The 55,901-nt window shown below is 63.0% G+C and carries 56 protein-coding genes and 5 pseudogenes (2 of these 61 only partly in view); 34 read left to right on the plus strand and 27 right to left on the minus strand.

The genetic code is table 11. From position 1 onward, the window contains the following. The 3 genes and pseudogenes from OKW41_RS03335 to catB all read left to right on the plus strand — a co-directional run. Positions 1–867: the 3' portion of a LysR substrate-binding domain-containing protein gene (locus OKW41_RS03335; RefSeq protein ID WP_429571582.1), read on the plus strand. Its footprint begins 78 nt before the window's first position; only the last 867 of its 945 coding nucleotides appear in the window; the start codon falls outside the window, past its left edge; it ends in the stop codon at positions 865–867. A gap of 519 nt (positions 868–1,386) precedes the next feature. Beyond that, a pseudogene (locus OKW41_RS03340) lies at positions 1,387–1,939 on the plus strand (GNAT family N-acetyltransferase). A 247-nt stretch (positions 1,940–2,186) separates the two neighbouring features. Next, positions 2,187–2,828, plus strand: a complete 642-nt coding sequence (catB, locus tag OKW41_RS03345; RefSeq protein ID WP_429571583.1) for a type B chloramphenicol O-acetyltransferase — start codon at positions 2,187–2,189, stop codon at positions 2,826–2,828. A gap of 171 nt (positions 2,829–2,999) precedes the next feature. On the opposite strand, the gene OKW41_RS03350 is transcribed toward catB, so the two are convergent. The 3 genes from OKW41_RS03350 to OKW41_RS03360 form a co-directional block, all read right to left on the minus strand. Beyond that, entirely contained in the window at positions 3,000–3,392 is a 393-nt protein-coding gene (locus tag OKW41_RS03350) for a hypothetical protein (protein WP_429444666.1), read from the minus strand. 112 nt (positions 3,393–3,504) lie between these two features. Continuing rightward, positions 3,505–4,533, minus strand: a complete 1,029-nt coding sequence (locus OKW41_RS03355; RefSeq protein WP_429571584.1) for a Type 1 glutamine amidotransferase-like domain-containing protein — start codon at positions 4,531–4,533, stop codon at positions 3,505–3,507. 253 nt (positions 4,534–4,786) lie between these two features. Continuing rightward, the gene (locus OKW41_RS03360; RefSeq protein WP_429571585.1) at positions 4,787–5,242 is read right to left on the minus strand and encodes a GNAT family N-acetyltransferase; all 456 of its coding nucleotides are present in this window, start codon (positions 5,240–5,242) and stop codon (positions 4,787–4,789) included. Between OKW41_RS03360 and OKW41_RS03365 the strand changes: the two genes are divergently transcribed. Further along, a complete protein-coding gene (locus OKW41_RS03365) occupies positions 5,241–5,381 on the plus strand; it encodes a hypothetical protein (protein WP_429571586.1) in 141 nt (46 codons plus the stop codon). The two genes, OKW41_RS03360 and OKW41_RS03365, sit on opposite strands and share 2 nt — an antisense overlap. 19 nt (positions 5,382–5,400) lie before the next feature. Here the strand turns inward: OKW41_RS03365 and OKW41_RS03370 are convergent, their stop codons facing one another. The 4 genes and pseudogenes from OKW41_RS03370 to OKW41_RS03385 all read right to left on the minus strand — a co-directional run bounded on the left by OKW41_RS03370 (position 5,401) and on the right by OKW41_RS03385 (position 8,488). After that, positions 5,401–5,811 (minus strand): nuclear transport factor 2 family protein, encoded by a 411-nt coding sequence (locus tag OKW41_RS03370; protein ID WP_429571587.1) that lies wholly within the window; start codon positions 5,809–5,811, stop codon positions 5,401–5,403. A gap of 205 nt (positions 5,812–6,016) precedes the next feature. Continuing rightward, entirely contained in the window at positions 6,017–6,325 is a 309-nt protein-coding gene (locus OKW41_RS03375; RefSeq protein ID WP_429571588.1) for an NUDIX domain-containing protein, read from the minus strand. Positions 6,326–6,666: 341 nt separating this feature from the next. Beyond that, on the minus strand, positions 6,667–7,122 hold the full coding sequence (locus tag OKW41_RS03380) for a GNAT family N-acetyltransferase (RefSeq protein ID WP_429571589.1): 456 nt from the start codon (positions 7,120–7,122) through the stop codon (positions 6,667–6,669). 369 nt (positions 7,123–7,491) lie between these two features. After that, positions 7,492–8,488, minus strand: a pseudogene (locus tag OKW41_RS03385) (IS110 family transposase). A gap of 540 nt (positions 8,489–9,028) precedes the next feature. Between OKW41_RS03385 and OKW41_RS03390 the strand changes: the two are divergent. From OKW41_RS03390 to OKW41_RS03410, 5 genes are all read left to right on the plus strand, one after another. Beyond that, positions 9,029–9,700, plus strand: a complete 672-nt coding sequence (locus OKW41_RS03390) for a DedA family protein (protein WP_429571590.1) — start codon at positions 9,029–9,031, stop codon at positions 9,698–9,700. A 47-nt stretch (positions 9,701–9,747) separates the two neighbouring features. Further along, a complete protein-coding gene (locus OKW41_RS03395; RefSeq protein WP_429444684.1) occupies positions 9,748–10,779 on the plus strand; it encodes an AI-2E family transporter in 1,032 nt (343 codons plus the stop codon). Between the two features lie 590 nt (positions 10,780–11,369). Further along, complete coding sequence (locus OKW41_RS03400; protein ID WP_429571591.1) at positions 11,370–12,668, plus strand: TAXI family TRAP transporter solute-binding subunit; 1,299 nt, start codon at positions 11,370–11,372, stop codon at positions 12,666–12,668. A 235-nt stretch (positions 12,669–12,903) separates the two neighbouring features. Then, on the plus strand, positions 12,904–13,107 hold the full coding sequence (locus tag OKW41_RS03405) for a DUF3562 domain-containing protein (RefSeq protein WP_429444688.1): 204 nt from the start codon (positions 12,904–12,906) through the stop codon (positions 13,105–13,107). 142 nt (positions 13,108–13,249) lie between these two features. Continuing rightward, complete coding sequence (locus OKW41_RS03410; RefSeq protein ID WP_429571592.1) at positions 13,250–13,711, plus strand: N-acetyltransferase family protein; 462 nt, start codon at positions 13,250–13,252, stop codon at positions 13,709–13,711. 100 nt (positions 13,712–13,811) lie between these two features. On the opposite strand, the pseudogene OKW41_RS03415 reads toward OKW41_RS03410, so the two are convergent. After that, positions 13,812–14,294 (minus strand): annotated as a pseudogene (locus tag OKW41_RS03415) (MFS transporter); the annotation flags it as partial. Between the two features lie 406 nt (positions 14,295–14,700). Here OKW41_RS03415 and OKW41_RS03420 point away from each other — a divergent pair. From OKW41_RS03420 to OKW41_RS03460, 9 genes are all read left to right on the plus strand, one after another. After that, entirely contained in the window at positions 14,701–14,997 is a 297-nt protein-coding gene (locus OKW41_RS03420; RefSeq protein WP_184030734.1) for a hypothetical protein, read from the plus strand. 101 nt (positions 14,998–15,098) lie between these two features. Continuing rightward, entirely contained in the window at positions 15,099–16,811 is a 1,713-nt protein-coding gene (locus tag OKW41_RS03425; protein ID WP_429571593.1) for an acid phosphatase, read from the plus strand. Between the two features lie 217 nt (positions 16,812–17,028). Then, a complete protein-coding gene (locus OKW41_RS03430; protein WP_129956126.1) occupies positions 17,029–17,388 on the plus strand; it encodes a DUF3564 domain-containing protein in 360 nt (119 codons plus the stop codon). A gap of 321 nt (positions 17,389–17,709) precedes the next feature. After that, on the plus strand, positions 17,710–18,459 hold the full coding sequence (locus OKW41_RS03435; protein WP_429571594.1) for a DNA/RNA non-specific endonuclease: 750 nt from the start codon (positions 17,710–17,712) through the stop codon (positions 18,457–18,459). Further along, a complete protein-coding gene (locus OKW41_RS03440) occupies positions 18,452–18,712 on the plus strand; it encodes a hypothetical protein (protein WP_429571595.1) in 261 nt (86 codons plus the stop codon). The genes OKW41_RS03435 and OKW41_RS03440 overlap by 8 nt, the downstream gene beginning before the upstream one ends. A gap of 309 nt (positions 18,713–19,021) precedes the next feature. Next, positions 19,022–20,137 (plus strand): SpoIIE family protein phosphatase, encoded by a 1,116-nt coding sequence (locus OKW41_RS03445; RefSeq protein ID WP_429571596.1) that lies wholly within the window; start codon positions 19,022–19,024, stop codon positions 20,135–20,137. Positions 20,138–20,149: 12 nt separating this feature from the next. Then, positions 20,150–20,713, plus strand: coding sequence for a SiaB family protein kinase (locus OKW41_RS03450; protein WP_184052787.1), 564 nt, complete (start codon positions 20,150–20,152; stop codon positions 20,711–20,713). A gap of 19 nt (positions 20,714–20,732) precedes the next feature. Further along, on the plus strand, positions 20,733–21,128 hold the full coding sequence (locus OKW41_RS03455; RefSeq protein WP_429444698.1) for a DUF1987 domain-containing protein: 396 nt from the start codon (positions 20,733–20,735) through the stop codon (positions 21,126–21,128). Between the two features lies 1 nt (position 21,129). Then, on the plus strand, positions 21,130–21,855 hold the full coding sequence (locus tag OKW41_RS03460) for a GGDEF domain-containing protein (protein WP_184073471.1): 726 nt from the start codon (positions 21,130–21,132) through the stop codon (positions 21,853–21,855). An 82-nt stretch (positions 21,856–21,937) separates the two neighbouring features. Here the strand turns inward: OKW41_RS03460 and OKW41_RS03465 are convergent, their stop codons facing one another. Further along, positions 21,938–22,183: a hypothetical protein gene (locus OKW41_RS03465; RefSeq protein ID WP_239499235.1), complete on the minus strand. Its 246-nt coding sequence runs from the start codon at positions 22,181–22,183 to the stop codon at positions 21,938–21,940. Here OKW41_RS03465 and OKW41_RS03470 point away from each other — a divergent pair. The 3 genes from OKW41_RS03470 (at position 22,169) to OKW41_RS03480 (ending at position 25,043) form a co-directional block, all read left to right on the plus strand. Continuing rightward, the gene (locus tag OKW41_RS03470) at positions 22,169–23,986 is read left to right on the plus strand and encodes a putative bifunctional diguanylate cyclase/phosphodiesterase (protein WP_429571597.1); all 1,818 of its coding nucleotides are present in this window, start codon (positions 22,169–22,171) and stop codon (positions 23,984–23,986) included. The genes OKW41_RS03465 and OKW41_RS03470 overlap by 15 nt on opposite strands. A gap of 148 nt (positions 23,987–24,134) precedes the next feature. After that, positions 24,135–24,482: a hypothetical protein gene (locus OKW41_RS03475; protein WP_429571598.1), complete on the plus strand. Its 348-nt coding sequence runs from the start codon at positions 24,135–24,137 to the stop codon at positions 24,480–24,482. 243 nt (positions 24,483–24,725) lie between these two features. Continuing rightward, on the plus strand, positions 24,726–25,043 hold the full coding sequence (locus OKW41_RS03480) for a hypothetical protein (protein WP_429444706.1): 318 nt from the start codon (positions 24,726–24,728) through the stop codon (positions 25,041–25,043). On the opposite strand, the gene OKW41_RS03485 is transcribed toward OKW41_RS03480, so the two are convergent. Next, entirely contained in the window at positions 25,040–25,747 is a 708-nt protein-coding gene (locus OKW41_RS03485; RefSeq protein ID WP_429571599.1) for a Crp/Fnr family transcriptional regulator, read from the minus strand. The genes OKW41_RS03480 and OKW41_RS03485 overlap by 4 nt on opposite strands. A 100-nt stretch (positions 25,748–25,847) precedes the next feature. Here OKW41_RS03485 and OKW41_RS03490 point away from each other — a divergent pair, with 100 nt between their 5' ends. After that, positions 25,848–26,387, plus strand: a complete 540-nt coding sequence (locus OKW41_RS03490; protein ID WP_429571600.1) for a DUF962 domain-containing protein — start codon at positions 25,848–25,850, stop codon at positions 26,385–26,387. 14 nt (positions 26,388–26,401) lie between these two features. Here the strand turns inward: OKW41_RS03490 and rarD are convergent, their stop codons facing one another. After that, entirely contained in the window at positions 26,402–27,298 is an 897-nt protein-coding gene (rarD, locus tag OKW41_RS03495; protein WP_187630216.1) for an EamA family transporter RarD, read from the minus strand. 561 nt (positions 27,299–27,859) lie between these two features. On the opposite strand from rarD, the gene egtD reads away from it, so the two are divergent. Next, positions 27,860–28,843 (plus strand): L-histidine N(alpha)-methyltransferase, encoded by a 984-nt coding sequence (gene egtD, locus OKW41_RS03500; RefSeq protein ID WP_018423989.1) that lies wholly within the window; start codon positions 27,860–27,862, stop codon positions 28,841–28,843. Between the two features lie 103 nt (positions 28,844–28,946). On the opposite strand, the gene OKW41_RS03505 is transcribed toward egtD, so the two are convergent. Further along, entirely contained in the window at positions 28,947–29,240 is a 294-nt protein-coding gene (locus OKW41_RS03505) for an acylphosphatase (RefSeq protein ID WP_187617609.1), read from the minus strand. A gap of 138 nt (positions 29,241–29,378) precedes the next feature. Here OKW41_RS03505 and hpnA point away from each other — a divergent pair, with 138 nt between their 5' ends. Both hpnA and OKW41_RS03515 read left to right on the plus strand, forming a co-directional pair. Further along, positions 29,379–30,389 carry a hopanoid-associated sugar epimerase gene (gene hpnA / locus OKW41_RS03510; protein ID WP_429571601.1) on the plus strand — a complete coding sequence of 337 codons (1,011 nt, stop codon included), beginning with the start codon at positions 29,379–29,381 and terminating at the stop codon, positions 30,387–30,389. 122 nt (positions 30,390–30,511) lie between these two features. After that, entirely contained in the window at positions 30,512–31,078 is a 567-nt protein-coding gene (locus OKW41_RS03515) for a hypothetical protein (RefSeq protein WP_429444713.1), read from the plus strand. A gap of 90 nt (positions 31,079–31,168) precedes the next feature. Here the strand turns inward: OKW41_RS03515 and OKW41_RS03520 are convergent, their stop codons facing one another. Then, positions 31,169–32,341, minus strand: coding sequence for a glycosyltransferase (locus OKW41_RS03520; RefSeq protein ID WP_429571602.1), 1,173 nt, complete (start codon positions 32,339–32,341; stop codon positions 31,169–31,171). Continuing rightward, on the minus strand, positions 32,341–33,207 hold the full coding sequence (gene hpnC / locus OKW41_RS03525; protein WP_429571603.1) for a squalene synthase HpnC: 867 nt from the start codon (positions 33,205–33,207) through the stop codon (positions 32,341–32,343). Before hpnC ends, OKW41_RS03520 begins: the two co-directional genes overlap by 1 nt. 376 nt (positions 33,208–33,583) lie before the next feature. Here hpnC and ispH point away from each other — a divergent pair, with 376 nt between their 5' ends. After that, positions 33,584–34,528, plus strand: a complete 945-nt coding sequence (gene ispH / locus OKW41_RS03530; RefSeq protein ID WP_429444718.1) for a 4-hydroxy-3-methylbut-2-enyl diphosphate reductase — start codon at positions 33,584–33,586, stop codon at positions 34,526–34,528. A gap of 10 nt (positions 34,529–34,538) precedes the next feature. After that, positions 34,539–35,693 carry an adenosyl-hopene transferase HpnH gene (hpnH, locus tag OKW41_RS03535; RefSeq protein WP_429571604.1) on the plus strand — a complete coding sequence of 385 codons (1,155 nt, stop codon included), beginning with the start codon at positions 34,539–34,541 and terminating at the stop codon, positions 35,691–35,693. A gap of 142 nt (positions 35,694–35,835) precedes the next feature. On the opposite strand, the gene OKW41_RS03540 is transcribed toward hpnH, so the two are convergent. Further along, complete coding sequence (locus OKW41_RS03540) at positions 35,836–36,438, minus strand: MlaC/ttg2D family ABC transporter substrate-binding protein (protein WP_429571605.1); 603 nt, start codon at positions 36,436–36,438, stop codon at positions 35,836–35,838. 211 nt (positions 36,439–36,649) lie between these two features. On the opposite strand from OKW41_RS03540, the gene OKW41_RS03545 reads away from it, so the two are divergent. Both OKW41_RS03545 and OKW41_RS03550 read left to right on the plus strand, forming a co-directional pair. Continuing rightward, the gene (locus OKW41_RS03545) at positions 36,650–39,265 is read left to right on the plus strand and encodes an MMPL family transporter (RefSeq protein ID WP_429571606.1); all 2,616 of its coding nucleotides are present in this window, start codon (positions 36,650–36,652) and stop codon (positions 39,263–39,265) included. A gap of 2 nt (positions 39,266–39,267) precedes the next feature. Continuing rightward, a pseudogene (locus tag OKW41_RS03550) lies at positions 39,268–40,288 on the plus strand (MlaA family lipoprotein). A gap of 127 nt (positions 40,289–40,415) precedes the next feature. Here the strand turns inward: OKW41_RS03550 and OKW41_RS03555 are convergent. From OKW41_RS03555 to OKW41_RS03590, 8 genes are all read right to left on the minus strand, one after another. Further along, a complete protein-coding gene (locus OKW41_RS03555; protein WP_429444728.1) occupies positions 40,416–40,901 on the minus strand; it encodes an acyl-CoA thioesterase in 486 nt (161 codons plus the stop codon). A gap of 259 nt (positions 40,902–41,160) precedes the next feature. Then, positions 41,161–41,919: a phosphorylase gene (locus tag OKW41_RS03560; protein WP_429571607.1), complete on the minus strand. Its 759-nt coding sequence runs from the start codon at positions 41,917–41,919 to the stop codon at positions 41,161–41,163. A gap of 3 nt (positions 41,920–41,922) precedes the next feature. After that, entirely contained in the window at positions 41,923–44,001 is a 2,079-nt protein-coding gene (shc, locus tag OKW41_RS03565; protein ID WP_429571608.1) for a squalene--hopene cyclase, read from the minus strand. Next, complete coding sequence (gene hpnE / locus OKW41_RS03570) at positions 43,998–45,266, minus strand: hydroxysqualene dehydroxylase HpnE (RefSeq protein ID WP_429571609.1); 1,269 nt, start codon at positions 45,264–45,266, stop codon at positions 43,998–44,000. The genes shc and hpnE overlap by 4 nt, the downstream gene beginning before the upstream one ends. Positions 45,267–45,270: 4 nt before the next feature. Further along, entirely contained in the window at positions 45,271–46,119 is an 849-nt protein-coding gene (gene hpnD, locus OKW41_RS03575; protein ID WP_429444736.1) for a presqualene diphosphate synthase HpnD, read from the minus strand. A 238-nt stretch (positions 46,120–46,357) separates the two neighbouring features. Further along, complete coding sequence (locus OKW41_RS03580) at positions 46,358–47,308, minus strand: sensor domain-containing diguanylate cyclase (protein ID WP_429444738.1); 951 nt, start codon at positions 47,306–47,308, stop codon at positions 46,358–46,360. Next, positions 47,305–47,928 carry a chemotaxis protein CheC gene (locus OKW41_RS03585; RefSeq protein ID WP_184031036.1) on the minus strand — a complete coding sequence of 208 codons (624 nt, stop codon included), beginning with the start codon at positions 47,926–47,928 and terminating at the stop codon, positions 47,305–47,307. The genes OKW41_RS03580 and OKW41_RS03585 overlap by 4 nt, the downstream gene beginning before the upstream one ends. Next, the gene (locus tag OKW41_RS03590; RefSeq protein WP_429571610.1) at positions 47,921–48,286 is read right to left on the minus strand and encodes a response regulator; all 366 of its coding nucleotides are present in this window, start codon (positions 48,284–48,286) and stop codon (positions 47,921–47,923) included. Before OKW41_RS03590 ends, OKW41_RS03585 begins: the two co-directional genes overlap by 8 nt. Before the next feature lie 604 nt (positions 48,287–48,890). Between OKW41_RS03590 and OKW41_RS03595 the strand changes: the two genes are divergently transcribed. Together OKW41_RS03595 and OKW41_RS03600 are read left to right on the plus strand one after the other, a co-directional pair. Next, positions 48,891–51,188, plus strand: coding sequence for a response regulator (locus OKW41_RS03595; RefSeq protein ID WP_429571611.1), 2,298 nt, complete (start codon positions 48,891–48,893; stop codon positions 51,186–51,188). 235 nt (positions 51,189–51,423) lie between these two features. Beyond that, positions 51,424–52,593: a hypothetical protein gene (locus OKW41_RS03600; protein WP_429444744.1), complete on the plus strand. Its 1,170-nt coding sequence runs from the start codon at positions 51,424–51,426 to the stop codon at positions 52,591–52,593. 104 nt (positions 52,594–52,697) lie between these two features. Here OKW41_RS03600 and OKW41_RS03605 read toward each other — a convergent pair whose 3' ends face one another. Beyond that, positions 52,698–53,252 carry an NADPH-dependent FMN reductase gene (locus OKW41_RS03605; protein WP_429444746.1) on the minus strand — a complete coding sequence of 185 codons (555 nt, stop codon included), beginning with the start codon at positions 53,250–53,252 and terminating at the stop codon, positions 52,698–52,700. Positions 53,253–53,543: 291 nt separating this feature from the next. On the opposite strand from OKW41_RS03605, the gene OKW41_RS03610 reads away from it, so the two are divergent. Next, a complete protein-coding gene (locus OKW41_RS03610; RefSeq protein ID WP_013092833.1) occupies positions 53,544–53,759 on the plus strand; it encodes a hypothetical protein in 216 nt (71 codons plus the stop codon). Positions 53,760–53,912: 153 nt separating this feature from the next. On the opposite strand, the gene OKW41_RS03615 is transcribed toward OKW41_RS03610, so the two are convergent. Beyond that, positions 53,913–54,047, minus strand: a complete 135-nt coding sequence (locus tag OKW41_RS03615) for a hypothetical protein (RefSeq protein WP_018424013.1) — start codon at positions 54,045–54,047, stop codon at positions 53,913–53,915. A 461-nt stretch (positions 54,048–54,508) separates the two neighbouring features. On the opposite strand from OKW41_RS03615, the gene OKW41_RS03620 reads away from it, so the two are divergent. Both OKW41_RS03620 and OKW41_RS03625 read left to right on the plus strand, forming a co-directional pair. Continuing rightward, entirely contained in the window at positions 54,509–55,117 is a 609-nt protein-coding gene (locus OKW41_RS03620) for an RNA polymerase factor sigma-70 (protein WP_184052738.1), read from the plus strand. After that, entirely contained in the window at positions 55,098–55,310 is a 213-nt protein-coding gene (locus tag OKW41_RS03625; RefSeq protein WP_429444748.1) for a zf-HC2 domain-containing protein, read from the plus strand. Before OKW41_RS03620 ends, OKW41_RS03625 begins: the two co-directional genes overlap by 20 nt. A gap of 24 nt (positions 55,311–55,334) precedes the next feature. Here OKW41_RS03625 and OKW41_RS03630 read toward each other — a convergent pair. Continuing rightward, positions 55,335–55,624 (minus strand): annotated as a pseudogene (locus OKW41_RS03630) (DUF1272 domain-containing protein). 132 nt (positions 55,625–55,756) lie between these two features. After that, positions 55,757–55,901, minus strand: the final stretch of a protein-coding gene (locus OKW41_RS03635; protein WP_429571612.1) for a gluconate:H+ symporter. Its footprint extends 1,232 nt past the window's final position; only the last 145 of its 1,377 coding nucleotides appear in the window; the start codon falls outside the window, past its right edge — the gene reads right to left on this strand; the stop codon is at positions 55,757–55,759.

Raw genomic sequence — 55,901 nt, forward strand, 5'->3', positions numbered from 1 at the left:
CGCGAACTGGGGCTGACCGCGGCGGCCGTCAGCAAGCGCCTGACCCAGATGGAGCAGCGCGCGGGCGTCGCACTCGTGAACCGCACGACGCGCCGCATGATGCTGACGCCCGAAGGCGAGCTATACCTCGACCGCGCGCGGCGGATTCTTGACGAGATCGACGAACTGGCCGAACTGCTCGGCTCGGCGAAGAAGACACCGAAGGGCTTGCTGCGCGTGAACGCGACGCTCGGCTTCGGGCGCAGCCATGTCGGGCCGGCGATCTCGCGCTTCGTCGCGCGGTATCCGCAGGTGTCGGTTCAACTGCAGTTGTCGGTCACGCCTCCGCCGCTTACCGACGACAGCTTCGACGTCTGCATCCGCTTCGGCGAGCCGCCCGATACGCGCGTGGTCGCGCGCCGGCTTGCGCCGAACCGGCGTCTGCTGTGCGCGGCGCCGTCGTATCTCGCGGCGCACGGCATGCTGCTCACGGCGCACGATCTGACGCGCCACAACTGCATCGGCATTCGTCAGGGCGACGAAGCGTACGGCGTGTGGCGGCTGACCTCGGGACGCGGCGCCGCGCGCAAGACCGAGGCGGTGCGGATCAAGGGCACGCTGACCACCAACGACGGCGAGATCGCCGTCAAATGGGCGCTCGAAGGACACGGCATCCTGATGCGCGCGGAATGGGACATCCGGCAGTATCTGACGGAAGGATCGCTCGTCCAGTTGCTCCCCGATCACGACACACCGAACGCGGATATCTTCGCGGTGTATTCGCCGCGGCATCAGATGTCGAATCGTATTCGCGCGTTCGTGGAGTTTATTGCGCGGGAGTTGGGCGGTGAGGTGGGGGGTGGGGGCGTAGTGCAGCACAGCGGTTGACTCGAGGTGGAGCTACCCGACACATTGCATCACATTGAAGAGGTTGTTTCTCGCTCGCGAGAAGCTGAATCGCAATCTGGACGGCCTTGTCAGCGGATCGTCACTATCTGGGAATCGAGTACTGCTTGTCTTGATGGGCTGGGTTCGATAGTGTGCGCGTTACTATCCGTATCCGTTTCCGTCGCGGCATTGGTATCCGCGTTGATGACGGCACCCGATACTATGTTGTCGAATAAGGCGCTTTTCCTGGCAGTTTGCCTCGTGGCAAGAAGTGCCGCGTGCGCTTCGCTAACACAGGTCCAGTTTAAATGTCCATCCACGAGCCACACGGACCCTCCCGACCTTGCGAAAGTATTGATTAATCTTGCCAACGGACAGTCCAAAGGATAAGCGACAGAGGTAAATCGCGAAAGTGGCCGCACAAAGGCTGTGCTGCCACGCGGTTCGATGCGTGCGGTTGTTGGCTCTCGACCCACATGTTCTAATGGGGTCATCTATTTCCGGTGCCCTGCCCTCGTCATGCCATTATTCGAGCCCGTCACGCTGACTACCCCACGCCTCGTTCTGCGGCCGCTTCGTCATGAAGACGCGCAACCACTGTTCGCGATCTGGTCGGACGCGGATGCGATGCGCTATTTTTCGTCTCCGGCGATGACTTCCCTGGATCAGGCAACGGATCGAGTCGCACGTAAATTGAAGACGTCAACTGGCGGCCAAGACTTCCATCTGTGCAGTCGAGTTGCAGACAACCGGCGAAGTGCTCGGTGATTGCGCTCTCTTTCATGCAGACGAGCAATGCCGACGCACGGAGGTAGGCTTTGGTCTGCAACGCAAGCATTGGGGAAACGGATATATGAGTGAGGCGGTTTCCGCGCTGATCGAGCACGCGTTCGGCACGCTGAATTTACGCCGGATTGAGGCGGATATCGACCCACGAAATGTAGCCTCGGCGCTTCTTCTCGAACGGCTCGGATTTGTCCGCGAAGGGTTGTTGCGTGATCGCTGGATAGTTGGCGATGAGGTGTCGGATAGCGCGCTGTACGGGCTGCTCGAATGTGATCGTCGGGCGTAGATGGCCACTGGCTGACGCCAGGATGTGAGCTTGACGCTGCGCCGTGAGCGACCGGAATTCTCTCTGATTGTCGCGAATTTACGCGGCGGCGTCGACTGACCGGAGTTGGCTGAAACCGGCGAAACTGGTCCCGACCGTCATTGACGAAAAGATTCTGCCGCACGGCTCAGGTTTGCCGCTACCGGATTTCCTCGTAACCTTCGTGCTCGAACGATAAACGCACCCCAGACTACAGCGTGGTCCCTTTATGAAGAATTACTTCGACAGCCCCTTCAAGGGGAAGCCGCTTTCAGAGCAGGTAACCAATCCCAACATCATCGTGGGGCGTTACAGCTACTACTCTGGCTACTATCACGGACACTCCTTTGATGACTGTGCACGCTACCTGTTGCCAGACCGCACAGGTGTCGACAGGCTGATCATCGGTAGCTTCTGCTCTATCGGAAGTGGTGCGACGTTCATGATGGCGGGCAACCAGGGGCACCGGAACGATTGGGTAACCACATTTCCCTTCTTCTACATGACGGAAGAACCGGCGTTTGCTGACGCCTGCGATGCATTCGAAGCCGCCGGCGATACGGTTGTCGGGAATGACGTCTGGATCGGTTCCGAATCGATGATCATGCCAGGTGTTCACATCGGTCACGGTGCCGTGATCGGGAGTTGCGCCGTTGTCACGAAGGACGTTGAACCCTATACGATCATCGGCGGGAATCCGGCAAAGCCGATCCGAAAGCGCTTTTCGGACGATGAGATCGGGATGCTCCTTGAGATGAACTGGTGGGACTGGCCGCTGGACGAGATCGCCAAGTCGATGAAGTTGCTCTGTGCCACGGATATCGCAGCATTGTATGAACGCTGGAGCAACTCATCGTTATCGGGTCGCTAACACTCGCGTCGACCGACACGCACGCAGTTGACGATCTGGGCATTGACCTTGACTGGCCGATGTTGGCCGAACGCGGGCCGACGGCGAACGCACCAAACCGACCCACTTCGGACTTTCGACGTTCCACAAAACGGACGTTCGACCTCCTGATCCTTGTGACCACCCACGCGGCTAGGGGGCCGTCGAAATTGCGCGTTGCACGTTGGGATCGAAGTGGTTCCGATACCAATCAATCATTCCCCGCATATACGGTTCGGCCGGTGGCATATCCCCAGCGCCTATAAGTTCTGCACATGCGGCGGCTACCGCAGTGAGAATCCGCGCCGCTTCCGGAACATAAGGTAGGTCGAGATCCTTGTCTTGACGCGCCCGGATTACTTCGTAGCGGGCACCCTCGGGTAACGTCCACGCGCTAATCAGGAACTCCTGCACGCTCACTTGCTGTCCGTTTACTTGGACAGAACGACTGCGGTGCTCTGCGGCATAGCCTGCCTGTTCCAAACGCTCGCAGCTATCGATAGCCGCATTTAAAACTTCACGAATCAATCGCCAATCAGTTTTCATTTCACGCCCCACGTTGGCTTCGATAAAGCGTTCAAGACGTCGGATCGTTAGAATCGACGCTAAATAATTGTCGCCGGTTCAAGGCGCCGCGTCGAATGCCGTTGTTGGCCGATCACAGCCCATTGCTATCTTTATCTTGAAGTCTCACGCCACGCGTATCACGACCGTTCTGATGATGGACAAGCGAAGCGACTCTCCCACTTCGGTCTTTTTCAAAGGTCACTTGAGCATCGATGATTTTCAGGAAGAACCGATCTACGCTTTCCGGGAAAATCTCGTGTTTTGGTTGACTGCCATATTGGGCAAAGAGTTGTTCACCCTCAATGGTGATCAGTACCTCCATCGGGCTCATAAGTTGAAATCGTCCAACGCACGCTTCCTTCGCCGCAAGTGATAGGGAAATCGGTCGACGCTCGGGTTCGTAGCGAAGCGAGCCGATCGCCTTTGCGTGCAACGGGCGTTCGGTCACCCCGTCAGGATGGCCTTCCAGTTGATATGCAGTAGCACCCTCGCGCCAGGATAGCACCGCTGCGATAGCGTCGCCCTCATACAATACCGCCGCATCGTCGTCGATTGCGATCGCCGAAGGCATCGCGAGTATCCGCATCGTTTGCAGTAGTTCTTTTCGGCGAGTTCCGTCACCCGCATGAAAATGGACGTCGCAGTTGCCCGGTAGAATTCCGAGGCCGGGGGGAAGCGGAAGATTGCGATTGGCTGGCGACGGTACGTGATGGTCAAACCAGCAAATCGCCCCAGCGCTCATCCCGGACAACAGGACGCCACTTTCCCACGCTTGTCTGAGCACCTTATCCAGACCCCACTCTTTCCACAGCGCCAATGCGCATCGTGGATTGCCGCCGCTGACGAAGATCGCGTCCTGCTGAAGCAGATGCGCTGCGGCATTATCCGCCCGAACGCAGTGGGTGCCTGCCACGCCGTAGAAGGTAACGTTGGAGGTTTGGCAACCGAGCTTCCCGTAAATGGCATCAAAATCATTGATTAACATTGGCGGGTCAGCGGCCGGGGTAGAGAGAAGACAAATTCTGGGATTTGGTTTCCCGGTCAGGTCGCGAATATATGTAGCGGCGAGGAACTCCGACTCGCCGTTGGAAAATCCACCAATCGCAAGAATTCGCCGCATATAAACCCTCTCCCGGATAACGTCATCGCATGCAAGACATAACAGTTTGACATTGTCAGCGATCTGTCCGCTGAGGTCGATCGTCCGCTGTTGGCCGGTCAGGGTCTCATGCGTTTTGCATGTGCGGCCGGCGCATCGAAATTACGGGCGGCGTGCATCCGATAGCAACAGGTTAAGCGGCAGCAAGACTTCAACGCCCGCAAATGGTTTCGAACCTGCTCGGAAATATCGCGTATCCGTGCGAAGCCACCTCTCACGCGGCAATGCGTTTCTGCATGAACACGCTCAGCGGGTCGTTCGCGTAATCGCCAAACGGTCCCCGACGCTCATAGCCAGTTGATTCGTACAACGCCAGCGCCTCGTGTTGGTACGGTCCTGTTTCGAGCTTGATCAGCTTGCACCCAACGTCTCTTGCCCGCGACTCAAGCTGTGCCATGAGCTTTTTCGCGACACCTTGACCTCGGCCGCGAGGACTTACGTACATGCGTTTGAGTTCGCCAAAATCAGAGTGGAGGACTATCGCCCCACAGCCGATTGCGTGACCCTCAACGTCCCGCGCAACGGCGAACAGGACATTAGGAAGCTTCAACGATGCGAGGTCGAGAGCGTGCCTGCTCTCCGGCGGGTACAGGGTGTCTTGGTACACGTCCAGATCTGCAATGAGGGCGATCACGTCAGGTTGATCGGGTGATTCGAAGGCGATAGTCATGGCTGAAGAAGCGGGTCGAATGGGAGAGCAGATTGCCGGACGACGAGCGAAGACGACGGCTATCCGTATTCATTTGACCGTTGTCGACGATCTATCCAGCGTTGTCGAAGGTCTCAAATTGGCCGGTCCGTGCCGGTGATCTAGCCACGACACACCAGTCAATATGGGCTCTCCTCGTCGATGAGCTCAACAAGATGCGCTCTATTGACGGGCGCAGCATAAGGCTCGGGCCAGTATTCGACAATCTTAGTAATCTTCCCGGCTTCGACTGAGAAAAACGATATGGCTTGCGCCGTCACCGCACCGTCGGTAACGGTCACATCGGATACTGCTTCATGACCGGTGTTGGCGACGACTCGGTTCACCGTAAAGCGCCAGGGCCCTTCTGCCGGATACTCCGAGTTCATTTGCGCAAACCGCGCCGCGCCTCTGATGCGTTCGTTCGACTGGGGCCATTCGAGGATGAATTGCTCACTTAGCACTGACTCGACTGACGCAAAGTCGTTTGAGCCCATGAGTGTCCAAAATTCGTGGACGAGCGTCGAGATATCAGTAACAGTTGCTGTCATAGCTCTTCTGCGTCAGTCTGAATTAAGAGAATTTCGAAGGCTGATTGTCGACGATTCGGCCGGTCGTGTCGAACGTCTCAAAGTGGCCGCGCGCTGCCTCATGCGATTGGCATATGCGGCCTGAGCCTCGCGAGGCTGCGACCGGTTGAATCCGCCTCCGCCACCGGCCGCTGCCGATCACGCGTAGCTGGCTTGCCATCAGCTTTTAGAACTTGCGGAACAAATCGTCGATCGAATACGGTAATGCCAGTTCGGGCATTTCGTGCCTTTTGAAATACCGGGTGACCTTGGTTTCGGTGTCGGTAGGAATTCCGGATCCGCCAGTGATCTTGCACTGAAACAACGTCGCAACGTATTCAACCTGATCGCCATTGGGATACGTGTACCGGAATGCTCGGCCGCCGAAGACGCCGAGAATGCCATGAATGCGGATGGCGTATCCGGTCTCTTCCATCACCTCCCGGGCAATTGCTTCTTGGGGGCTTTCACCCAGTTCAACTCCCCCGGCTGGCAAACTCCAAGCCTCATCCTAAGATTTCTCTTGCAAGAGAAGTCTGCCCTCGTGATCGTGAATCACGGCCGCAACCGACGGGCTCAGTATCAATCCATTACCGACCTTCTGTCTTAACCAACCGATGTAGCTCTCGTCATTCAAAATGCCACCCGCATAGGAAAGTCGAACCGTTGAGATGGAAAACCGAACCTCGGCATCGGAGGCGATTGTCGCGGATCTGAACGGCCTTGTCGAACGGCCGAAAGTGGCCGAACTCCGCAGTACATGGTTAGGCGTCTGGACGCTCGAACTTCTGTCGCCGACTCCAGCGATGGGCCGCGCCCTATGAATACCAATGCAGCCTAGCTTTCTTCCTGTGTTTCGATTGGCTGACGCACATAGTAGATATCCCATTCTCCTTCGTCAGCCTTTACAAATCCATACCGCTGGTAGAAGCGGTTTGAATCACTGCCTCGTAGAGCACCGAGGCGGATTGGCATGCGTTGCGCGTCGGCATTCGCGAAGACGTCCCGCAAGACGGCTGCGCCGATTCCTTTCCCTTGGTGCGCCGGCAGAATGTAAAGATGGTCCAGTAGCCAGTAGTCTGCCTGTGGGCGAATGAGGATAAAGCCCGACCGAACGCCATCGACCTCTATGAATCGACACCGCGCAGGGTCGAATGACCTGAGGAAGCGCTCGCGGGCACGCTGCGGGTCGAAACGACTGATGCGCTCCAGACTCTCGCGCATCGCGGCGATACGGATGGCGACCAGTATGTCGGCGTCGGACTCGGTTGTATCGGAAAAGGCGATGTTCATTGGGAACGGCTTCCGGTCAAAGGATTCGCGAGGCTTACTTCTTGTGCGAATACTATCGCGCCGAATCGATTGTCACCAATTTGCACTTTCGGGCCGAAGGTCCGTATATGTATATGGACTCCTCCTCGTTTGCAAACATGTCGCCTATCAAGCCTCATTGTCGATCGCTCACGTATATCCGGTCTCGTACAAATGTGCCTCTGCGAGGCAACGGACCCTGATGGGCTATTCGCGCGCTGACTCCCAATCGCTCCTACGGGCTCGAGGCCTCGGTCCTTCGCGGGTTTGATCAGCGCCGGTTCGACCTGTTGGCCATCGTGCGGCTTGTTTGGCAATCGTGGATGAAGGTACAGCTGGTTGCTCTCGGTTTCAGTGCGCAGCAAGCTCCGGCTGATAGTCAGTTTCCCTTGTGATCATCGCCCAGGCAATTCGAGCCGTCTTGTTTGCCAGTGCCACGGCTGCAATATTCGGGTGCCGGTCTCCCGCTATGCGCATAATCCACAGACTTAGTGCATCAGTCCGTCGTCTGGCCATCTGGATCATCGCGCGCGCACCGTGAATTAACAGGCAGCGCACGTAGGCGTCGCCTCCCTTACTAATTCCTAGCAGCCGTTCCGAGCGACGCGGCCATCTGTCGGCCATTGGCGAACTGTCTGGCATCGCCCACGGTTGCGATTAGCGCGGTTGCTACCATCGGCCCGATACCACGTAGTTGCTGCAGACGTCTAGCTACTGGATCGGATGCGGCAATTGCGGCAATTTCGCGGTCGAGTTCGCGGATCCGGTCGTCCAGGGAACGCAGATCTTCCCACAGCCCCGTGAGCAGGCGCCGGAAACGGTCGCTCAGACCGCTGTTCACGTCTTCCAGCCAAACAGGAACAGCGCGGCGCAACTGGAGAATCTCTCTGGGCGCCACGATGCCGTACTCGGAGGTCAGGCCGCGGATCTGATTTGCCTTTGCGTTACGTTGCTCCATCAATCCGGCGCGAACGCGGTGAACTGCCTGCACGTCTTGCTGCCCGATGGTCTTGACGGCGACGAAACGCATGCCTGGCCGACTCATCGCTTCACAGATAGCTTCGGCGTCGTTTGCGTCGTTTTTGTTACTCTTGACGTACGGCTTCACAAACTGCGGGGCGATCAGCTTGACCGTGTATCCGATCACCTGAAGACGCCGCGCCCAATGATGTGCACCGCTGCAGGCTTCCATCCCTATCACGGCGCGCAAAGGAACGGTTCGCTGCAAGACGTCCAGCCATTCCCTACGGGTAGGCTTGCGGCGCCACACCGGCTTCTCGCTTCGATCGACGCCGTGCACCTGGATAACGTTTTTTGCGAGATCAATCCCAACGCGAATAATGTCCATCTCGGGTTCCTCCTCGTTGACCGGTCGAACACGTCGTTAATCATGCGCCGTGCGCTAGTCGGGCAAGGAGGAGTCCATATACGGCCCTTCGCAAAGGTCGTAATTAGGACATTGAGATGTCGGCTTCGATCAGTTAACGGTCGATCACAGACTCATTTCTGCGCGGCGCTTCCGATTCCTTGATGTGTCGCTGCCCTCTGTAATGCCCAGCAGGAAGCTGTCAAACTGCTGACTTCGGCGCGGCCCTGTCTGCGCGGCTTTCACCCCTACTCGGTAAAGTTGGCGTACTACCAAAATCTCGCGATGCGGCTGCACGCGAACGGCGGGACGGCCGGCACGAAAGCATTGCCCCGACGGTTTCCGTCGCCGGCAGCGCCCGGCGTTGAGAAACGCGCGAAAGATGCGACCATACAGCCGTGGCCGGCTGCTCGCTACGTCAAGATGCGCAACGCGATTGCGCCCGCCAGGCACACAGTGCGGGACTGCTGCGGGCTTGCCGCTATACTTCCCCCTCCACCAACGGACACGTAGCCGGCACACATGGCCACGTTCGTGCAATTCGTCTTGCAACTGGACCAGGACCTCGAAGCGCTGCTGGTCCAGCATGGGCCGTTGGCCTACGCAATCCTCGGGGTGATCGTCTTCTGCAGTGTCGGCGTACTGCCGCTCGTCATTCTGCCCGCGGACATGCTCCTGTTCCTGTCCGGCGCGCTCGCTGCCGTCGGCGTGCTGCAGCCTGTGTGGCTCGCGCCGTTGCTGGTCGCGGCCGCGGTTGCAGGAAAAGTGTTCAACTATGCGCTGGCACGTGCCGTCGCGTCGGTATGGAACCCGAAGCGCAGCGGCTGGATCGACAAGGTGACTGCGCGAACGCGCGCGCTCTACGTACGTCACGGCGCCGCGCTGCTGCTGTACTCTCCGTTCATCGCAATCGTCCGGGCGGTCGCGCCCGCGCTCGCCGGCGCGACGAAGATGCCGGTTCGCCGCTTCGTGCGCTTCGCGACCGGCGGCGCGGTGATCTGGATAGGCTCACTTGCGGGTTCCGGGTATTTTTTCGGCAACGTGCCGTGGGTCCGCTCGCACCTGCCGGCTGCGATGGCGATCGTGATCGGCGCGGGTGTCGTCGCGTTCGTCGTCAGCCTGCTGTGGCGAGGACGGCGCAAGCGCCGCACCACCGACCCGACGCTACCCGACGAAAAGTCCCGCTGCGACTGACGCGGCGGCCCACAACCCGCCAGGCAGCGATGCTCGCGAGGAAACGCATGAACCCGGGTCTGCTGAAATGCACATGTGCGGCCGTGCTCGCCACACTGCTCGGGTGGGGACTGTATGTCGGCCGCCCCGTGCTGGTGCCAATTGCGTTCGGCATCATCGCGACGTACGTGGTCTTCGGTCTCGCCAACCTGCTGCGCCGCATTCCCTACCTCGGTGCACGCCTGCGGGACGGCCTGCGCCACGCGATCGCTGCGACGCTGATGCTCTTCACGGTCTACCTGTCGGTCGACCTGCTGCTGTCCGACAGGGACCGGCTGATGGCCGTCGCGCCGAAGTACGAGGCGACGCTGCTCGTACTGTTTACGAAGTTCGCCGCGCTGCTGCACATCGAAACGGAGGCCAACTGGGCTGCGATCCGCCGCGACCTGTTAGCGAGCGTCAACGTGCAGGCGATCATAACCGCCACGCTGTCGTCGGTGTCGTCGCTGCTCGCGGCGATCATCGTCGTGCTGCTTTATGCGACGTTCTTTCTCATCGAGCACGCGAAATACCGCCGCAAGCTCGTGAACTTCGCGGGCGACTCGACGCGGATCGTGTCGGTAATCGACGAGATCAACTCGAAGATCGGCGTCTATCTCGCGATGAAGACCCTGCTCGGCGCGATCCTTGGCATCGCGAGCTGGATCTGCATGCGGCTCGTCGGACTCGAATTCGCGGAGCTTTGGGCGGTGCTGGCCGGCCTACTGAACTTCATCCCGTATGCGGGCTCGTGGATCTCGGTCGCGGTGCCGACGCTGCTCGCCGCGCTGCAATTCGGCCAGTGGAACGCGGCGATCGTGCTGTTCATCTCGCTCACGCTCGCGAACTTCGTGGTCGGCCATCTCCTTGACCCGTGGCTGATGGGCGGCTCAATGAACCTGAGCCCCGCGGTGATCCTGATCAGTCTGGCGGTGTGGTCGTCGATCTGGGGCATCGCGGGCGCCTTCCTCGCAGTGCCGATCACCGTCGGCCTGGTCATCGCGTTTTCCACGTTCGAATCGACACGTCGTTTCGCAGTTCTCCTGACGAACGATGACTAACGTTGTTCGGCTGTCGGTGACGTCCCGCTTTGACAAATCTTGACGGTGGTTACGGGCATCTCGACCAATGAACGCCACGTCGTCGGCTCTGACCGCTTCGCGGGTGGCAATGGCCGCGTCGCATGCTTCCTTGACCTACGCGGCCAATGCGTCAACCGCTGCGATTGTGCGCGCCGGCACCCCATCGGTCCTTTAAGGATGTCAAATTATTCTGGCGTTGCTGCTTCGATCGTCGCGTCTGTCGCCATGATGTACTCCTGCACGTTGCATTTCAAAGTTCAGGTTGATCGGAAGGTTCCAGCACACCACGTTTTCTGCGGGGCGCCCCTGGCCCAGCAACCCGGTTCCAGTCATGTGTCGAGTCCGCTGGGCAACCTCGCCATTTGCCAATCTCATTAACGGCAACTACGTGTGCCACCCGATTTCTATTTTCAGACAGGGTGACAAATATCGAATAAAACCCCCTGATATCGTAAAGTTGAGGAAATAGAGACCGCCTCCATCCCATTAGTCACCAAGGCCGGACCTGACCAAACCGGGTAACGATGCCGAGACCAGACCCCGCGCTGTCCCGCAGCCCGACAACCCCGATGACGCGGCGGCGCCGGCGTCTTCTGATCGTCGGCGCGATCGTGCTCATCGCCGCATTCGGCTGGATGCTCGCGCTCGTGCTCGAGCCCGCGTTCCAGCGCACGATCGTCATCACCACCGGTGCGGACGGCGGCATCTATCGCGGCTTCGCCGATCGCTACGCGCCGGTGCTCAAGCGCGAAGGTATCAAGCTCGACATCCGTAGCTCGTCGGGCTCGGTCGAAAACTACCAGCGGCTCGCGGACCCGGACAGCGCCTATCAGGTCGGCTTCATCCAGTCGGGCACGACCAGTCCGAATGACACCGACAATCTGCAAACCATCGCCGCCGTGTCGTACGAGCCGATCTGGGTGTTCTATCGCGGCGATGCGACGATCGACCGGCTGTCGCAACTGCGCGGCAAGCGCATTTCGATGGGCGTGCCAGGCAGCGGGTTGCTCAACGTCTCGCAGGTGCTGCTTGGCTATAGCGGCGTCACGAGTCAGAACTCGACGCTGCTGCAGATGGACGCGAACGCCGCATACCAGGGGCTCGAAAGCGGTCAGGTCGACGCGGCATTCTTCATTGGCCGGCCCGACGCCGACATGCAGCACACGCTGCTCACCAGCAACCTGAAGCTGATGAGCTTCGCGCAGGCCGATGCACTGGCGCAAAAATTCCCGTCGCTGTCGAAGATCATCTTGCCGCGTGCCTCGACGAGCGTCGCCGACGATCTGCCGCGCAGCGACGTCACGCTGCTTGCGGCGACGGCGCTGCTCGTGTCGAAGGACACGCTGCATCCGGCGCTCGTCTATCTGCTGCTCGACGCGGCGCGCACGGTGCACGGCGCCGAGGACTACTTCACGCCGCTCGGCACGTTCCCCAACGTGAACACCGAAGAATTCCCGATCTCCGACGAAAGCGTGCGGTACTTCAAATCGGGCCGGCCGTTTCTGTATCGCTACCTGCCGTTCTGGCTCGCGAGTCTGATCGAACGGCGGCTGCTGATTCTGGTGCCGTTCCTCGCGCTGCTGATCGGCCTCGCGCAGGCGCTGCCGCGCATGCTCGAAGCGCGTATGAAGAAGCGCCTGTTCGTGTGGTACCGCGCGATCAAGGCGCTGGAGGATGAAGTGTGGAGGAACGCCGAGCCGTCTCGCGCGCAGATCGCGCAATGGAGTGAGGAGATTGAAAGCATCGACGCGAATGCTAGCCAGATCCGAATTCCGTATCGCTACTTTCAGGATGTTTACGCGCTCAAGCAGGCGATCGGCGTCGTGCGCGACCGGATCGCGCATGTAGCGCAGAAAGTGCAGAGGTAGAGACGGCGGTCGCTTAGCCCTGTGCGTTTCCCGGGTATTCACCACCGCGCACCCAGTTGATTTTCCGCACGGCCTCACCGCGGGGGCGCTTGCCGCAGCGCAAGAAAAAAATCTCTGTGAAATCAGTCGAACGATAGGTCGATTCAATTGGCGCGCTCGCGATTCGCATCCTGTAATGGACTCCTACCGTCCGCGTACCATCCATCCAGCCTGCCGTCCTACCCGGAGAGAGACCATGTCCCAGCCTGAGCCGAATGTAGACGAAGTGGTCCGAAGCATCGCCGAGGAAACCGACACGCCGGCGGAAACGGTATCGCGCATGTACGCCGATACGCTCGCCGAATTCCGGAACGAGGCGCGCGTGTTCGACTACGTGCCGCTGTTCGCCGCGAAGAAGGTCCGCAACGAGCTGCTTCACAAGCAACATCGCAAGCACTGACTCGCGGTATGCGGTGATGCATCGGCTCACCGCACTGTCGCACGCGTCGTGGCTCCAGATTTTGCGCGTGGGGTGGAGCTAACAATCGCGTCGCAAATTTTTTATGCTGACGGTTCCACAGCTTTCCAAAGGAGCCGCCCACATGTCCGCCCCGCTGCAGATTCGCGCCGTCACCCGTGACGATTTCGATGCATGGCTCCCGCTATGGGACGCCTACAGCGCGTTTTATGGCCGCTCGGGCGAGAGCGCGTTGCCGCGCGAGATCACGCAAATCACGTGGAATCGCTTTTTCGACGGCTACGAGCCGATGCATGCGTTCGTCGCGGAACGCGCCGGGCAGTTGCAGGGCATCGTGCATTTTCTCTATCACCGTCATACGACGATGGCGGGGCCGATCTGCTATCTGCAGGACCTGTACACGCTCGATAGCGAGCGCGGCAAGGGTGTCGGCCGCGCGCTGATCGAGGCCGTCTATGCGCGCGCAAAAGCCGACGGTGCGCAACGCGTCTACTGGCAGACGCACGAGACGAATCACACCGCGATGCAGCTCTATGACAAGGTCGCAGATAAGTCCGGCTTCGTGGTATATCGCAAAGCGCTCTAACGCACAGCGCTTCATCAGAGAGGCCTATCAACGGCGAGAGGCGCAGCACCCGGTGCGCCTCTCGTGTTTTACTGCTCAAGCGGTCATCACGCAGTCCCGGTCAAGCCTCGAGCTGCTCCAGCACCTTGCCCTTGGTTTCGATACCGAGGAAGTGCACCGCGACCGCCGCGAGGAACGGCACGGCGGCGAGGATATAGAACGCCACTTCCAGGTTGCCGCCGATAATCGTCTTCGACACGATCGCCGGCGCGAAGATCGCCGCTACCTTCAGCCACGCGCCGCCAACACCGCAGCCCATCGCGCGGATGCTGGTCGGGTACAGCTCCGGCGTGTACACATAGGCCGCGATGAAGCCGCTGGCGAGAAAGCCGAGCGCCAGCGCGCAGCAGGTTGCGACCACGTACACCGACGAGCCGTGAAACACACCCGCCATGGCCAGCGACAACGCGCACAGCAGGAACGAGATACTGATGATCGGCTTGCGTCCCACCTTGTCGACCAGTAACGCGCAGGCCAGCGATCCGAGCACGCCGAGCACCAACGCCGCGACCGCAAGTACATCGCCTGCCAGCCGAAGCGCGGCACGATCCAGGCACCGAGCGCGCTCGACGCGAGCAGGCCGATCGGGAGCACGATTTCGTACAGCGCAGGCCGCGTTCGAGGCCGGGCACGAGATATGTCGATCCGCCGGCGCCGTCGTCGTTGGCGGAAGCGGACACGTCCGCGCTCTGCGCGTGCGACTGCGCCGGTTGGTGTTGTGCCGCGGAGGCTGCCGCCGCCCGGGGTTTGACCTGCCTGCGTCCCACTCCTGTCTGCTCTTCTTTTGCCATCCTGGCTGCCGTCTCTATGCGGTTCATCGGGTTCAATTCAGGATGATGCGCGAAGCATGCGGCGAATCAGCCATGCGGGGTGCTATGCTTTGATCCGGTCCGGCGGCGCGGTGTATTCCAGCCGCTCGCTCGCGCCGCCCAAGCGTAGGAGGCCACGTCATGTCCAACGCGGTCCAGATTCAGGTTGCCGACTCGCATCTTTATCCGGGCTGCGCGGTGCGCATCGCGAATCTTCCCGAGCCGGCCTGCGCGTCAAACGTCGCAGAGGCGCGCGTCGAATTCGCGGACGGTTCCGGTGCGCACGCCACCTGCCATCGGCGCGCACATGACGAACTCGAATTGACCGTCGACCGTTATGCGACGCAAAAACGTCATCCGATCGACGCACGGCACTGGCTACTATTGGCCGTCGATGCCACGCATCACAGTTGGCGCGTCAAGCGTCGGCTGCCGTAAAGCCGCGAGGCCTGCCAGCCTCGGCGGACCCGTAACCGGTGTCGCGCGCGCCGCTTCGAGCGGCGCCGATGCGACCGTCACGTCTCCTTCGGAACTCACCGATGACCGACCACGATCCTCACCTGCCGCCGAAACTGGGCAACCCCGATTCAATCGATAGCACCAACGACGCCCCCGACGATCCCGAACGCCGGCGCGTCCTGACCGGTCTCGCGGCGGTCGGCCTCGGCCTTGCGCTGACCGGCTGCAAAACAGGCGAGGAACTCGCGGGCAACGGGCCGCCGCGCAGCGCCGCCGACTTGCGGCTCGACGCTGCGCTGCACGATCAGGTGAAGAACATCGTGGTGATCTACGCGGAGAATCGCAGCTTCGCGAACCTGTACGGCAACTACCCCGGCGTCCAGCATCCGCTCGACGCGGTCACCGCCGAGCAATACGTCCAGCTCGACCGCGATGGCAAGACGCCGCTGCCGCGGCTGCCGGAGATCTGGGGCGGGCTCGTGCCGCAGGCGCAGGAAGTGGACGGCAAGCGCTACATGATCGGCGAAAAGGATCTCGATCATCTGCGCAACCGGCCGTTCCGCATCGTCGACGCGCACGGCGCGCCGCTGCCGACCGGCGTGATCACGCGCGACCTCATCCATCGCTTCTATCAGAACCAGATGCAGATCAACGCGGGGCGCAACAACCAGTTCGCCGCGTGGGGCGATTCCGGCGGCCTTGTGATGGGGCACTACCGCAATTCCGCCGACACGCTGCGTCTGTGGAATCTCGCGCAGCAGTACACGCTGTGCGACAACTTCTTCATGGCCGCCTTCGGCGGCTCCTGGCTGAACCATATCTTCCTGATCTCGGCGCAGGCGCCCTACTATCCGGACATCCACAACAGTCCGGCGAAGAAGATGGTGTCGGTCGTGGAAGGCGACGATCCGACCGGCACCCGTTTGAAGCTCGCGCCCAATTCGCCTGCGTCGGCGCTCGACGGTCCGCCGAAGTTCGTCAATGACGGCGCTTTCACCGCCGACGGCTACGCAGTCAACACGATGGCGCCGCCGTATCAGCCGAGCAGCGTGCGTCCGGCCGAAGGCGGCGACCCGGCTTTCGCGGATCCGTCGAACCCGCGGGTGATGCCGCCGCAGAATTACGCGACGATCGGCGACCGGCTGACCGGCAAGGGCATCGACTGGGCGTGGTACAGCGGCGCGTGGCAATTCGCGCTCGATCATCGCGATACGGGGTCGATGCCCGACTTCCAGTACCACCATCAGCCGTTTAACTACTTCACCAATTACGCGCCGGGCACCGCCGCGCGCAACCGCTATCTGCGCGACGGCGGCATGGGTAACGACGCGTCGACCAATCGCCTGATTGCCGACATCGACGCGGGACGTTTGCCGACCGTGACGTTCTACAAACCGCAGGGCGACCTGAACATGCACGCGGGCTATGCGGACGTCGCCTCGGGCGACCGTCACATCTCGACGCTGATCGAGCACATCCAGCGCGGCCCGCAATGGCAGAACACGGTCGTGATCGTCACTGTCGACGAGAACGGCGGTTGGTGGGACCATGTTGCGCCGCCGATCGGCGATCGCTGGGGTCCGGGTTCGCGCGTTCCCGCGCTCGTGATCTCGCCGCTGGCGAAGAAGGCTTTTGTCGATCACACGGTGTACGACACGAACTCGATTCTGCGTTTCATTAGCCGTGTGCATGGACTTGCGCCACTCGATGGCGTGGTCGCGCGCGACAAGGCATTCGCAAGCAACGGACTCGCGCCGCTCGGCGATCTGACCGCTTCGCTCGATCTCGCTTGAGCGACCCTCGGCTGCGTTGATTTGTCGCGGCTCGCGGTCTGCATGTGGTCGTTACTGCATGCATATCCCGTACGCCGCGGCGCAGTAAGGATTCACCGTACCTCGCCACACCTTTTGGCGACTTGATTTTCCATTCGCACGTCATGCCTTTGTCTTGCATAAAGCGCCGCGCCGCCTAGACTGATAAAGCCCTTCGCAATTTATGAACGGAACTGATATGCGACTGACCATCCTGATTAACGGTTCCGATCCCACCGTGAGCCATGATTACGCTGTGCTCTGGCTCGATACCGATGAACATCGGTGGTCGAGAGAAGCGCATCAAGGGATCGACCTGCCCCCATGGGGCGAACTGCGCGACGAAAACGGCGTGACCACGCTGTGCGCACCGAGCGCCGACGCGCCGCTTTGTACGTTGCGCGGTCTGCACGTCGATCGCAAGGAGCGAGTGAGCGCCGCGCAAGGCGCCGCTGCATGGACCGCGCTGCAAACACGCAAGGCGACTAGCGGCTTCTGGCGTTTGCAGGCGGTGGATCGTCAAAAAGTGCACGCTGAAAACAGCGTGTTCGGTAATTAAGTTCTGGCGCGATTCGTCGCGCTTCTCTTTTCCGGTCGAAACTTCCGGCTCATTGCACGAGCACTGTTCATACGCGTAAATCTGTTCGTGCGCAATCGAACATAAACGTGCCGCGATCACGCAAGCCTTAAGACCTTCTTAAGATTGCGTGCGTAGATTCGGAAGTCCACGCATTCGGGTCGCTGCAAAGCGGCCCACTTTTTTGTCCGGCGCACGTCGCCTCTGCCGCTTCCAATTCCCTTCCTTCGATTCGCATTGTGCAGTCGCTCGATGCGGGCCACGACGCTATACTTGCGTCCCCGTTCATCGAACCACCGACACATGAAGAAGTGGCTTGCCAGTCTGTTACTCGTCGTCGCCGCTCATGCGAGCGCGGCGCCTTCCTGCACCGGATTCACGCCGAATGCGCAATGGCCCGTCCTCGCCAATCAGAAGATGGCGCCGAAAGCGCGCCTGCTTTGTTATAGCGATTTCGCGGTGCTGCATTCGGGTATCACGCACGGTCCGCTGTGGTCTGCCGAGCATCTGACACGTGAGCACATCGAAGAAGCGAAGGACATGGTGCGCACCAACAAGTTCTTCGAAGACGCGCGTCTGCCCGAAGGCGAAGGCGCGACACTCGCCGACTACAAACGCAGCGGCTTCGATCGCGGTCATATGAGTCCGGCGGGTAATCGGTGGAACGACGAGGCGATGGCGCAATCGTTCTCGCTCGCGAACATCGTGCCGCAAAATCGTCAGAACAACCAACGATTGTGGGCACGCATCGAAACTGCCGTGCGCAAGATCGCACTCGCCTACGACGACACGTACGTCGTCACCGGACCGCTGTTCACCGGCCAACAATTGCAGACGATCGGAACGACGCGCGTGTTCGTGCCCACCCAGTTGTACAAGGTCGTCTACGTGCCGTCGCGTCAACTGGCCTTCGCAGTAGTGGTTGATAATGTAGCGACCAACCGCTACGACATCCGCACGATTCACGAACTCGAAGCGATGTCGGGCATCCGCTTTCCGGGCATTCCGGACAACCTCAAGGACCAGCGGCCAGGAGGACTGAAAGGTGTTTAAGCCCTATTCGAACGATGACGACGTACTCAACATTCAAGGCGATGCGCTCACGCTCAGCAATGGCACGACGCGTGTCGTGCTGAACGGCACGCTCGAATTGACGCGCGATCAACGCGGACTGAAGGCGGCGCTCGCGTTGAAGGAAGCGCTCGATGCGATCGTCACGAGCCTGCAGGCGCAGAAGGATTTACCGGCAAAGGTGCAGGACGAGCCGGATGCTAAACCGGGTATCGTGCAGAACCCGTTTCAATAACGGATTCGGCGGCGTTGCATTTGCGCAACCTCGCAGATCGTAAGTTTTACTGATATCGGGCACGCAAACCTTTGCGTGACCGCCAGTTTTCTAATCTCGCGCCAATAGAGCGGATCGCCTCCCCTCTGTCACATAATGTACATAGAGAAACCTTAGCGTGCGAGGTTTCTTCACACATCGACTGGCGTCGCCATGCATGCTGCGTTCTCGAGATTTCGCCGTTCTTCCGCACAGGGTAATCCGTGCACTGCCGGAGACTTGTGCCAGGAAGTTCCATCCGTAGACGTTGAAGATCCCAACTCCGTGGTCATGGAGATCTTCTCGGCGCGCCGCGACATGCAGAGTCTCGCCGTCATCGATGACCACCGTCCCATCGGCCTGATCAACCGCGATATCTTCATGTCGCAAATGAGCAAGCCGTTCCATCGAGAGCTTTACGACAAGAAGAGTTGCATCGCGTTCATGGACAAGGAACCGCTCATCGTCGACGCCGACGTGAGCATCGAAGCGCTGACGTTCAGGACCGTCGAGGCCGGAGAAAAAGCGCTGGTCGATGGTTTCATCGTGACACGTGACGGACTCTTCTCGGGTCTCGGCAGTGGTCTGCAGCTTATCAGTGCGGTCGCGGAAATGCAGGCGGAGAAGAACCGCCAGATCATGCAGAGTATCGAGTACGCCAGCGTGATACAGCGCGCCATGTTGCGTGCTTCCAGCGAGACCCTGTCGATGAAGCTGCGCGACGCGGCGATGGTCTGGGAACCTCGCGACGTCGTCGGCGGCGACTTCTATCATTTCGCGGCCTTTCCGAACGGCTGGTTTGGCGCTGTTGCCGATTGCACCGGCCATGGCGTACCGGGCGCCTTCATGACCTTGCTTGCTTCGGCGTCACTGTCGAAGGCGCTCGAACAGATCGGTCCGCGCGACCCCGCCGCGCTACTGGCGGCCGTCAATCAAAACGTCAAGGGCTTGCTTGGGCAAGTGAACAGTGCCGACGAAGGAACCCAATCCAACGACGGTCTGGATACCGCACTCTTCTGGTTCGATGCCACGGAGAGCGTGCTGCATTTTGCCGGCGCGAGGATCGCTCTGCACATCCTGTCGCCCGATGCCGCGGAGTTCCAAACGATCGGCGCCGACCGCATGGGTGTCGGTTATGTGGACAGTCGCGCCGACTATGCGTGGAGCTTGCGCTCGATTCCGGTCACGGCGGGCAGCCTGCTGTTCATCTATACCGACGGCCTCGCCGATCAGATCGGCGGCCCGCGCAACATTTCTTTCGGCCGGCGCCGTGCGCTCGACCTGATTCTCGAAAACCGTGCCGAAACTCCGGCGGCGATTTGCGAGCGCGTCCGGCTCGCGCTCGCGGAGTGGCAAGGCAAGCAACCGCGCCGTGACGACGTCACGCTTTTCTGCGCCCGCATTTAGCGAATTCCCAGAATGTCCCAACTACCAGAACAAGACAGCGCCTTTTTCGAACTCGCCCAGCGGCGCAACGTGCTCTTCTATCACAAGGGCTACTTCTCCCATAACATCGTCGCGTCGATGGGCGAAGTCGTGAAACTGCAGCTCGAAGTCGCCGGCGTCAGCGGTCCTACTCGCCGCAAACTCTTCTCGTCCTTTATCGAGCTGGCACAGAACATCGTTCATTACTCGTCGAACGCGCTGGAGCCCGGTGGCGAACGGGCAGGCGAGATACGCGAGGGCGCGGTGTGCATCTCCAGGCACGGCGAACATCACGTAATGTTGTGCGTCAATCCCATCGCGACCGCCGAAGTCGAGGACCTGCGAAGCAGGTTGGAGCCTCTGCGCAACATGTCACTCGAAGAAATCAAGCAAGCGTACAAGGTTTCATTGCGCACCGACGCTCCGAAAGACAGCAAGGGCGCCGGGCTCGGCTTCCTGACGATGGCGCGCGATGCGAGCGCGCCGCTTGAATTCGCTTTTCATCCGCGTGCCGACGAACCGGGCACCACGCTGTTTTGCCTCATGGCCATCATCTGAGCAGGAAGGCACACGAACAATGGAAAACCTACACATCCCCGCGACGACGACGTCGCCCGAAGTCGATTTTCGCTTCGACCAACACGCGTTGTCGATCAGGGGAGAGTCTTACCCCGAGAACGCAGCCGCCTTTTACGCGCCGATCATCGAGCAGATGCGCAAATACCTCGCCGCGAACGCCGGGGCCGAGATCACTATCGACGTCGCGCTGACGTACTTCAATAGCTCGAGTACCAAAATGCTGTTCAGCATCTTCGACGCGCTCGATCAGGCGGCGGAATCGGGAAGCCGGGTGTCGATGAACTGGTATCGCGACGAGGAAGACGAGACCATTGCCGAATTCGGCGAAGAACTGAAAACCGATTTCCGCGCGATCGAGTTCACCGATCGTCCCATTGCGCAGCAGGGAAAGTAAAGTGCGTTCGACCTCTTCCCTTGACGTGTCCTCGGGCGGCGCACCCGATCTGTTCCAGAACGAGAGCACCGCGCTGGCAAAGGCTCGGGCCATGCATTCGATCATCGATGCGGACCCCGCGGAGTATCGCCAGTCGTTGGGCGAACTGATCGAGCACTTCCAGCGCCTGATGCGCGAGACACGGCGCCTGATCGGCCGCAGCGACCGGGCCGAACGCGAGATGCAGGCGCTGGCCCAGCAGTTGGCGTATCGCGCATCGCACGACGCGTTGACGGGCGTACTGAACCGCAGTGCCGTGATCGAACGGACCACCAAGGTCTTGCGCATCAGCAGCGCGGTGATGATCATCCTCGACATCGACGAATTCAAGCGAATCAACGACGACTACGGCCACCCCACCGGAGACGCGGTCATTTCGGGGGTCGTCGATTGTCTGCGCAGAATCGTCGGGGAACAAGGCTTCATCGGGCGAGTGGGCGGTGAGGAGTTCACCGTGCTGCTGCCTGGTCATGAACCGGCCAGCGGTGCCATTCTTGCCGAGCGCATGCGAGAAGCCATCGGTGACTCGCTGGTCGTTCCACCCGTCGAGCGCCGCATCACGGCCAGCTTTGGCGTCAGCATCAACGAGGTCGGAACCTGTTTCGACACCGCATATGGCCTCGCCGATGCGGCTCTGTACCGCGCCAAGCGAAGCGGGCGCAACCGCGTGGAATTTGCCGATCGATAGGCGGATAAGCAGACCCATAGCGCGCCGTTACAGGCAGATCCGGAGCGCCCTAAGGCAAGTCATGCAGCCACCTAAACATTCACTATCCGGGCGGGTCGGTGTTCGCCCGCGCCGGGTTGACGGAAAGGGAAGGGCCTTGGGACAGGAAGCAACGCGCAAAGCCGGTACTGTCATAGCCGTACTTGCCATTCTCGCTGTCATTGCGACGAGTACCTTCCTCGCAATCCGCCAGAGCAGCGAGCAGGACAGTTCGCTTCGGACGATCCAGGCTTCCGGGCGGCTGCGCCACGACCTCGACCAGGTTCAGCAAGTCATGCTCGATGAGCATGCGACGCTCTACACCTCGATCGCAACGGTGCCGCTTTACAACCGCGCCGCTTATAGCTTTCCGATGCTGGAACTGCTCGCGTTGACGCGCGACGCGCGCGAGAGCTGCAGCGAGAATCAGGAATGCATATCGAGGCTGTCGGATCTGGACGACATGATCGGCAGACTTAGCGAGCTGAGCTTTGGTCTTGCGCGCAAGATCGCGGAACATCCCGGCAGTGTGGCAGTGGGCGACCCCAGACTCGAACAAATCGACGCCTATTTCTATAGCGTTCTCGAGCGGGTCGTCGACGTACGACTCGCGGCCGACGTCAAGGTCGCTTTAGTCGTCAGCAAATCCTCGTTGGATGGGAAGTGGTTTACGCGCATGCTGTTGAGCTGCGGCGTCGCTTCGGCCTTGTTGCTGCTTTCGCTGATTCACGGGAACGGGCGCATTGGAGCGCATCTTCGTCGTTCGCTCACAAGACTCGAGCATCAAGCCAGATACGACGCACTGACCGATCTGCCCAACCGGGTGCTGCTCGGCGAACATCTTTCAGAGTCGCTCGTACGCGCGGCAGCGACAGGTCAGAACGTTTCCGTCCTGTTCCTCGATCTCGATCGTTTCAAGGACGTCAACGATTCGCTCGGACACCGCATTGGCGATTTGCTGCTACAGGCCGTGGCGCGAAGGCTTCAGCGTCTGCTGCGCGCAACGGATTTCGTCGCGCGCTACGGGGGCGATGAATTCGTCATCGTCGCGGAACGGGCCGACGCGAAGCAGCTCACCGAAATGCTGGACACGCTGATTCACGAGATGAGCGAGCCGTATCGCATCGGCGAGCACGAGCTTTATCTCGAAGCAAGCATCGGCGTCAGTACTTTTCCACAAGACGGCGCCCAGCCGGAACTGCTCACGCGAAATGCCGATGCCGCGTTGTACGTGGCGAAATCGCGCGGGAGAAACGGCTATCAATTCTACGAACCGGAGCTGAGCCGGGCGGCCGCCGAGAAGTTGCGGCTCACGACGCGACTGCGGCGCGCGGCGAAAGCCAATGAGTTGTATCTGGCGTATCAGCCGCAAATCGACATGAAAACCGGATGCATCGTCGGTGCCGAGGCACTTTTGCGGTGGCACGACGACGAACTCGGTGAAGTCTCGCCGGCCGTCTTCATCCCGCTTGCCGAAGAAACCGGTCTGATCCAGAGCATCGGCACGTGGGTATTGCGGCAGGCGTGTCTGCAGGCGAGCGCATGGGTACGCTCGGGGCTTCCGCCCGTGCGCATATCGGTCAATGTTTCGCCACTTCAACTCGAACGGGCGGACCTTCCAGGCGTCGTGCGCTCGGCACTCGACGATGCCGATTGGCCCGCCGAACTGCTGGAGCTCGAAGTCACCGAGGGCACGTTGATGCGCAACGCTGAAGAAGCGCAACGGGCTTTTGGCGAACTGCGCGAACTCGGTGTGTCCATCGCTATCGACGACTTCGGCACGGGTTATTCGAGCCTCAGCTATCTGAAACGCTTTAGCGTCGACCGCATCAAGATCGATCGCGCCTTCGTTTGCGAAATCGGCAGAGACAAGGAACTCGAAGCTCTGTCGCTTGCCATCATCGCGATTGCTGAAACGCTGAGCTTCGATGTCGTCGCTGAAGGGGTCGAGCTCGATGTCCAGCGCGAGTTTCTGGTCCGTCACGGATGCACGGTGGCCCAGGGTTTCCTGTTTAGCCCAGCGGTCTCGCCGGAGGCTTTAGCGCAATTGCTCGGCAAGACCGCGGTCGCGTCTTCATTGAGCGTGGCGCCTTTCCGGGGATTCGCTTTGTGAGTCGCAACATGTATCCGCGCTGACGCACTACTTACGTTTTGTCACCAGCGCGGCGTCAACTCCTGTATTCCGCCCTACGTTAAACCGGCAGCGCTGAAATGATTCAGCCGCGACAAACGAATCCACCGATTCAACCTGGAGTCACATCATGAAGACGCTTTTCGCCGCTGTTGCTTCCGCACTGCTCGTGTCGACCGCCTTTGCTCAAACGGCCGCACCGTCTGCCGCACAACCCGCGCAAACCACGCAGTTGCCAGCCACCGGCCAGGCGAATCTGAAGGCAAGCACCGCGGTACAAGCCGGCGCGACCGCAATGAAAGCGCCTGCCGAAGCCGCTACGCAAAAGCACGTGAAAAAGACTTCCGCCCATACGAAGAAGGCCCACAAGTCCACGGCCAAAAATGCCGTCGAAACGAGCGCAGCGAAGACTAAAACGGAGAGTGCGAAAGAGGCCAGCACTGCCCCGGCGAAAGCCGACACGACCAAAACGCAATAACACGTGATCGGTTTCGGCGCTGACCGGCCATGCAGGTGCTGTTCAAATAGAAGTTGATCGAAGCCGGACTGTGCCGTTCAGGGAGGGCGAGTCTTATGACTCGCCTTTTTTTCTTTGTGGCGCGTCATTCCCCATCGTATCTTTTTGCCGACAGACGCGCGAATTTTTGCACCGTCTTTACTCGCGGACGACTACTCTCGAATTGTTCCAATTCACCATCGCGTCGCACGAACGCCGCATCACATGGCTCTTACCCAATCGCTCGACAAGCTCTCGCCGCAACCTGCCAGCAAGCAGGTTCAACACAGCAACGTCATTCCGTTTCCGTCGGCGCGCGCGCTTCTACTCTTGACGCTGCCGCACGCTCACTTGCGCGCACTGCTTCATTCGCCGCTCGGCGTCTATGTAGTCAACACGGAAACCGTGCGCGAAGAAGACCGCGTGCAACTCGACATCGCGCGCGAAGATCTCCACTTCACGTTGCACATGCTGCTCACCACGTTGCCCGCCGCGACGATCGGTCCATTGAAACGTCGCGTCAGCCACCCGAGCGCGCGTTAAATGCGCTCGACGAGAGCCTGTTCACGCAGCTTGCCGGCATCGACGATTTCGATCTCCGCATAGCGCAGCTTCAACGCGCCCTGCGTCTCGAAGTGCTTGAGCACCTGATTGATCGTCTGCCGCGACAACGCGAGCATCATCGCCAGGTCTTCCTGCGGGACCTTCAGCACGTTGCGCAATGAGCCGGGTTCGCCATAGCCGCCCGCCATTAGCAACAGGCGCCGCGCGACACGCGGTGCGGCCGGCAATAGCGCGGCTTCCTCGATCGCCTCGAACGCCAGACGCAACTTGTGCGCGAGCAGCAGACCGAACGCATGCCAGTAAGCCGGCGTGCGCTCGAGCAACGCGGCGAGCGCCGCGCGCGGCACATGAAACAGCGCGGTATCGCGTTCGGCATAGGCGTCGTGGGTGCGCGATCGATCGTCGAACAGCGCGATCTCGCCAAACCAGTTCACCGGCTCGATCACCGCGAGCAACGCTTCCTTGCCGTTCGAACTCGCCGCGCCGATTCTGACGAGGCCGTCGAGCACACAGTACAGGCCGTCGTCGGCAGCGCCGCGCGTGAAAGGCCGCTGACCTGCCGCGAGAGATTCGACGCGCCCCGCGTTGAGCAATTGCACCCGCAGATCGGCTGGCGCGGCGCGAAACCACGCGCTGCGGTCGAGCAGCCCGCCAAGCTCTTTCGATGAAAAACGCTCTGTCATGGACGGTATCCGTGGACGGTCGTTGCTGATTGTCGGCTACCCGATGGTTTGAAAATCCGCTGCCCGCGATTATGCTGACTTTGACACAGGAGCGGCACTGATGAGAACGCTGACGCAGCAACTGACGCAATACGCGGCCTACCATCGCGACCGGCGCAATATCGCCACGCACTTCGTCGGCATTCCGATGATCGTGCTCGCGCTCGCGGTGTTGCTGAGCCGCCCGTCGTTTGGCGCCGGGATGTTCCCGGTCACGTTGTCGCCGGCGTGGCTGCTGTTCGTGGCGGCGACCGTCTACTACCTCGCGCTCGACGTGCCGCTCGGCGTGCTGATGGCCTGCGTCTCGGCGCTCTGTGTCGGGTTCGGCGAGTGGATCGCCGCGCAAACGACGCTCGTGTGGCTCGCGACCGGCATTGGGCTGTTCGTGGTCGGCTGGGTGTTCCAGTTCGTAGGCCACGTGGCCTACGAACATCGCAAGCCGGCGTTCGTCGACGACGTGATCGGCCTGTTGATCGGCCCGCTATTCGTGCTCGCCGAAGCGCTGTTCGGTGTCGGCTGGCGCCCCGAACTGCGCGATGCGATCGAGGCTGAGGTAGGCCCGACGCGCATCGATCCGCGGCGGACCGACGCGCATCGCTGAGCGAGCGCCGTAGTTCAGTTCGACGCGAACCGAACGAAGCGCACGCTGTGCAGCGCGGTCAGCGCGACGGCGATCCAGATCGGCACATAGGTCGCGAGTTGCGCGACGCTCAGCGTTTCGCGCAGCAGCGTGATCGACACGAATACGAGCAGCACAGGCTCGACGTAGCCGAGAATGCCGAACAACGCGACCGGCAGCAGTCGGCTCGCCTTCAGATACGAAGCGAGCGCGAGCGTGCTCAACGCACCGAGGCCCGGCAATAGCAGACACCACATTTCGGCGCGGCCGGCGATCGCTTGCAGCGAGCCGCCGCTGAGAATGCACACGGCGGCCACCGGCAGCAGCAACGCCATCTCGACGGTGAACATTGCAAGCGAATCCTGATTGATCTGACGACGCACCACGAAATAAGGCGGATAACCGAGCGCGACGACGAGCGTCGGCCACGAGAACGCGCCCGTCACCCACAGCTCGTGAGCGACACCAACCGCCGCGCACGCGACCGCGAGCCACTGCAACGCGTCGAGCCGCTCGCGATAGTGGAAGCGCCCGACCAGCACCATCGCGAGCGGCAGCAGGAAATAGCCGAGCGACACTTCGAGCATGCGCCCATGCAGCGGCGCCCACAGAAACAGCCACAGCTGTACGCCGAGCAGGCCCGCAGCCACGGCCATCGCGGCACCGAGCTTCGGCTGCGTCATCATTTGGACAACGAGCGCGCGCAGAATCGGCAGGCGCTTGCGCACCGCGACGAGCAGCAGCGCGCCAGGCACGGTCCACACGATGCGCCACGCAAAGATGTCGAGGCCCGACAGCGGTTTGAGCAGCGTCGCGTAAGCGGACAATAATGCGAACATCGCCGACGCGCCGACCGACAATGCGATCCCGCGCCTGAAGTCGTTGTGATTCATTGCGCGGTCGGGAATCGGTGTGACGCGTGGGCTTGCGGCGCGCGACGCAGGCTCGCGGCGTTCGTTGTCGTCATGAATATGATGTCTCGTGAGCAGGCGGCCACGCGGGCAAAGCGGCAGACGCTGCGTTGTTGTTCTGAAGCGGCGGTGCAAAACCGTAGGAAAACGGGCATTCTAGACGGGTTATTCGCCAACGGGCTTGCGCTTTTTCGTCAGTCGGCTGCATTTAGTCGTGCGCGTCGCGCGTCGATGCACTAGAACATAACTTCGTGCGCCGCGGCCGGCGAAGCCATTTCCGGCTCGTCCTCGCCTCGCGCGAATCTTGCTACCGAAGAATTTGCACGCTGTGGCCGCATCGCTCGCGACAACGACGTCCACAGCGGCACGCAACGAGCAGCACTCACGAGCCGGGTCGGCGAATGCAGCTTCGAGCGCAGTCTGTCAGGCCGCCACGAATTACCGCCCGCGCATCTCGCCCACGGCATGCCTCAACTGCGTTTCATCGCGCATGTCACCGTCCGGCAGCAATCCCGCTCATCGAATGTGACTACTGGAGCCAGCATGACCCAGCCAGCCCTATCGCTCAGCAACTCGCCTTCCGAACTGCGTCGCGCCTTCGCCGCCGACGTGTACGCCGGCCTCACCCATACGCCGCAGAAAGAGCTGCCGTCGAAGTATCTGTACGACGAGGTCGGTTCCGCACTTTTTGAAGTGATTACCGTATTGCCCGAATATGGCGTCACGCGCGCCGAAGAACGTCTGCTCGCGAAGCACGCGGCCGACATCGTCGAGCATTTGCCGCATGACGTCACGGTCGCCGAACTCGGCAGCGGCAGCGGCCGCAAAACGCGGCGCATTCTCGAAGCGCTGTGTAAAAAACGCCCTACTTCCTACTGCCCGATTGAAATTTCGCGCAGTGCGTTGCAGTTGTGCCGGCGCGAACTCGGTGACATCGAGCGGATTTCGATCGTCGGTTATGAGCGCGACTATCTGGCCGGTCTCGCCGAAGTGAGCCGGCAGCGCGCGCCCGGCGACCGTTTGCTCGTGCTGTTTCTCGGCAGCACGATCGGCAACTTCGGCAGGCTCGCGGCAACGCGTTTTCTGCGCGAGATCCGCAACATGCTCGCGCCCGGCGACGCGCTGCTGCTCGGCACCGATCTGATCAAACCCACGCCGGTGCTGGTCGCAGCCTACGACGACGCGATCGGCGTAACCGCATCGTTCAATCTGAACCTGCTCGCGCGCATCAACCGCGAACTCGACGGCGACTTTCCGCTCGATGAATTCGAGCACGTGGCGCGCTTCAATCCGGACGCGCGCAGCATCGAGATGCATCTGCGCGCGAAGCGCGATATCACCGCTCACGTGCGCGCCGCAAAGCTGACGGTGTCGCTGAAGGAAGGCGAGACGATCTGGACCGAAAGCAGCCACAAGTATCGCGCGGAAGAATTGCCCGCGATCGTCGATGGCGCCGGCTTCGTGTGCAGCCATCAATGGATCGAGGATGAGTGGGGATTCGCGGAGAGTTTGTTGGTGGCCCGGTAAGCGCCGACCACGCGGCAAATAACGGCCGATAAAGGCATAAACGAAAAAGCGGCGCGCCCTCCTCTGGACGGTCCGCCGCTTTTTTAACTCGCGCAGCTCGAGCTCAATGCTGCTCGAAGCGCTCGTAACGCCTGTCCGTCGCGCGCTCCTCGCCGCTCACTTCGGTCACGCGCGCCGCCGGCGGTCCGTGACGCAGCCACGACAACATCCGGTCGATCTGATTGGCCGGTCCCTGCAACATCGCCTCGACCGAACCGTCGTCGAGATTCGCGACCCATCCCTTGATGCCGAGCGCGTGCGCCTGGCGCACCGTCGCAAGCCGAAAGCCAACGCCCTGCACGGTGCCGCGCACCCGCGCGTAATACGTTTCGATCCGCTCATCCAGATCCGGGGCCATGCCGCTACCTCCCTTTAATGCCTGACAGTCTTTCAAGCCGGCATTCTAGTCGCGTCGCGGCGAGCGCGCTCGGCAACGCCCATCCTTTGCGCGCGCCACGTACAATCCGTCGACCGTCACGCAGGAAATGAAAACAGAATGACCGAACAGAATCGCGATCTCGTGCTCGTGACCGGCGCGTCCGGCTTCGTCGGCTCGTCGGTGGCGCGCATCGCGCAGAGCAAGGGCTTTCGCGTACGCGTGCTGGTGCGCGCGACGAGTCCGCGCAAGAACGTCGAATCGCTCGACGCGGAAATCGTCGTCGGCGACATGCGCGACGAAGCATCGATGCGCAACGCGCTGCGCGGTGTGCGCTATCTGTTGCACGTGGCCGCCGATTATCGGCTGTGGGCGCCGGACCCCGGCGAGATCGAGCGCGCGAATCTCGAAGGCAGCGAGGCGACGATGCGCGCGGCGTTGAAGGAAGGCGTGGAACGCATCGTGTATACGAGCAGCGTCGCCACGCTGAAGGTGACGAGCTCCGGCCAGTCCGCCGACGAAACCTCGCCGCTTCGCGCCGACCAGGCGATCGGCGTCTACAAGCGCAGCAAGGTGCTCGCCGAGCGCGCGGTCGAGCGCATGATCGCCGAGGACGGTCTGCCCGCGGTGATCGTCAATCCATCGACGCCGATCGGCCCGCGCGACGTGAAACCGACGCCCACCGGGCGCATCATTCTGGAGGCGGCGCTCGGCAAGATTCCCGCATTCGTCGATACGGGGCTGAACCTCGTGCACGTCGACGACGTCGCCGCCGGTCATTTCCTTGCGCTCGAACGCGGCAAGATCGGCGAGCGCTATATTCTGGGCGGCGAAAATCTGCCGTTGCAGCAGATGCTCGCCGATATCGCGGCGTTGACCGGCCGCAAGGCACCGACACTGAGCCTGCCGCGCTGGCCGTTGTATCCGCTCGCGATGGGCGCGGAAGCCGTTGCCAAGTTCACGAAGCGCGAGCCTTTCATCACCCTCGACGGACTGAAGATGTCGAAGAACAAGATGTATTTCACGTCGGCGAAGGCGGAACAGGATCTGGGGTATCGGGCGCGGCCTTATCGCGAGGGGCTCGCCGATGCGCTCGAATGGTTCCGGCAGGCGGGGTATCTGAAGCGGTGATCAAGGGATAAGTGAAGGGCTGAACAGCGGCCGTAAGCATTTTGTTACAAGTCCCGCGCCGGCGACGGGTCCAAGCCTGCGCGCAGCAGGTAAAATTGCGGGTCCTACCTGAGAAACCTCGCATGAATCTTCACGAACAGCTCGGCGCGCTGGAAATGGGCGTCGATCAGCTCATTCAGGCTGTCGTGCCCACGCAGGCCGAGAACACTCCCGAGACAAGCGCTGACGCTGCGGCATCGCCCGCGGCGGTGGAGCATGCCGCGCACGAAGCAGCGGCGCAAGCGGCAGCGGAACAGCCCGCGAGCACCGAAGCAAACGCAGAAACGAACGCCGAAGCGATCGATAAGCCGGCCGCCCCGCAATTCCAGCCGACGCTCGAAATCAACCGCCCCGCGCGCGACGAAATCACGATGACGATCGGCGAGCAGACCGTCGCGCTACGCCCGGACCAGATCAGCCGGCTGATCGAGGAACTGTCGAACGCACGAGCGTCGATGACGCCGGAGCAGCCGCAAGGCATCCCACCGGGCTGGCAATTCGTCTCGACGAAGAATCCGATGATGGCCGTGCAAAAGCAGTCGAACGGCGACCGCTTGCTCGTGATGCGCCACACCGGCCACGGCTGGGTGCCGTTCACGTTCTCGCCGGACATCGTGATCCAGATGTACATGATGCTGACGAACGCATGATGAAACGCGCTACGTAGAAAAAGCGGCCTGGAGCCGCTTTTTTTACGTCTGCCTTCTGCATCCGACGAGTGCTTCGGCCATCGCCAGACATCAGCGCTCCTGCACTGGTGCCTGCACGCGCGCCTTCCACTGCCCACCCTTGCCACGCCAGTAGCGCACCGCCGATGCGAACGTCGCGCCGACATAGAACAGCGCCACGAGCGGCAGAAACGGCGCCCACAGAGGTGAGCGCCGGTAGTAGACGAGCATCGGCGCATAGCCGCAGCACATTGCCGCCCACGCGATCCAGGCCGGCCAGCCGAGCGGCCCGAGGATCAATGCCGCGACCGGCGGCAACAGATAGATGATCGCCATGCCGACGAGCGTGCCCGCGAGCAGTAGCGGCGAGTAGCGCAGCTGCGTGAACGCGGTGCGCGCGATCATGTTCCAGATGTCGCGCCAGCTATCGTAGGGACGCAGCGACACGCTCTTCGCCGCCACATCGAGCCGGATCGGATGACGGCCGGTGCCACGATGCTTGATGCGCGCGGCAAGACTGCAGTCGTCGATCAGCTCGGCGCGAATCGACTCGATGCCGCCCGCTTCCTCGAGCGCCGCGCGGCGCACCAGCATGCAGCCGCCCGCCGCGGCCGCGGTGCGGTTGCGTGGATTGTTGACCCACGCGAACGGATACAGCTTCGCGAAGAAGAACACGAAGGCCGGAATCAGCGCCTTTTCCCAGAACGAATCGCAGCGCAGCCGGACCATCAGCGAGACGAGGTCGCGCTTTTCGGCATCCGCGCGCGCGACGAGCTGCGTCAACGCCTCGGCGGGATGGCCGATGTCGGCATCGGTCAGCAACAGGAATTCGGCCGGCAGATCGAGCGTGCGCACCGCCTCGATGCCCTGCGACTGCGCCCACACCTTGCCGGACCAGCCTGGGGGCAATGGCTTCGCGCTCAGCACGGTGAGGCGCTCCGGACATTGCAGCCGCAGCGCTGCGGCACGCGCGGCGTCGGCGGTGCCGTCGGTGCTGTGATCGTCGACGACGATCACGTGGAACGCGCCTGCATAGTCCTGCTTGAGCAGCGACGTGACCGCCTCGGCGATCACGTCGACTTCATTGCGCGCCGGTACGACGGCCGCAACGGCCGGCCATGCGTCGCGCGCCGCGATGGCCAGCGGCGCGGCGGGGCGCGCGCGCCAGAAGCCGCCACGCGCGAACAGCAGCACGCACCAGATCAGCAGGGAAACACACGAAAGAACGAACAGGACCGCCGCCATTAAGCATTACCCTCGATTGAGCGCGCCGCCATGCCGACGCGTCTGGATAGTCGCATTTTCAGGGTGCGCGCCGCCACCACGCACCAGTCGAACAGATTGAGGACCGGGCGCGCACGGAACACATCGTAATCCGCGCGCTCGGTGCGCTCGAGAAACCGAAAGCCTGCATGCACCGCGCCGCACAGCTCGATGCCGAGCCGCCCCGGCATGCGCAGCGCGAGCGGTGCGCCGCGGACCAGCGTGGCGCGCACGAACGCGATTTCATACGCCATCAGCGCGCGCCACGCATCGTCGACGACACCATCGGCAATCTGCGCCTCGGTCACGCCGAAGCGGCGCAAATCGGCTTGCGGCAGGTACACGTGCTGTCGTTGCCAGTCGGCGGCGACGTCGAGCCAGAAGCTGATCAGCTGCGACGCCGTGCAGATCGCGTCGGCGTCGGCAAGATTGTGCGGCGTCGCCGCGCCGACCAGATGCAGCAGCAGATGCCCGACCGGATGCGCCGAGCGGCGGCAATAGTCGACGAGCGCGGCGCGATCCGCATAGCGATTCGTATCGATGTCCTGCGCGCAGCCGTCGAGCAGATCGTAGAACGGTTCGAGCGGCAGCTCGTATTGCGCGATCACGCCAGCGAGCTTGCCGAACAACAGCGCATGCACGGGCGCGGCGCGCCGTTGCGCGATCGCGTCGAGCCCGGCGCGGAAATCGGCCAGCCGGGCATGCCGCTCGGCGGCGCTCCACTGGCCTTCGGCGGAGATATCGGCCGCAGTGCGCACGACCTGATAGATAATACCGACAGGCGCGCGTAGGGCCTTAGGCAGCAACACGCTCGCGATCGGAAAGTTTTCGTGCTGATCGACGTCCATCCAGCGAGCCTCGAAACCATTCTGTAATACAGCGCGATCTCCGCGCGGCAAGGATCGGTAGTTTAAGGGTTCCGCCGTGACGGTGCAGTGTGCGGTCATGGTCGGGCGCGTTACGAGGCCATCCCGCGCTGACTCCTTACATCGTTGTAACGCTCGCCGCCCCGGTCGTCCGCACGGCCCAGCGGCTGCGGCAAGCGGCCAACACACGGGCCACAGCAAAAAGCAAAGTGGCCCCGATAGCGTTAGAATGCGCGTTTGGTTTTGCTGTACCGGCCGGTCGCCGGGGCTCAAGACGTCAACTAATCAAGATGGGCGCGGCGATAAAGTCCGTTTCACGACTTCTTCGAAACCCGCGTTAGTCGGAGTTCGCCAACTTATGCGAGTCATCCTTGCTCAGCCCCGCGGCTTTTGTGCGGGCGTTGTCCGCGCAATCGAAATCGTCGATCGTGCGTTACAGCAACACGGCGCGCCCGTGTATGTCCGCCACGAGATTGTCCATAACCGTCACGTGGTCGACAATCTGCGCCAGAAGGGCGCGCGTTTCGTCGAGGAACTCGATGAAGTGCCGCAAGGTGCCGTCGCGATATTCAGCGCGCATGGTGTTGCGCAAACCGTCGAACGTGATGCCGAAGCGCGCGGCCTCGACGTGCTCGACGCAACCTGCCCGCTCGTGACCAAGGTGCACGTACAGGGTCGTCAGTACGTGGCCGCCGGCCGCACGCTGATCCTGATCGGCCACGCCGGCCATCCCGAAGTGGAAGGCACGATCGGCCAGATCCCCGGCACGGTGCTGCTCGTGCAGAGCGAGGCAGAAGTCGCGAAACTCGAGTTGCCGGTCGATGCACCGCTCGCCTACGTGACGCAAACCACGTTGTCGGTCGACGACACGCGCGGCATCATCGACGCGCTGCTGCGCCGCTTTACCGACATGGTCGGTCCCGACACGCGCGACATCTGCTATGCAACGCAGAACCGCCAGGCAGCGGTGCGCGAATTGAGCAAAGAGGTCGATGTACTGCTGGTGGTCGGCGCGACCAACAGCTCGAACTCGAACCGGCTGCGCGAAATCGGCAGCGAGAGCGGCGTGGCGAGCTACCTCGTCGCCGACGGCTCCGAAGTGAAGCCGGAATGGTTCGCCAACGTGCACACGGTCGGCATCACGGCCGGCGCGTCGGCACCCGAAGAAATGGTCGAAAACGTAATCGATGCGCTACGCGCATGGGGGCCCGTCGATGTCACGACGATGGCGGGCCGTGAAGAAAAAGTCGAATTCAAGTTGCCATCGAAACTGATGCAACCACTCGCTGCACGCGAAGTTTAAGGAGGACGCCTTGTCTATTCCGCTGCTACAGAAAGTCCGCGTCGGCGCATACATCATGCGCCAGCATCTCTCCGGCAACAAACGCTATCCGCTCGCCCTGATGCTGGAGCCGCTGTTTCGCTGCAATCTCGCCTGCAATGGCTGCGGCAAGATCGACTATCCGGACCCGATCCTGAATCAGCGTCTGTCGCTGGAAGAATGCCTGCAGGCCGTCGACGAATGCGGCGCGCCGGTCGTGTCGATCGCGGGTGGCGAGCCGCTGCTGCACAAGGAAATGCCGCAGATCGTCAAGGGCATCATGGCGCGCAAGAAGTTCGTGTACCTGTGCACGAACGCGCTGCTGATGGAAAAGAAGATGGACGACTACGAGCCGAATCCGTACTTCGTGTGGTCGGTTCACCTCGACGGCGACAAGGAATCGCACGATCACTCGGTGTCGCAGGAAGGTGTGTACGAGAAGGCCGTCGCCGCGATCCGCGAAGCGAAGAGCCGCGGCTTCCGCGTGAACATCAACTGCACGCTGTTCAACGACGCGCAGCCGGAACGTGTGGCGAAGTTCTTCGACACGCTGGGCCCGATGGGCGTCGACGGCATAACGGTGTCGCCGGGTTATGCGTATGAGCGCGCGCCGGACCAGCAGCACTTTCTGAACCGCGACAAGACCAAGCAGCTGTTCCGCGAAATCTTCAAGCGCGGCAACAATGGCAAGAACTGGTCGTTCAGCCAGTCGGCGATGTTCCTCGACTTCCTCGCGGGCAACCAGACCTACGAATGCACGCCGTGGGGCAACCCGGCGCGTACCGTGTTCGGCTGGCAAAAACCGTGCTATCTGGTCGGCGAAGGCTACGTGAAGACCTTCAAGGAACTGATGGAAACCACGGACTGGGACAAGTACGGCACCGGCAACTACGAGAAGTGCGCGGACTGCATGGTCCACTGCGGTTTCGAAGCGACGGCCGTGATGGACACGGTTGCGCATCCGCTGAAGGCGCTGAAGGTCAGCATGCGCGGCCCGAAAACCACGGGCGCGTTCGCGCAGGACATTCCGCTCGACAAGCAGCGTCCCGCCGAGTACGTGTTCTCGCGTCACGTCGAGATCAAGCTCGAAGAAATCACGCGCGCCGGCAAGGGCAAGAAGGTGGAGACCGCGACGGCCGCGCACTGAGGCGTTCGACAGGAGAGCGGCCGCGCGCCGCCCCTGTATTGCGCCTGATCGTTAGCGCCAGCAACTCGAAAAAAAGCGCGGTGGCCAATCAAGGCAACCGCGCTTTTCTTTTACCAATTAAAACTTCTGTCGACCGACCCGCTTACGCGCCGCGCGCATTATGCGCGGTCAGGAATTTGATCAGCCCGTCGATGCCGCCTTTGGCGATCTGGTCGGCGAACTGCGTCTGATACACCTGGATCAGCCACGCGCCCATCATGTTGATGTCGTAGATCTTCCAGCCCGACGGCCCCTTGGTGAGCCGGTAGTCGATCGCGTCATCGCCGCCGTTGCTGATCACGTGCGATTGCACGACGATGTCGGTCGCGCCGCCTTGCACGCTGACCGGCGCAAACTGGAACTTCACGTCCTGGTCGCGCAGTTGCGACAGCGATGCGGCATAGGTACGCGTGAGCAGCAGCGTAAACTGCTCGTACAGTTGCTTCTGCTGCTCCGGTGTCGCGGTCGCCCACGGCTTGCCAACCGCGATACGTGTGGTGCGCTGAAAGTCGGTGGCGGGCAGGAAGTGCGTCTGGACGACCTGGGTGATCTGCGCCATGTCGCCGCCGCGCGCCTGCGGGTCAGCCTTCATTGCGCTCACCGTGCCCTGGACTGCACTTTTTACCACCGCGTCGGGTGCGCTCTGCGCAAACGCCGCCGTGGATACCACGGCCGCAGCCACAAAAGCAGTCAGATATCGTTTCATACGCTTGTCATGACTCGAAAGAAGTAGCGCCGACGGGCCGCAGCCCCGCGGCTAAAGAGAGGTACACCAGTATAGCGGGGATTACGTTCCTATCCGGACGAAGCCGTCAGGAGCCGTACTTGCTACCGAAGTCGGGCTTGCTTGCCCGGGCTCTGTATACTTATGCACCTTCGTCAAAAACAACACCCGTGATAAGGCCACGTCCGCCTACATGCTGAAGTCATCTATCGTCCGTCTCGTCGCGTATTCGGTGCGTCATCCGCTGAGGATCATCGCGCTGTCGATCGTGCTCGCTGTCCTGAGCGGCATATACGTCGCGCATAACTTCAAGATCAACACGGACATCAGCCGTCTCATCGAGACCGACAAGCAATGGGCGGCAGTCCAGAACGCGCTCGACGCTGCCTTCCCCGACCGTGGCGACACCGTGCTGGTGGTGGTCGAGGCGCGCGCGCCCGAATTCGCCGACGCCGCCGCCAACGCGCTGACCGCCGCGCTCAGAGCCGATCCGAAGGAGTTCACGTCGGTCTCGCAGCCCGCCGGCGGCCCGTTCTTCGAACACAACGGCCTGCTGTTTCCGTCCACCGACGAGGTGATGTCCACCACCTCGCAACTCGTGCAGTCGCGCCCGCTCGTCAATCAACTTGCGCATGATCCGAGCCTGACCGGTCTCGCCGGCACGCTGACTACGACCCTGTTGCTGCCGCTGCAACTCGGCCAGGTCAAACTCCCTGACATGAGCCGGCTGCTTGCGCAAAGCGCGAACACGCTCGATCGCGTGCTGGCCGGCCAGCCCGCCGCGCTATCGTGGCGCGCACTCGTCGATAAAAGCGCCGCCACCGATCCGGCGCGCTCGTTTGTCGTCGTGCAGCCGGTCGTCAACTACGATGCATTGGAGCCGGGCGCGAGCGCGTCGAGGGCGATTCGCGCAACCGCGGTCTCGCTGCATCTCCAGGAGCGCTACGGTGCGACGATCCGCCTGACCGGCGAGCAGCCGCTCGCCGACGAGGAGTTCGCGTCAGTGCAGGACGGTGCGGTGCTGAACGGCATCGGCACTTTCATCGTCGTCCTGATCATTCTGTGGCTCGCGCTGCGCTCGGGCCGCATGATCGCGGCCGTGTTCATCACGCTGTTCGTCGGCCTCGCAATCACGGCCGCGCTCGGCCTGTTGATGGTCGGCGCGCTCAACATGATTTCGGTCGCGTTCATGGTGCTGTTCGTCGGGCTCGGCGTCGATTTCGGCGTGCAGTTCGGCGTCAAGTATCGCGAGGAGCGCAACCGCGACGACCGGCTTTCGGCCGCGCTGATGCACACCGCGCACAGCATCGGCGTGCCGCTCACGCTCGCGGCCGTGGCAGTCGCGCTGAGCTTCTTCTCGTTCCTGCCGACCGCTTATCGCGGCGTGTCGGAGCTTGGCCAGATCGCGGGCGTCGGCATGTTCGTCGCGTACTTCACCAACATGACCTTGCTGCCAGCGCTGCTGAAGCTCTTCAATCCGCCGGGCGAAGTCGCCTCGCCCGGTTTCAAGCAGCTCGAGCCCGTCGACGACTTCCTCGACCTCCATCGCAAGCCGGTGTTGATCGGCACGCTGCTCGTCGTGATCGGCGCGACACCGCTGCTCACGCACCTGCGTTTCGACTTCAATCCGCTGCATCTGAAGGACCCGCACACCGAGTCGATGGCAACGTTGCTGTCGCTGAAGGATTCGCCCGAAGCCGCGGTGAACAACGTGCAGGCGCTGGCGCCGTCGCTTGCCGACGCCGACGCGATGGCCGAGCGACTGCGCAAGCTGCCGGAAGTGGGCCGCGTCAACACGCTGAGCACCTTCGTGCCGGCCGACCAGCAGCAGAAGATGATGCTGATCGCGAGCGCCGCGCAACAGCTGCTGCCGGCGCTGCAACAGCAGCCCGCGCCGCAAGCCACCGACGAGTTGCGCGTCGCCGCATTGAAGCGCGCGGCGAATCAGTTGTCGCTCGCGGCTGAGGACCATCCGGGCCCGGGCGCGGCGGATGCGCAGCACCTGTCCGCGACCTTGCAAAAGCTCGCCGCCGCCGACGCCGCCACGCGCGACCGCGCCGAAGTCGCGATGTCCGACACGCTGCGCATCGCGTTGAAGCAGCTTGAGAACCTTCTGCAGCCGAGCGAAATAACCCAGCAGACCCTGCCGCCAGGCATCACCGCGATGTGGATCGGCAAGGGCGGTCATGCGCTCGTCGATATCGCGCCGAAGGTGCCGCCCGGCGTCGATCCAAACGACGACCAGATGCTCGCGCGCTTCGCGCACGCGGTGAAGAGGGCGGAGCCGGGCGCGATCGGCGGACCGATCTCGATCCTGCATTCGGCCAACACGATCATCAAGGCGTTCCTGCAGGCGGCCGTCTATGCGCTGCTGTCGATCGCCGTGCTGCTGTGGATCGCACTGCGCCGGGTCGGCGACGTGCTGCGCACGCTGGTGCCGCTGCTGGTGTCCGCGATCGTCACGCTCGAACTGTGCGTGGTATTCGGCATGCCGCTGAACTTCGCGAACATCATCGCGCTGCCGCTGATGCTCGGCGTCGGCGTCGCGTTCAAGATCTACTTCGTGATGGCGTGGCGCCACGGCCAGACCGGCCTGTTGCAGTCGAGCCTCACGCATGCGGTGCTGTTCAGCGCCGCCACAACGGCCACCGCGTTTGGTAGCCTGTGGCTGTCGCACCATCCGGGCACGTCCAGCATGGGGAGGCTGCTCGTGCTTTCGCTGTTCTGCACGCTGATCGGTGCGGTGGTTTTCCAGCCGGTGCTGATGGGCAAGCCGCGTCAACGTCGCGGGAAGCAAAAAGGAATATAAGCATGAAGCTGCGTAACACCGCGCTGGCGCTCACCGCCGGCGGGTCTCATTTCCGGCTGCGCGACCGCTCCGGACCGCAAGCCGGGCGATCCGTTCGAGCCGGTGAACCGGGTGATCTTCAATTTCAACGACGGAGTCGATCGCTATATCGCGGTGCCGGTCGCGAAGGGCTACCAGAAAGTGACGCCGCAGCCGCTGCGCACCGCCGTCAGCAATTTCTTCTCGAACCTCGGCGACCTCACCAACGCCGCAAACGCGCTGCTGCAACTGAAGATCACCGATGCGACCGAAGACATCATGCGCTTCGCGTTCAACTCGGTGTTTGGGATTGGCGGCCTGCTCGACTGGGCGACGCCGGCCGGTCTGCCCAAGCATCATCAGGACTTTGGTCTGACGCTCGGGCATTGGGGCATTCCGTCGGGTCCGTATCTGGTGCTGCCGCTGTTCGGGCCGAGCTCGGTGCGCGACAGCATGGGGCTCGTCGTCGATGTGAAGTTCAATCCGCTGAACTATATCGAACCCGCAACCCGCAATCCGCTATACGTGCTGCAGTTCGTGAGCACACGTTCGGATCTGCTCGGCGCGACCAGCCTTCTGGAGGAGGCCGCGCTCGACAAGTACTCGTTCGTGCGTGATGCCTTTGTGCAGCAGCGCCTCGCGCGTCTGCGCGGCACGAGCAATAACCCTCCGCCGCTGCCGAACTACGACGATCACGGCGATACGGGCCCGGCTGCTGCCCCTGCGGCAGGCGCGCCGGCGGGCGGCCTGCCCAATTACTCCGATCCGGGCGATGTGGGCGAGACGCCCAATGGCGCTTCGGGAGCGGGCGGCGCGGCCAAGGGCGCGCCCGGCGCGCTGCCGAATTACAACGATCCGGGTGAGTCCTCGCCGGCGCCCAATGGGGCTTCCGGTGGAGCGACCAACGCGCCCAGCGGGGATCTGCCGAACTACACCGATCCGGGTGACAGTGGCGCGGGCACTACGCCAGCCGTGCCTGCTGAGCCGGCGTCGGCCCCGCAATAGCGCTTTAGGGGATCTGGGCACGTCGATCCAGCGCTCCAAGGCACAGTGGGCGCCCTCGATGGGTGCCCCGCGTGGAAGTACAGCCAAACGTCGCCTGCCCAAGCCCGCGGGCATCGCTGCAACCCGCTCAGTGCAGGCTCTCGACGTCGCTGCGCGCCGCGCCCCGATCTTCCTCGACCGCCGCGACTGGTGCCGTTTGCGGCACTGGCTTGGAGTTCGCGCGATAGTGAGCGAACTGCTCGTCCGCATAACGGATACGCGTGCGGCCATGTGGCACCGGATCGCCGTTTTCGTCGAGATTGACGAATACCATTTTCTCGACCGTCAGAATGCTCTTGCGTGTGATTTTGTTGCGCACTTCGCAGCGCAGCGTGATCGACGTGCGGCCGAAATGCGTGGCGGTCATGCCCAGTTCGATGATGTCGCCCTGGCGTGCCGAACTGACGAAGTTAATCTCTGACATGAACTTGGTCACGACGCGCTGATTGTCCAGCTGAGAGATCGCGTAGATCGCGGCTTCTTCGTCGATCCAGCGTAGCAGGCTGCCGCCGAACAATGTCCCGTTGGGATTCAGGTCTTCGGGCTTGACCCATTTTCTCGTGTGGAAATTCATTTGGCACTCCGTGTCTGAGGCTCCCGGGAGGGCGCGTCGTGCGCCGGGACCTAAGGGTTAACGCTAGCATTGTACCAAAAGTAGGGGTTTTCCCTAATATTTCAAAATTGCGTAATTAATCGTGCTGATAGTCTTGGGGTCCCACGATGGACCACCGCTAGTGGTCAACCGCTTCGGGCGATGTCTCGGAGGCACGTCCGCTAGCGACTTGCTGCCGGCTCCAGACGCAGTCGGGATGGCTAACCGCCATCCCCGTCGCTCAACTGCTGACGCCCGCGATCCGCAGCGCGCCGCCCTTCCCCAAGGCCTCCCGCGCCTCGACCAGCGTAGTCCGCGCGGCGCGCGCATCGCCGGCGAGGCGCAGCAGCGCGCCGAGTTGCGACGGCTGCCGCAGCAATTCGCGCAGAATTGGCCCGAGGGCGGTGCTGCCGTCGTCGCGCAAACCAGCGGTCGCGGCCGGCGGCAGCGTGCGCCAGGCCGGATCGACGATCGCGCGACACACGGCGAACGGCAGACCGTGCGCGGCAGCGGTCGCGCCAGCGATGTGCGATTCCATATCCACCGCGAGCGCGCCGGTCGATTCGTGCAGCGCGAGTTTGTCTTCGGCGGTGATCAGCGGCGCGGCGACCGCAGCCATCACGCCACGGCGCAGACGTCCCGCGAGCCCTTCGGCCGTCCTGACGTTGGTCACGGCGGCGGCAATCCGCTCCGCCCATTGCCGATCCGTGTCGATACGCCCGAACGGCCCATGCACGGCATCCGCGACGATCAGCGCGCCCGGCTGCAGATCCGGCGCGAGCCCACCCGCCGTGCCGAAACTGACGATCCCCGCCGCGCCCCGAGCGACCGCGGCGTTCAGCGCACGCTCGAGCAGATCGGCGCGCGCCGCGTACACGACTTCGACGCGCACGCTGCCGTCGCCGCGCGCGATGCGCGCCTCGAACGCCATGCCCGTCACGACGATCACCGGCAAGCCGCTATCGCCCGTCCCCACGGACGGCGTCATCGACACGGACATCCGTCACATCCCGACCGTGACGCGCGTGAGCCCATTGCGCTTCAGATGACGGAAGCGCGCGAGCGCCCACAGCGGGAAGAACTTGCGATAGCCGTGGTAGCGCAGATAAAACACGCGCGGAAAGCCGGTCGCGGTAAACCGGGTTTCGTCCCACAGCCCATGCTCGCGCTGCTCACGCTGCAGATAGTCGATACCGCGCGCCACCGCCTCCTGATCGACCTCCCCCGCCGCCATCAGTCCGAGCAGCGCCCAGGCTGTCTGCGACGCGGTGCTCGGCGCACGCTCGTAGCCGCGATAGTCGAGCTTGTAGCTCTCGCCGCCCTCGCCCCAACCGCCGTCGTCGTTCTGGATCGACACGAGCCATTGCACCGCGCGCCGCATGCTCGGGTCGTCGTGTGACATGCCGGCCGCGTTGAGCGAGCACAGCGCGGTCCATGTGCCGTAGATGTAGTTCAGGCCCCAGCGGCCATACCAGCTGCCGTCCGACTCCTGCTCCTGCAGCATGTAGTCGAACGCGCGCCGCGCCGGCTCGCTGCTTTGCGGCAGCTCGCCGATCTGCGCGAACATCGACAGACAGCGGCCCGACACGTCCGCGGTCGGCGGATCGAGCAGCGCGCCGTGGTCCGAGAACGGAATGTTGTTCAGGTAGTACTGCGTGTTTTCCGGTTCGAACGCGCCCCAGCCGCCGTCGCTGCTTTGCATGCCGACCACCCATTCGCGCGCGCGGGCAATTGCTTCGCGATCCACATCGGATTGCGTGAGCGCCGCCGAGCGATGCATCGCCATCGCGACCACCGCGGTATCGTCGACATCCGGGAAATGCGCGTTGTTGTACTGGAACGCCCAGCCGCCCGGCCGCAAGTTGGGGCGGCGCGAAATCCAGTCGCCGCGCACGTCGAGGATCTGCAGCGGACGCAGCCACGCGAGCCCGCGTTCGGCCGCCTGTTCGGCGCGCGCTTCGCCGGTTTCGAGCAAAGCGTGCGCGGCGAGCGACGTATCCCACACCGGCGACAGACAAGGCTGGCAATAGGCTTCGTCGTCCTTGATGACGAGCAGCTTGTCGAGAGATTTGCGAGCGATCGCGCGATGCGGATGATCGGCCGGATAGCCGAGCACGTCGTACATCATCACCGAGTTGACCATCGCCGGAAAAATCGCGCCGAGGCCGTCCTCGCCGTTCAGCCGTTCGTCGACGAACGCGACCGCCGCGCGGATCGCGCGCTCGCGGGTCGCCTTCGGCAACAGGCCATCGACCGCGCGCAGCACCGAATCGACACAACGGAACAGGCCGAACCAGCCCGCGTGCTGATGCGGTGCGCGCTCGTTCATGCCGGTGTTCACCGGCGCGCCGCGGAACAGCTCGTCGATGCGCACTTTGCGCGGATTACGCGCGAGCGGCCGCTTCGCGTTGAGCACCAGCAGCGGCACGATCACCGTGCGCGCCCAGTACGACACCTTCGACAGATGGAACGGGAACCACACCGGCAGCAGCATGATCTCGACCGGCATCATCGGCACCGCGCGCCACGACACCACGCCAAAGAGGGCGAGCAGGATTCGCGTGAACACGTTCGCGTGTTCCGCGCCTCCGTGCGCGAGGATCGCGTCGCGCGCGCGCACCATGTGCTCGGCATCGACCGGGTCGCCGATCATCTTCAGCGCGAAGTACGCCTTCACGCTCGCGCTGATGTCGAGCGCGCCGTCGGTGAAGAGCGGCCAGCCGCCGTTCGGCAACTGGATGCGGCGCAGATAACGCGCGATCTTCTGTTCGAGTTCGAGGTTCGGCGTTTCGCCGAGATAGTGGACCAGCAACACGTATTCGGCCGGAATCGTCGCGTCGGCTTCGAGTTCGTAGACCCAATGGCCGTCCGGCTGCTGCGCGGCCAGGATCGCATCGGTCGCGCGCGTGATCGATGCGTCGAGCGCGCTCGCGCCCTGCACGGGCACCGGCGTTGCGGTTGCCAATGCGTCCGCCACGGCGGGCGCGTTGGCAACCACGGCAGCTTCGGCCAGGTTCGGCGCCGCATCGGCGGCTTCGGGCAGCGCCGCGTCGAGCGGCTGGGTGTGAGATAAGTCGTTCATCTGCGTTCCATCGGTTGATTCAGCAGCGTATCCGCGGCCTTCTGGCCGGAGCGGATCGCGCCTTCGAGCATCGCGGGCAGGCCGGTGGCCGTCCAGTCGCCCGCGAGCAGCAAATTGTTCCAGCGAGTGCGCGTGCCCGCCCGCAATGTCTCCTGCGCGGGCAGCGCTGCAAACGTCGCGCGCGATTCCATCACCACCTGCCAGCGCGGCAGCGGCGCGACCGGCAGATTGACCGCCTGCGCGACCTCGGCCCAGACGGTCGCTGCCAGCGCGTCATGCGGCGTGTCGAAGAGCCGCTCGGCGCCGTTGAGCGTCACCGACAGTCTGTCGTCGAACGCAAACAACCATTCGGCCGTTCCGTTCAGCAGCGCGGTGATCTGCGGCAGGCCGAACGGCGGCTCGACCGCGAAATGCACGTTAAGCGCGGCCGCGAAACGCGTCGGCGCGCGCAGGCCCGGCACGAAAGCCACCGCGGCTTCGGGCGGCAGCGCGAGAATCACCGCCTCGTTCGCGCCGAGCGCGATGCTCTCATCGTCGAAATGCAGCGCCTGCACACGGGCCGGGTCGGCCGCGAACGTGATGTCGCGCAGACGCGAACCGAGCCGGATCGTCGCGCCGCCATGTTGCAGCAGACGCAGCGCCGGATCGACGAACGCGCTGCCAAGACCATTACGCGCGACCAGCGGCCGGCACGCGAGCCCGCCCGCGAGCAGCGTTTCGCGCACGAGCGCGCCGGTCAGTTCGGCCGACGCGTCGCGCGGCTCCAGATTCAGCAGCACATGCAGCAGCGGCCGCAGCAGCCGTTCCCACAGCGGACCGTCACAGCGCATCGTCTGCGCGACGCTGCGGCCCGGTTTCGCAAACAGCAGCGGCACGAGCGACAGGTAATCGGTCGGGCCCGTGTTCGGCACGCGCGCGTGCGCATCGAAAATCCACCACGGCAAACTCCCCGGCGACAGACGCACGCTCCAGCGCGAACGCGTGGCCAGATCGACGAACGGATACTCGGGCTGCGCGGGGCCGACCAGTTCGTCGGCGGCGCCGATCGCGCGCACGTAGTTGAGCGTCGCGGCATTGGCCGACAGCACGATGTGATTGCCGCTGTCGAGCGTCGCACCAAGCTTCGCGTCGTAGTACGAACGGCAGCGGCCGCCCGCGTGATCCTGCGCTTCGTGCAGCACGACCCGCGCGCCGCGCCGCTGCAGTTGCACGGCGGCGGCGAGCCCGGCCACGCCCGCGCCGACCACGTGGACGAGCTTCGGCATCAGTTCAGAAAAGCGCGTAACGCGCGACGATCCACAGCAGGCGCAGCTTCGGCTTGCGGACCTTCGTGCGCGGAACGTCGAAGCCGCGCTCCAGCGTGCGCTCGAGCAGCACGCGATAGACGCCCGACATGATGCGCGGCGCGCGCACCTGAGCGCGCGGCTCGCGATCCATGATCGCGTCGGACTCGGCGAAGTGCTGCTTCGCGCGCTCGGCGAGCGTCGCGCAGACGCGCGGCAGCGTCGGATCGTCAGCGATCTGCCGCGGGTCCGTGGCCGCGATGCCTTCGCGCGCGAGCAGCTCGCGCGGTAGATAGCAGCGGTTGATGACGGCGTCTTCGTCGATATCGCGCAGGATGTTGGTGAGCTGCAGCGCGCGGCCGAGATGGTGCGCGAGCAGCCGGCCCGGCTCGTCACGCATCCCGAATATCCTCACCGACAGACGGCCGGCCGCGCTCGCGACGCGGTCGCAATAGAGGTCGAGCGTGGCGTCGTAGGGCGCGCAGATGTCGGCGGCGGCATCCATCGCCATGCCGTCGATCATTGCGTGAAAATCCTCGCGTTGCAGATGAAACGTGTGAATGTGCCGCGTCAGCGCGCGCAGCGACGCGCGCGGCTGGCCGGCGTAGCAAGCGTCGATCTCGGCGCGCCATTGCTCGAGCCCTGCCGCGCGCTCGGCGCGCGGCAGGTCGCTGTCGGCGATGTCGTCGACGGCGCGGCAGAAGGCGTAGACCTGGTACATCGCATCGCGCTGCGCCGCCGGCAAGATGCGCATCGCAAGATAAAACGAGCTGCCGGACGTGGCGGCAGCGGCGTCGATTTCAGTATCGTCCACGACAAGATTGGAAACAGCCAAGACGATCTCCGCTGGAGGCGCCCGCTGAAAGGCGTTCAAAGAGGTTTTTATGCCAACCCGCAGGGCCGTGGGCCCGCGCGCGCGGACACGCGCGAAACATCCGGCTGGGCGGCCGGAAACGGCGAAAAGTATAGCAATCTTTGCCGGTGACCGCAGTTTCGCCGGTCAATAGGGGGACGGAAAGGAAGGCCGCCGGGCGCGGCGCGGCGGCCTCGACCGCGCCGCCCCCGCTAGCGAATCAGGCTCCCGCGAGCCGGAACGCGACCGCGCAGTTGCGGCCCTGACGCTTTGCGCTATAGAGCGCCGCGTCGGCCTCGTTGATCAGCACGTCGTAGGCGGGCACGCCGGCGCGCGCCGTCGCGCCGCCGAGGCTCGCCGTGACCGGCACGCTGGTGCCGATCAGCTCGACCGGCGTTTCCTCGATCACGCGACGGATCTTCTCCGCCACCAGCATCGCGTCGTCGAGCGGCGTGCACGGCAGCAGCAGCGCGAACTCTTCGCCGCCGAAGCGCCCGAACGTGTCCTGTGCGCGCACCACGCCGGCGACGCGCTGCGCCATCACACGCAGCACCGTATCGCCGACGCCATGACCGAACTGGTCGTTGATCTTCTTGAAGTGATCGAGGTCGAACAGCAACATCGACATGTCGCCGCCGTAGCGCTGCCAGCGCGTGAACTCGTCGCGCAGCCGCGTTTCGAAAAAGCGCCGGTTCGCGATGCCGGTCAGTCCGTCGCGATTCGCGTACTCCTGCAGCTTCGCAACTGCCTCCTCGCGTTCGCGCTGCACGATGCTCACATGCGTCACGTCGGAGATCGTCACGCACACGGCCACCACTTCACGACCGCGCATCAGCGGCATGAACGTGCAGTCCTGCTGCATGAAGTCGACCCCGCCGGTGATCGGCCGGTCGTGATCGAACTTGAACAGATACGGGCGCTGCTCCCACGAGCTGAACGCAAAGCTGCCGAGCTGAAACACGCTCTCGATCTTGCGCGACAGCCACACGCGCGGCAGCTCCGGAAAGTTCTGGTAGATCGAGTGGCCGACCACCTGCTCCGCCGACAGGCCGCTATGGTCCTGCATGAAACGATTCCACATCAGCACGTTCAGTTCACGGTCGAGCACGAAGATGCCAAAACCGACCCGCTCGACCACGAGGTCGCTCAACGAATCCACGGAGACGTTCATATACTGGACAGCAGCGCATCGAGCGCTTCATTCATGTGACGGATTGATTCTTCGGCCATCAGCATCACCAGATGCGCGCGAAAACTCTGATGTTCGAGCGCGAAATTCACTTCGACGAGCAGCGCCACCTGCCATTGCAGCACGCCGGGCTGGAACACTTCGTCGAGCGTCAGCGTGTCGCCGAGCATGCCCGGCGCGGAAAACACCGGCGTGCGGCCGAGCTGGTCGAGTATCGACGACACGCACGCGCCGGACAGCAGGTTCGCGACGTCGAGCATCAGTTCGCGCTCGCCGACCTCCTCGTAGCTCGAACGCGCGTACGGGTCGCGGACGAGCGAACACAGCTGCGCGATGCTGTCGCTGCGACAGATCACCAGCACCTCGCCCTTGATGTCCGAGCGAAAGCCCTGACGCACCGCGCTGACCGTGTCGTCGATATGGGTCATCTCGCGCAGCGTGCGCGCCGCGTCGCTCACCGCGACCATCCGCACGCGCGGCACCGACAGTTCGATGAACGAATCGAGCAGGCCCGCGAGCCGCGTCGCGGCCCGGCCCATCGCGAGATTGGCGATTTCCTGTAGCGCGTCGCGCTGGTCTTCGGTGAAGGCGGGCTCAGACATACAAGCCGTACTCCTTGAGGATGGGCAGGACCGCCTCCGGCGTCACCGGCTTGGCGATGAACGCGATCGCGCCGAGCTCGCGCACGCGCTGCTGGGCGAGTGGCTGCACGTCGGCGGAAACGACGATCACGAAGGTGTTGAGGTCCTCGTGCTGCAACGCTTCGAGGACCTGGTAGCCGGTCATGTCCGGCATCGTCAGGTCGAGGAACATCACCGATGCCTTGCCCTCGCGATATAGCGTGAGCGCCTCGTGCCCGTCCGTCGCGTAGGACACGTCGACTGCCCAGTCGGCCGGCAGTGCCTTCGTGAGCAACTTGCGGGCGAGCAGCGAATCGTCGGCGATCACAATGGGGAGCATGGCAACGGCGGGTCGGGCGGTTTGGGCGGGTCGGATAAAGGAATCGGCTGGTTCATCTGCGCGCTTTCCGCGCCTGGTTGTGTGCGTATTTCGTTCGTCACGACAGCGGAGGGTGGCACACATTCGCGTGATGCCGACCGATGCACGACCAGGTACAGTGGCGCCTGTCGAATTGCAATTGCCTTTGGCGAGAGGGGGTGCGAATGCAGCAGGACGCGTTTGGCGAACCTCGACGATCCGGCGCACAGAGGTGGCAACGGCCTTTTTATCGTGCGAGGATTGTCGAAGTAAAGTCGCGCAAAAGCAACTCGCCAGAATCGCTGACGGTAACGATCTGTTTCTCTGCTAGGCGAATTTCAGAAACAGATCTATCGTCGGGGCGGACATTTTTTTATCTTTATCCTTTTGTGTACGTTTGCGCTTCCCGATTCGTCGCTGTTTTAAAGCCGCTCTTAAAGAACGGCCGGCAGGGCGGACGCCCATCCCCCACGCTTTGCGGCAAATTTTTCCGTGCTGCGTCTATGCTTGTTCTGAAGGCGGCATGGTGCCGGCAACGGCCCGATACGGGGCTGCCACATCCGAACGACTTTTCGCGTCAACGACAATGACATCAGACCGGGTCGACTCCGCGCGCGCGGGCCGTCTTTCGCGTCGTCCTGCCCGCGAGCAGGACGACGCGTCGTTTCCCACCGTGCCGGAACAGAATTTCCAGGTGCGTCGCATCACGGTGATCGCGCTGCTGGTCGCGGCGATCGTGCTGCCGTTCGTCTACGTCGCGGCGATGGCATTCGCCGATCTGCGCTCGCGCGAGGCCGACGCCACCGATCTGGCGCTGCGCACGGTGCGGGTCGCCGAAGAACACGCGTTGAAGGTGTTCGACATGAACGAGACGCTGAACTCGCGCATCGTCGATCTGACCGACGGCCTCGACGACGACGGCATCCGCGCGCGCGAACACACGATTCACGACAAGCTGCGCACGATGGGCGGCGGCTATCCGCAGGTAGCCTCGGTGTCGATCTTCGGCCAGCAGGGCGCGCTGCTCGTGAGCAGCCGCGTGTATCCGTCGCCGGAAAATTCGATCGGCCAGCGCGACGATTTCGTCGGCATCCGCGACGGCAACGTGCTGGAACACGTGTCGAAAGTGATGACGGGACATGTGAGCGGCGAGCAGGTGTTCAACATGGGCGTCGAGCGCCAGGCGCCCAATGGCTCGTTCGCGGGCGTCGTGTCGATCGCGCTGCGGCCCAGCTATTTCGACGCGTTCTATCGCGAGTTGCTCGGCAGCAGCGACGCTACGCCGATCATCATGAGCCTCGTGCGCACCGACGGCGCGGTGCTCGCGCATTACCCGCGCGGCCCACGCGAGCCGACCGCGCTTGCGTCCGATTCGCCGTTCGCCGAAGCGGTCAGGCAGGGGCAGCGCTCCGGCGTCGTGCGGATGCGCTCGAGCTTCGCCGGCGGCAACCTGATCGTCGCCTTCCGGCACGTCGGCTCGTATCCGGTCTACGTGCTGTGCGGCTATCGCACGTCGGCGATCTGGGCCGCCTGGTACAAGCACCTGAGCGTGCTGGTCCTGTCGATGTTCACGCCGTCGATCGCGCTGTGGTGCGTGATCTGGCTGTCGCTGCGCCGCCTCGGCGCCGAAGAGGAAGCGTGGCAGCGTTGGCAGGCCGAGGCATCGATGCGCCGCTCGATCGAATCCGCCTACCGCCAGTCGCGCAAGATGGAAGCGCTCGGCACGCTGGTCGGCAGCGTCGCGCATGACTTCAACAACCTGCTGATGATCCTGTCGGCCAACGTGCAGATCGTGCGACGGCGCGGCGTCGGCGGACTGGAGCGCGAACTGTCGGCGATGGAGCGCGCGCTGAAGAGCGGCCAGTCGCTGACGCGGCAGCTGCTCGGCGTCGCGCGCAAGCAGCCGCTGCGCACCGAGACGCTGTCGCTCGAACGCTGGCTGCCGTCGTGCCGCGAACTGCTGCGCGCATCGCTCGGCGCGAAGGTGTCGCTCGTGATCAATAGCGGCGACGATACCTGGCCGGTGCGCGTCGACGTCGCCGAGCTCGAGCTCGCGCTGATCAACGTCGCCGTCAATGCGCGCGATGCGATGGCCAACGGCGGGCGCTTCATGGTGCGCGCGAGCAATGTCGTGTTCCGTCACGAGGACGGCTTTCCGCTGACCGGCGAGTTCGTGCAACTGTCGCTCGAGGACACCGGCGCCGGCATGGCGCCCGACGTGCTCGCGCGCGCGTTCGAGCCGCTTTTCACGACCAAGCCCAAAGGCATGGGCACGGGACTCGGGTTGCCGCAGGTCTTCGCGTTCTGCGAGGGCTCGGGCGGGCTCGCGGCAATCGACAGCGCGATCGGCGCGGGCACCTCGGTGCGGCTCTATCTGCCGCGCGCGTCGACCGAGCCGCACACGGCCGGACCTGCAGAAGCGGCGCGAGCGACCGAAAGCGGCGTGCCGCAGGGTCTGCGTGTGCTGCTCGTCGAGGACAACGAAGAAGTCGCCGCCGGCACCGAGGCGCTGCTGCAGATGATGGGTCATCAGGTTACCTGCGTGTTCAACGCCGACACGGGGCTGCGTGTACTCGACGACGCCCGCGCGAAGCGTGCGAGCACCGGCGAGCCGCTGCCGTTCGATCTGGTGCTGTCGGACATTCACATGCCCGGCAAGATGAACGGCATCGATCTGGCCGAAGCGGTGCTCAGGTTCGACCCACAGCTGCCGGTCATCCTCGTCACCGGCTACGCTGAAGAGCTCGACCGCGCGCGGCACGTGAACGTGCGCGTGCTGTCCAAGCCGTTCGATATCGGACTGCTGGAGCAACTGCTCGAAACGATCCAGCACGACGCCGTGCAAACGAGCGACGATGCCGCCACGCATCCGGCCGATACCTGATGTCCGCGCCGTGCCGGCGTCATTTACCAGGCCTTGTAAAAAGCGCGGCGCTTACACATCGCGCTTTTTACATCGTGAGCCCGCGTCATGCGTAGCACGCCGGGCAGCGCGGCTGGGCATAGGACGCGGCGGCGCCGCGCGGCGGTGCGGGGCATGAAGGTTGCTCGCCTGCAGACGGCAAAGGGACGCCGCCGCGAGCGTCGCCCGTTCCAGCAGAACATGCCGGGAGACAACCATGCAACATACCGTGATTGGTTTATTCGACACTTACATGCAGGCCGAAACCGCCCGCGACACGCTCGTGCAAACCGGCTTTGCGCGCGAGAAGATCGAGTTGCAGGCGAACGCCGAACCTTCGGTTGGCTCGGCCACCAGCGAAGTCGCCAACGCGGGCGTGCTCGCGAATATCGAGCGCTTTCTCGCCAGCCTGTTCTCGACCGGGCCGCGCTCGTCGGACACCGCGCGTTATGCCGAGGCGATGCGGCGCGGCGCGGTGCTCGTGTGTGTCCACGCGGCGAGCCAGTCGCATGCGGAGCTGGCGCGCAATACGCTCGTGCGGCTCGGCGCGACGGATATCGGCGACCGCCCGCCTGAGGCGGACACGCCGTCCGCCACCGACCGCGACCACTCGATACTCGATGAGCTGGGCATCGGCGCGGTGATGCCGGGAACGCCGCGCACGTCGAGCGTAACGACCGAGGCGGGTGCGACGCCCGGGATGCGCGACACCACTGCGACACCGGGGGCGGCGGGCGTGAGTTCGAGCAGCGGCGCAGCGGGTGCGGCGGCCATGACCGAATCGACCGGAATCGCCGGCGCGACGGGCGCCACTTCGGCGACCGGTACGACCGCACCCGACACCATGTCCCCTCCCGCCACCCCGCGCCCTGATCCGCTGACCGCCATGCCGCCGGCGGACATCGGCGCCGCCGCCAAGCCGTTCGCGCCGCCGCCGATCAGCGAACGGCCGATGAGCGATCCGGTCAACGAACCCATCGTCGATCCGCTCGCCGGCGATGCGGGACGCAGCGCGATCGCCGCCGGCTCGGTACCAGGTTCGGGCGCGGTGATGCAGCCGTCCGACATCGTCCCCGAAGGCGGCCAGCCGGGCACCGGTCCCGGCGCGCAGATGCCGAACGAATATCTGGAGTACGAAGAAGATTTCCGCGCGCACTACGACGAGCAGTACGCCGCCGCGAACGCGCGCTACGAAGACTATGTGCCGGCCTATCGCTACGGCGCGGAGATCGCTCGCGACGCGCGATTCCGCAATCGTCGGTGGGATGAGATCGAGCCCGAAGCACGCCGCCATTGGGAAACCACGTCGCCGGACAGCACGTGGGAGCGCTTCAAGCTCGCGGTGCGTCACGGCTGGGAGCGGGTGACCGGCCATCACCACGTGTAGGCGATGCGCCGAGCGACACGAGCGCGGCCGCCTTACGCGGCGCGCGCTGTGTTCGCGTTGCTTCGGCGGATGGTCAGGACGCGGTCAGCGGCGCTGAGGCTCGGCTACACCGCCCCGTGCCGCTTGATCCACGTGACGTAGCGGTCCATGAACGTCTGCAGGAACTTGCGCGTGCCGTCGTTGACGATCTCGCCTTTTTCGTTGATCACCGCCGGATCGTGCTTGATGAACACTTCGGGCTGCCCCATCGCCGCGACGTCGAGATAGGCGAGCACGTTGCGCAGATGCTGCTGAGCGAGCGCGCTACCGGTCGCACCGACCGAGGTGCCGATCACCGCGCCGGGCTTGTTGGCCCACGAGTTGGTGCCCCACGGCCGCGAGCCCCAGTCGAGCGCGTTTTTCAGCACGCCCGGTATCGAGCGGTTGTATTCGGGCGTCACGAACAGGAGACCGTCCGCGGCTTGCACGCGCTCCTTGAGCTTCTTGCCGGCTTCGGGATAGTCGGCGTCGTAGTCCTGGGAGTACAGCGGCAAGGAGCCGATATCGATGTATTCGAAGGTGAAATCGGCTGGAGCAAGGGAAATCACCGCCTTAGCCAGCTGGCGATTGAAGGAATCCCGCCGCAGGCTGCCGACGACAACTGCAATGTGATAGGCCATGTTCGCTTCCTCAGGTAAGGCGCTCGACGCGCAGAGAGTACGAACTGTCCATCATAGGCAAAAGCCGCCCGAAACGCCCAGGCCCTGGCGGATTTGGCCAGGTCATAGCGGATCGGGAAGGATTCTTGCGGCACCTGTCGGTGGATAACCTCGCGGCTCGAAAAGTTATCCACAGATTCGCTGAATAACCTTGTGGATAAGTGGAACTTTTGCCTTGCCAATCAAGCATGCCTTCGGGCCAGGGCGATCTGAGGCAAATGGACACCATCGACATTTCTGGAGGACCGGATCATGAGTCTCGACTACGCAGGAAAATCCCACGACGAAGCGGTCGCTGCGCGCAAGAAAGCGCGGCAGCGCGCGCAGGAGCCGGCGGGCGGCGAGATGGCCGTCGACGGCGTCGAAGCCGATGCCACGCATAGCTGCGGCGAGTTGTCGGAACAAGGCAAACAGGTGTGGCGCACGGGCGCCGGACTCGATGGCGGAGGGAAGGCGCCGAGCCGCTAGGGCTCGCGGGTTGTCCGTCGGCCGTGGCTAGAAAGGGCCGCTTGACGCCGCCGTATTCCCATGCATGCCGAATGCTGAATACTGGAATATGAAAGGGCGCCGTTGCCGGCGCCCTTTTCTCATGCTTCCTTGCTGCGTATTTCGACGTGCCGATCAGTTGCCAAAAAATACGTTGCAGTACGACGCCGGGCCGTTGCAGGTCGAAGCCGGAGCGTCGGCGTGAGCGACACCCGAAGCCGCTGCGAACAGCGCGGCCGAAGCGATCAGGGCGGAGAAAATGCGTTTCATGGTGCGTCCTCGTTTGTGTGGGTTGTGCGATCTGATGCGATCGATGGCGTGGAGAATAGCGAGCGGGCCCGCGTCCACAAACAGCGAAGATGAGAAGACATTATTTTATAAATTGAAATAATCGCTATTGGGTGGTTGGGTTGAATTGGTGGTTGACCGCGACGCGTTGGTCGGTCGGTGTGGCGATCCAAAACCCTTGTCGCGCGCGGGCTCGAAATATCATTTCTTGCAACAATTAATTTCCGGTGTCATAAGCAGCCGCGCCGCGCGACGAAGCTCCTCAGGCATCCATTGCCAAGGGGCATATGTTCAATACCGATTCGCTAGGGCAGGAACGTGAGGGAGAATGGCGCACGCATCCGCAAACCGTGCGAGGACGACCACCTGCTCATGAATCACGACGTTTCAGGACGACACGCGCAGCGCAGCGCGCGGCCGACAGCGCAGCGACGGAGCATGGCGTGACGCAGCCAGGCGCTCCCTCGCTGGACGATCCCATTTATCTCGCGCAATTGCGGCGTGACCTCGTGCGCTTCGCCCGTCTGCAATTGCGCGACGCCGCGGCCGCCGAGGACGCCGTGCAGGAAGCGCTGACCGCCGCGTGGACTCAGGCCACGCGTTTCGCCGCGCAGTCGGAGCACAAGACATGGGTGTTCGGCATCCTGCGCCATAAGCTCGTCGACACGCTGCGCGCGCGCCAGCGCACGGTCAATCTGTCGGCGCTCGAAGCTGAACTCGACGGCGAGGCGCTGCTTGATCGCGAGCTCTTCAAGGACAACGGCCACTGGTCGCGCGAGACCAAACCGCGTCCGTGGCCGACACCCGAAACCGCATTGCGCCAGCAGCAATTCTGGACGCTGTTCGAGATGTGCCTCGAGCATTTGCCCGAGCACATTGGACGCGTGTTCATGATGCGGGAGTTTCTCGACCTCGACATCGCGGCGATCTGCGCGGAACTGCAGATCAACGCGAATCATTGCAGCGTGCTGATCTATCGCGCGCGGCTGCGGCTGCGCACGTGTCTGAGCGAAAAAGGCCTATCCAGCGAGGATGCGAATGGGGAAATGTAAGGAGATCACGCGGCTGCTATCCGATGCGCTCGACCGCTCCCTGTCGACTGGCGAATGGCTCGCGATCCGCCTGCATCTGCCGACCTGCAGCGGGTGCCGGAACTATCGCAAACAGATCCGCCTGCTGCGGGTCGCCGCGCATGTGGCGAGCGGAGTGGCGAACGTGGATGGAGAGGTGAGCGGCGACGAGTGATTTGCCGCTTTGCAACACCGCAGTTCAGCGCTCGCCGATCGGCACGTCGCGATAGCGTTCGAAAAAGCGGGCATGCGATGCTTCATCGATGCCGACAGGATGCGCATCGGCACGCGCCTGATGTTTGGCGAGTTGCGCGCGGGTGCGAATCGGCCGATGCGCGAAATTGCCGCCGCAATTCGGGCACACGTTGCGCAGCCTCGTCAGCGCGCAGACCTCGCAGCACGTGCATTCGTAGTGCAGATCATTGCGTCGGGCGCGTTCGGCGGAAGTGACTTGCCGCAGCCTTCGCAGGTTGGTCGCAATTCGAGCATGACGGTGGCTCCTGTTGTTGATGACGCGAGGCGCGCTTGCTGCCTGGCGTCGCGTGAGGTTCTTCGCGCGTGTTCCGCTGTGCGCGCGTCAACCCGCGGCCCAAATGGGTGAGGCTGTCGCGCGCGCCGTGCTCACGTCAACGCGCTCCACAGCACGAGCGTCAACGCGAGACCGACGACCGATACGATCGTCTGCAAGACCGACCACACCAGCACAGTCTGTTTAAGCTGGAGTCCGAAATATTCGCGGACCATCCAGAAGCCGGCGTCGTTCACA

The organism is Paraburkholderia sp. UCT70, assembly GCF_050434085.1.
In the GTDB taxonomy this organism is placed as follows: domain Bacteria; phylum Pseudomonadota; class Gammaproteobacteria; order Burkholderiales; family Burkholderiaceae; genus Paraburkholderia; species Paraburkholderia tuberum.

Bases quoted from the DNA above. Each gene is read 5' to 3' on its own strand.
- OKW41_RS03360 (WP_429571585.1), bottom strand. From the start codon at position 5,242: ATGACTATCGCCTTCGAATCACCCGATCAACCTGACGTGATCGCCCTC.
- OKW41_RS03355 (WP_429571584.1), bottom strand. From the start codon at position 4,533: ATGCGGCGAATTCTTGCGATTGGTGGATTTTCCAACGGCGAGTCGGAG.
- OKW41_RS03405 (WP_429444688.1), top strand. From the start codon at position 12,904: ATGTCCCAGCCTGAGCCGAATGTAGACGAAGTGGTCCGAAGCATCGCC.
- OKW41_RS03455 (WP_429444698.1), top strand. From the start codon at position 20,733: ATGGAAAACCTACACATCCCCGCGACGACGACGTCGCCCGAAGTCGAT.
- hpnC (WP_429571603.1), bottom strand. From the start codon at position 33,207: ATGGACGTCGATCAGCACGAAAACTTTCCGATCGCGAGCGTGTTGCTG.
- OKW41_RS03435 (WP_429571594.1), top strand. From the start codon at position 17,710: ATGAAGAAGTGGCTTGCCAGTCTGTTACTCGTCGTCGCCGCTCATGCG.
- OKW41_RS03560 (WP_429571607.1), bottom strand. From the start codon at position 41,919: ATGTCCGTGTCGATGACGCCGTCCGTGGGGACGGGCGATAGCGGCTTG.
- shc (WP_429571608.1), bottom strand. From the start codon at position 44,001: ATGAACGACTTATCTCACACCCAGCCGCTCGACGCGGCGCTGCCCGAA.
- OKW41_RS03515 (WP_429444713.1), top strand. From the start codon at position 30,512: ATGAATCTTCACGAACAGCTCGGCGCGCTGGAAATGGGCGTCGATCAG.
- OKW41_RS03600 (WP_429444744.1), top strand. From the start codon at position 51,424: ATGCAACATACCGTGATTGGTTTATTCGACACTTACATGCAGGCCGAA.
- OKW41_RS03390 (WP_429571590.1), top strand. From the start codon at position 9,029: ATGGCCACGTTCGTGCAATTCGTCTTGCAACTGGACCAGGACCTCGAA.
- OKW41_RS03450 (WP_184052787.1), top strand. From the start codon at position 20,150: ATGTCCCAACTACCAGAACAAGACAGCGCCTTTTTCGAACTCGCCCAG.
- OKW41_RS03615 (WP_018424013.1), bottom strand. From the start codon at position 54,047: ATGAAACGCATTTTCTCCGCCCTGATCGCTTCGGCCGCGCTGTTCGCA.
- OKW41_RS03370 (WP_429571587.1), bottom strand. From the start codon at position 5,811: ATGACAGCAACTGTTACTGATATCTCGACGCTCGTCCACGAATTTTGG.
- OKW41_RS03480 (WP_429444706.1), top strand. From the start codon at position 24,726: ATGGCTCTTACCCAATCGCTCGACAAGCTCTCGCCGCAACCTGCCAGC.
- OKW41_RS03555 (WP_429444728.1), bottom strand. From the start codon at position 40,901: ATGAATTTCCACACGAGAAAATGGGTCAAGCCCGAAGACCTGAATCCC.
- OKW41_RS03540 (WP_429571605.1), bottom strand. From the start codon at position 36,438: ATGAAACGATATCTGACTGCTTTTGTGGCTGCGGCCGTGGTATCCACG.
- OKW41_RS03585 (WP_184031036.1), bottom strand. From the start codon at position 47,928: ATGTCTGAGCCCGCCTTCACCGAAGACCAGCGCGACGCGCTACAGGAA.
- OKW41_RS03595 (WP_429571611.1), top strand. From the start codon at position 48,891: ATGACATCAGACCGGGTCGACTCCGCGCGCGCGGGCCGTCTTTCGCGT.
- OKW41_RS03400 (WP_429571591.1), top strand. From the start codon at position 11,370: ATGACGCGGCGGCGCCGGCGTCTTCTGATCGTCGGCGCGATCGTGCTC.
- ispH (WP_429444718.1), top strand. From the start codon at position 33,584: ATGCGAGTCATCCTTGCTCAGCCCCGCGGCTTTTGTGCGGGCGTTGTC.
- OKW41_RS03395 (WP_429444684.1), top strand. From the start codon at position 9,748: ATGAACCCGGGTCTGCTGAAATGCACATGTGCGGCCGTGCTCGCCACA.
- OKW41_RS03465 (WP_239499235.1), bottom strand. From the start codon at position 22,183: ATGCTCATCGAGCATGACTTGCTGAACCTGGTCGAGGTCGTGGCGCAG.
- egtD (WP_018423989.1), top strand. From the start codon at position 27,860: ATGACCCAGCCAGCCCTATCGCTCAGCAACTCGCCTTCCGAACTGCGT.
- OKW41_RS03590 (WP_429571610.1), bottom strand. From the start codon at position 48,286: ATGCTCCCCATTGTGATCGCCGACGATTCGCTGCTCGCCCGCAAGTTG.
- OKW41_RS03475 (WP_429571598.1), top strand. From the start codon at position 24,135: ATGAAGACGCTTTTCGCCGCTGTTGCTTCCGCACTGCTCGTGTCGACC.
- OKW41_RS03625 (WP_429444748.1), top strand. From the start codon at position 55,098: ATGCGAATGGGGAAATGTAAGGAGATCACGCGGCTGCTATCCGATGCG.
- OKW41_RS03610 (WP_013092833.1), top strand. From the start codon at position 53,544: ATGAGTCTCGACTACGCAGGAAAATCCCACGACGAAGCGGTCGCTGCG.
- rarD (WP_187630216.1), bottom strand. From the start codon at position 27,298: ATGAATCACAACGACTTCAGGCGCGGGATCGCATTGTCGGTCGGCGCG.
- OKW41_RS03545 (WP_429571606.1), top strand. From the start codon at position 36,650: ATGCTGAAGTCATCTATCGTCCGTCTCGTCGCGTATTCGGTGCGTCAT.
- OKW41_RS03445 (WP_429571596.1), top strand. From the start codon at position 19,022: ATGGAGATCTTCTCGGCGCGCCGCGACATGCAGAGTCTCGCCGTCATC.
- OKW41_RS03380 (WP_429571589.1), bottom strand. From the start codon at position 7,122: ATGAACATCGCCTTTTCCGATACAACCGAGTCCGACGCCGACATACTG.
- OKW41_RS03425 (WP_429571593.1), top strand. From the start codon at position 15,099: ATGACCGACCACGATCCTCACCTGCCGCCGAAACTGGGCAACCCCGAT.
- OKW41_RS03350 (WP_429444666.1), bottom strand. From the start codon at position 3,392: ATGAAAACTGATTGGCGATTGATTCGTGAAGTTTTAAATGCGGCTATC.
- OKW41_RS03470 (WP_429571597.1), top strand. From the start codon at position 22,169: ATGCTCGATGAGCATGCGACGCTCTACACCTCGATCGCAACGGTGCCG.
- OKW41_RS03520 (WP_429571602.1), bottom strand. From the start codon at position 32,341: ATGGCGGCGGTCCTGTTCGTTCTTTCGTGTGTTTCCCTGCTGATCTGG.
- OKW41_RS03430 (WP_129956126.1), top strand. From the start codon at position 17,029: ATGCGACTGACCATCCTGATTAACGGTTCCGATCCCACCGTGAGCCAT.
- OKW41_RS03485 (WP_429571599.1), bottom strand. From the start codon at position 25,747: ATGACAGAGCGTTTTTCATCGAAAGAGCTTGGCGGGCTGCTCGACCGC.
- OKW41_RS03410 (WP_429571592.1), top strand. From the start codon at position 13,250: ATGTCCGCCCCGCTGCAGATTCGCGCCGTCACCCGTGACGATTTCGAT.
- hpnA (WP_429571601.1), top strand. From the start codon at position 29,379: ATGACCGAACAGAATCGCGATCTCGTGCTCGTGACCGGCGCGTCCGGC.
- OKW41_RS03420 (WP_184030734.1), top strand. From the start codon at position 14,701: ATGTCCAACGCGGTCCAGATTCAGGTTGCCGACTCGCATCTTTATCCG.
- catB (WP_429571583.1), top strand. From the start codon at position 2,187: ATGAAGAATTACTTCGACAGCCCCTTCAAGGGGAAGCCGCTTTCAGAG.
- OKW41_RS03365 (WP_429571586.1), top strand. From the start codon at position 5,241: ATGGCTGAAGAAGCGGGTCGAATGGGAGAGCAGATTGCCGGACGACGA.
- OKW41_RS03605 (WP_429444746.1), bottom strand. From the start codon at position 53,252: ATGGCCTATCACATTGCAGTTGTCGTCGGCAGCCTGCGGCGGGATTCC.
- OKW41_RS03580 (WP_429444738.1), bottom strand. From the start codon at position 47,308: ATGAACGTCTCCGTGGATTCGTTGAGCGACCTCGTGGTCGAGCGGGTC.
- hpnE (WP_429571609.1), bottom strand. From the start codon at position 45,266: ATGCCGAAGCTCGTCCACGTGGTCGGCGCGGGCGTGGCCGGGCTCGCC.
- OKW41_RS03490 (WP_429571600.1), top strand. From the start codon at position 25,848: ATGAGAACGCTGACGCAGCAACTGACGCAATACGCGGCCTACCATCGC.
- OKW41_RS03505 (WP_187617609.1), bottom strand. From the start codon at position 29,240: ATGGCCCCGGATCTGGATGAGCGGATCGAAACGTATTACGCGCGGGTG.